Raw genomic sequence first — 57,671 nt, 5'->3', positions numbered from 1 at the left:
TGATTTGAGTAACCAGGAGTTTGCAAAATTCTGCGACACCTTTAAATTATCTCCTACGGAACTGAATAATATTTATGCCGGAGAAGCATTTGATGATAGTTTATTAGCACCACTTTCACGTATATTAGGGATAGCAAAAGAGCAATTACTGAAAGTGCGAGATGGTTGTGAATAAAAAAGTAACACATGAACAGAAAATCAAAGTTTTCAAATGATATAAAGTTGTGAAAACAGACATCATCTTTTATCGGCTGTTTCAAGAATTTCCTGATATCTTCTTTGAACTTATTGGTAATCCTCCAGAAGAAGCTAGACTTTATCAATTTTCATCAGTTGAAATCAAACAAACCGCCTTCAGAATCGATGGTGTTTTTCTGCCTACACAAGGAAGTGAGAACCCGATTTACTTTGTTGAAGTGCAATTTCAAGCTGATGGAGAAATTTATTCACAGCTAATTGCAGAAATATGTTTATACCCCCGTCAGAATCAGCCATTAAATGATTGGGGTGCTGTGGTTCTATACCCAAACAGGAATGTAGATACAGGAGATATCAAACATTACCGTGAGTTTTTCACAAGTGGGCGCGTCAGGCGCATTTATTTGGATGAATTAGGTGAGGCTGCATCGCTTCCAATTGGCATTGCAACTGCTAAATTAGTAATTGCAACCAACGATATAGCGATCGCACAAGCAAGAGAGTTGATAGACAGAACCAAGTCAGAGATAATCTCACTACCAAAACAGCAGCAATTATTACGATTTATAGAGACTATTTTGGCTTACAAGTTTCCCACAATGAGTAGGGAGGAGATGGAGCAAATGTTTGGCTTAAGCGAGTTAAAGCAAACCAGATTTTATCAGGAAGCCTTTCAGGAAGGTGAGGTTCAAGGGAAACTAAAAGCAGTACCAGCAATGTTAGCAGCAGGGTTGACTGTAGAACAAGTAGCACAGGCGTTAGATTTGAGTGTTGAAGAAGTTAGACAGGTAGCACAAAGCCATCCTTGAGATAGATGTGGTAAATTTTATCCGTGGCTCAAGCCAAATTTTGTTTGCGGCTTCCAAACTCGATCGCGACGAATTTATAGTTAATTTTTGTTAATATTAGAGGCGGTGTTAGTACTTCGTCCTCAACCACCCACTCCCTACCTGAGAGAAACTTAATGCTGCGACTAGAACATATAAGTAAAATTTATCCCACAGGCGAAGTTCTCAAAGATATCAACTGGGAAGTTAAACCAGGCGATCGCATTGGCTTAGTCGGTGTCAACGGTGCTGGAAAATCCACCCAACTCAAAATCATCTCTGGGGAAATGGAACCCACCGCCGGCGAAATCATTCGTCCTAATAGCTTACATATAGCCTACCTTAACCAAGAGTTTGAAGTAGACCCCACTCGCACCGTTAGAGAAGAATTTTGGACTGTTTTCAAAGAAGCCAACGAAGTACAGTTATCTCTGGCGCACATACCACAAGAGATGGAAACGGCTACCCCAGAGGAACTGGATCGACTGATCGACAAGCTGGATCGCTTGCAGCGTAAATTTGAAGCCTTAGATGGTTACAACTTAGACGCACGCATCGGGAAAATTCTACCAGAGATGGGGTTTGGGCTAGAAGATGGCGATCGCCTCGTCAGTGCCTTCAGTGGTGGTTGGCAAATGCGGATGAGTTTAGGTAAAATTCTCCTGCAAAAACCCGACTTGTTGCTACTGGATGAACCGACTAACCACCTAGATTTAGAAACCATTGAGTGGTTGGAAAATTACCTCAGAGGGCTGATTACGCCGATGGTAATAGTCTCCCATGACCGGGAGTTCCTTGACCGCCTCTGTACCCAAATTGTGGAAACAGAACGTGGCGTTTCCAGTACCTACCTTGGTAATTACTCGGCATATTTAGAACAAAAAGCCGAAAGTCAATCAGCACAACTGAGTGCTTACGAACGCCAGCAAAAAGAATTAGAGAAACAGCAAACCTTTGTTGATAGATTTCGCGCCAGTGCTACCCGCAGTACCCAGGCAAAAAGCCGGGAAAAGCAACTCGACAAAATCGAGCGCATTGAAGCACCCGTTGGTGGTATGAGAACTCTCCACTTCCGTTTTCCCCCTGCACCCCGCAGTGGACGCGAAGTAGTGGAAATTAAAGATTTAACTCATCTTTATGGTGAAAAAATCCTATTTTTATCAGCAAATCTGCTAATTGAAAGAGGCGATCGCATTGCTTTTCTTGGCCCCAACGGTGCTGGAAAATCTACCCTTCTGCGCGTAATTATGGGTATGGAACCACCCACAGAAGGTAGCGTTCAATTAGGGGATCATAACGTTATTCCTGGTTACTTTGAGCAAAATCAAGCTGAAGCTTTGGACTTGAAGAAAACTGTCATGGAAACTATCCATGATGAAGTTCCAGATTGGGATAATCAAGAAGTCCGCACACTTTTGGGACGCTTCTTATTCACTGGTGATACTGTATTTAAGGCAGTTGGGGCATTAAGTGGAGGAGAAAAAGCTCGTCTGGCGTTGGCAAAAATGCTCTTACGTCCCGCAAACTTACTAATTTTAGATGAGCCGACAAACCACCTAGATATTCCAGCGAAAGAAATGCTGGAAGAAGCGCTCAAAAATTATGACGGTACGGCAATTGTAGTTTCCCATGATCGCTACTTTATTTCTCAAGTAGCAAACAAAATCGTCGAAATTCGTGATGGTGAATTCCGCGTTTATTTAGGAGATTATCATTACTATCTACAGAAAATTGCCGAGGAAAAAGAACAAGCAAAGTTAGCTGCAATAGAAGCCGAAAAAGCGGCGAAAAAAGCTGCTAAAGCTTCCGCCAAAAGGAAATGAGAAACTAGAAAAGGACTTAGTAGTAGCGCAAAAATACTACTACTAAGTAATCACTCTTTATTAGCGTTCTAAAACATCACAGAAAAATTACTAAAATTTAAAAAATCTTTTAAAAAGCTGCAAGTCCTTCATAAAAGAAGTTAATAAGTAAAAATTCACTTGCGGCGTGGATTAGCAGTGGTATCATTCGGGTATTACAAAAAGTAAAGGGCAATTTTACTATGACCAAAGCACCTGTTGCTCCTGTGGTGCTAGTCATTTTAGACGGATGGGGCTACTGCGAGGAAAAGCGAGGAAACGCTATTGTTGCTGCTAAAACTCCCATTGTGGACAGTTTATGGGCGGCTTACCCACATACCCTCATCCGCACATCAGGAAAAGCCGTAGGGTTGCCAGAAGGTCAAATGGGCAACTCCGAAGTAGGTCATTTGAACATTGGTGCTGGGCGAGTTGTACCGCAAGAACTGGTACGCATCTCTGATGCGGTCGAAGACGGTTCTATTGCCTCAAACCCAGCACTCGTCAAAATTTGCCAGGAAGTTCGTTCTCGGAATAGTAAGCTGCATCTAGTCGGTCTTTGTTCGGAGGGAGGGGTACATTCACATATCACCCATCTATTCGGACTACTTGACTTAGCCAAAGACCAGCGAATTCCAGAAGTTTGTATTCACGCTATCACCGATGGTCGTGACACCGCCCCAACTGACGGTGTAAGAGCAATCACATTGCTGCAAGATTATATAGACCGCGCGGGAATTGGACGCATAGTCACCCTCAGCGGTCGCTACTACGCGATGGATCGTGATCACCGCTGGGATCGGGTCAAGCGCGCCTACGACGTGATGACTCAAGATGGTGCAGGTGGCGATCGCACGGCTGTAGAACTCTTGCAAGCATCTTACGCCGAAGGGGTAAAAGATGAATTTGTCAACCCCATCCGAATTGCTCCAGGTGCAATAGAACCAGGGGATGGGGTGATATTTTTCAACTTCCGCCCCGATCGCTCCAGACAACTGACTCAAGCTTTGGTCAGTCCCACATTTAACGGTTTTGAAAGACAGCAAATCACACCACTGTCCTTTGTCACCTTTACGCAGTATGATTCAGACTTACCCGTGGCTGTAGCCTTTGAGCCGCAGAATCTCAGTAACATTCTGGGAGAAGTCATAGCCAATCATAGTTTGAATCAGTTCCGCACTGCCGAAACCGAAAAATACGCCCACGTCACCTATTTCTTTAATGGGGGTCTGGAGGAACCTTTTGTTGGAGAAGATCGGGAACTGGTAAGCAGCCCGATGGTAGCGACTTACGATCATGCCCCGGCGATGTCAGCAGCAGCAGTTACAGATGTAGCGATCGCAGCGATTCAAAAAGGTACGTATTCTCTAGTTGTGATTAACTATGCCAACCCAGACATGGTAGGGCACACTGGTCAAATCGACGCTACCATAACAGCAGTTGAAACAGTCGATCGCTGTTTGGGTCGCTTGTTAGAGAGCGTTATCAAAGCCGGCGGTACAACAATTATTACTGCTGATCACGGCAACGCTGAGTATATGCTAGATCATGGGGGTAATCCCTGGACGGCTCATACCACTAATCCTGTCCCCTTCATCTTGGTGGAAGGAGAGAAAGTCAAAATCCCTGGATATGGTACAAATGTCGAACTGCGAAGCGATGGCAAGCTATCCGACATTGCCCCCACAATTCTAGAGATTTTACAGCTGCCTCAGCCACCAGAAATGACCGGGCGATCGCTGCTGAAAACAGCAGAATATGAGCTACAACGTACTCGTACTCCCGTGCAAGTAGGGCTGTAAAATAGTGCTGAGTGCTGAGTGCTGAGTGCTGAGTTAGGAGTTTTTAGTGAACTCCTAACTTTTGAATTCTGAATTTTGAATTCTGAATTCTGTTTTTTGAAACTTTTTATAAATGAGATTCCTACCATGACAATTAGTAATATCGTGCAAGGCATTTGGGCATTTTCTGCCACTGGTTTGATTATCTTAGTTTTGCTGCATAGCCCTAAAGGTGATGGCGTTGGCGCTATTGGCGGACAAGCACAGTTATTTAGCAGCACAAAGAGTGCAGAAAACACCTTAAACCGAATTACTTGGGCATTGACAGTAATTTTTCTCGGTTTAACAGTAGTTTTAAGTGCTGGTTGGCTGCCTAAATAAGGATAGGTAAATGGGGAAAATAACCCAACATCCGATACTTAACACCCTAATAAATTTAATTTCAAGACGGTTAATTGTAGCTCTTGCCTTGTTTCTTGGCACAGGGCTATTAGTCGTTTTTACTAATATCGAGTTGAGTGATGGGTTTACAATAATACCAAAATATGGGTATTCGGATTTAAGAATCTCTCTACCCTCATCTTCCCCAAAACCCCATCCCTTACCGCCCACACTTGCACAGTGGCAAGATAACACTAACGGTGGTGACTACTTTTCCCAAGTCACAACAACCCAAGTTGGTTATTTAGTCTGGTCGCAATTTCCCGTTCGAGTTTACGTAGAACTACCAAAAGCCATCAGCGAAAAACAAGCTCAAGTATGGGTTAACAGTGTCTTGCAGGGTGTACAGGAGTGGAGTACTTATTTACCTTTAACAATAGTCGAACAGCCAGAAGTTGCTGACATTATGATCGCGCGAAAAGCGCCACCTCTACAAATTTCCCCTGGTAGTAATATACCTCGTGCGCGATCGGCACAAACTACTTACGAGTTATACACCACCAACAAGGTTTTATCCCACCGCTTCACCATCTTGTTAAGTCCCAGTCAAACAGGTGAGTATATCCAAGCCGCAGCCCGTCACGAATTCGGTCATGCGTTGGGAATTTGGGGTCATAGTCCGCTACAAACTGATGCCCTATATTTTTCCCAAGTTCGTAACCCGCCGTCTATTTCTCTCAGAGATGTAAATACTCTAAAGCGGGTTTATGAACAACCAACTACTTTGGGATGGTCTTTAATTGATAATTCAGCGACTTAATTTTATGGTGTTGCTGAGTTAAAATATGAATATGTTTTATATAAAAAATCAAAATTTAAGATTAAGGCAACCAATTTTTATCCAAAATTTGCTCTAAAGTATAAGCACATAATTCAGGTAAATTGGTTAAATTCGTTTTAGCTTTAACATAATCTAAGGCATTGCTATAAATTATGTTGAAATTCTCCTCTAAATGATTGCGTAAATTAGCACTTAAATCTTCATTTAGTTGGTTCCGAAAACTAATAATTTCCGCAGCCCAATGATTAGCATTTCTTGGCTTTTCTAAATCCCAATATTGATAAAGTAATAAATGTCTAATAATCTGTTCTAATAAACTTCTTACTCGCCTTTTTTCATTTTTAGCCAAATCTTCCAATTCTTCTATTAAGTTTTCATAGTCAATGTCTCCTAATTGTCGATTTTTGAGACCTTTAATAGTCTCCTCTAACCATTGCAGGTAATTGGATTCATATAATGTTTTTATGTCGATGATTGCAGTCATTTGTTCATTTTGTAGCTTTAATTTTTGCCGATAATTGCCCAGAAAAAAACATACACAGCACCCATAAGCTAAGTCAGAAGATATCCAACGACTCCCAGAAGAATAATCAACCGAAAGTTCTACCCTACCCTCAGTAATCCAAGTCTCTCGCTGTTCACCCTGAATCGACTGTACAATTTTTTAACTTTAGATAGCCTTGTAAAACTGGTAAGAGAATTCTTAGTTAGGTATTTGTATTTTACCCGATCGCACTTATTGCCATCTTAAGATTTACAGTGCGATCGCACTTCTTCCCTTTCCTTACGCTCTACGACTTAGCGGTAGAGGTCGCTGTGCTAAAACTTCTTTATAAAGTTCTTCCAGTAGAGTAATATTTTTACTCAGGGTATAGCGGTCTAATACACGCTGTCTAGCTTTTTGCCCCAGTAACGTTGTTAACTCAGGATGGTCTTGTAACACTGGCAAGAGTGTTTTTAATTGCGATCGCGCTGTTTTAGTATTAATAACAACACCTGCGCCCTTTTCCAAGACTTCTCCATCTGCACCCACATCTGTTGCTAAACAAGCTAACCCACATGACATTCCTTCTAACAGAGATAGGGATAAACCCTCAACCAACGAAGGCAAAACAAACACATCTGCGCCCCGCAAAATTTCGATGCGTCGGTCTTCATCAGCGACAAATCCCAACCAGATAATACCGTATTCTGAACCATAAAACGGCTCCAAGGAAGACTTCAAAGGGCCGTCGCCAACAATTAGCAACTTAGTACCAGGCTCCATTGCCGACTGTTTCCAAGCACGGAGGAGAGCTTCGACATTTTTCTCTGGCGCTATGCGACCCTGATAGACAAACAACCGATCGGCTTTAAATTCTGCTTTGATTTTAGAAAGTCCTGGAGAATATTTAGCGGTATCAACCCCATTAGGAATTACGGCAATATTTTCTTCCCTTACGCCCATCCCTGCCAATAATTCTCGCTGAATTTGGGAAAATACAATCACGCGATCGTAGTTAACTAAAAAAGGTGCGTAGAGCTGATAAGCCAAAAGTTGTGTTCCCGATATCAGCTTTGCTCCCTTGCCAGCAAACGGTGTGTGAAAAGTGGCAACTAAGGGCAACCTCAGTTCCTCACAGATTTCCGGTAGAAAAAAGTCTAGAGGAGATAACGTCAAGGAAGCATGGACTACATCTGGTTTGATTTCCCGCAGTGAATCGGTTAAAACTTTGGTGGCTTTAAAAGTGGGAATTGTGTAAACCTGGGACTTGTAAATGAAAGGTAGGGAAACCTCTCGAAGATTTGGCCAGTTGTCAGGTTCAGACTCTTCCTGGGCGAAGTGAAGAAAGCTAACTTGATGTCCCCTATCTAGCAAGGCATTTGTAATTTCTCGACTGTAGGTGACATTGCCGCAAAAGGGTGTTTTTTTTCCAATCCAGGCTATACGCATTCTTTATTTAGCTGTAATAAAAGCAGGTTTGAGCTATTACTTTTGTGTCCTTTGTGATTTATCTTTTATCTAGCTATACTTGCTGGTTCTTTTATTTATTAAAAATTTCCACAACTTTCTACCAGTTTAAAAAGCTTATTTTAAGCTGATTAAACCAGTGGATTTATGGCTTTATTTATTCTACTTATAAGTTGTTAATTTCTAATATTTAAACAACTTACTCTGAACTAATGTCAGATTCATATCCGGCAAGTATGTGATAAATTTTCACTGACCACAGTTTACCATGAACGCAAAAGCTTTAAGTAAATATTAATTACTTCAAGGTAATGAATAATAACTCCTCTTAGCTGATAACTACTTGTGTGAGTTATACCAGGTTAATATACCTCCTGAAAAGACGATCGCAGCTAATCCCAAAAAAACTACCTGTAGTCCTAGAAAAGTTTCTGCGACACCAGCTAATGCTAAAGGTAAGGAGAGGGCAATATTAATTACATTGTTCTGCAAGCCAAAAACTTTACCACGCATTTCTGGAGGTGTTTCTGTTTGGATTGCGGTTTGCATGGGAATTCCCACTAGTGCCCCAAAGATACCTAAGAGCGCTACCAGTAACAAGACGAGCCACAGTTGAGTTGTAAACACTGACAGACCAATCAGGGATGCTGCCATACCCATACAACCGCACAGACTTAGCTGGGTGTAAGAGAAGCGTTGACCAAATTGACCGAGAATTGTTGCTCCCGCCGCGATGCCAACACCGCCAGCTGCTAGTAAAAAGCCGAACTGGGAGGCTTTCATGTTGGGAATAATTTCTGCCATCCGAACGGCTAGAACAGTTAATGCTGCAAAGACAGAAAACAAGATAATCAGTTGAAGCAAAGCGTTGCGGACGCGATGATTTGCTTTGAGATAGGCAAAACCGTCTCGTAAGTCAGAGAATACGTGAGGGAATTCTGTATCGGGGTGGTGGTGTTTTTCGTTAGTTGCCAGGAGGAACAAAATTAGTCCAGCGATCGCATAACTACCACCTACTAAAAGTTCTTTGCCCAAACTACCACTACCACCAATTTGCAGCCAAAGTCCATCTGCGATCGCTAACAACGGTTCTCCAACGGCAAACCCAACAATCACCGATGCCATCATCGTTGTTGTGTAAAGCGAATTAGCCGAGAGTAAATGCTGTTCTTCTACGATTAAGGGAATTGCCGCTTGTTCTGCCGGGGCAAAAAACTGCGTCAGTGTGGAAACTAAAAAAGTCACACCCAGAACGATCAAAAAACCCACTGGCAGCACTCCTATGGGTTTCCAGTCATGAGTCAACCACACCAGGAAGGGAATTGACAAAACTAGGATGCCGCGCCAAATATTCGTTGCCACCAGCACAGCCTTTTTCGACCAGCGATCAACAAACACGCCAGCAACGGAACCAAACAATACGGCTGGAATCGTAAAAGCCATCATCAAGACTGATACCCAACCACTAATACTCTGATTGCTTCCTTGAAACTGAGTATTAATCAAGGCAATCATCAGCACCAAATAAACTTTATCTGCCAATTGGGAAAAAACTTGACCACCCCAAAGAGCTAAGAAATTAGGATTTTTTAATACAGGTAAAAATCCCTGCTGTTTTACATTCCCTGCAATAGCTTCTCCACCTGAACCCGATCCATCTAATTGTGGTGGTTCTTTTTCTGCGATCGCGGCTACTGGCAAATTATGCCCATTGGGAGCGCCGTTCTTATCTACCTCAACAGTGGTTAATTTTTCCTCAGATTGTGTTTCTGATTGACTTGGAACATCAGTTTTTGGGATCTCCGCTGTCCAACTTTGATCGTTTTTAGAAACGTCTTTTGGGGACATTTCTTGGCCATTTATTTGACTAGATGTACACTTAGAAACAGCACTCAAGTGATTCCTGACTGTCGGATCTAATACCCTATTCTGTTTTTTGACGAGGCTTGGTGACAAAGGCAGGATTTTTTTATCCAAATCAGACGGTTGCATCATGGTTGGCAGCAAAATAAGAGTCGATTAAGGTAGCAGAGCGAATAGGGCGACCTAATTGATACTGAGCATACTGGCGCAAAGTCTGCTCAACAGATAACCAGTGATGATCTTTAGCACCATCAATTTGCCTTATCTCTGGTTGTGATAGATGTTGAAGCAAAGCCAGTTCTATAGCACCCAAACAGCAAGAAATACCTGTGATTTCTTGCCGATGCACAACAACTGTTTGGGTATTGGGCATTGGGGATGGTGGGGCCCCCTCTGGGGATAAGGGGTAAGGGGCATTGGGCATAGGGAATTGGTTATTAATCTCCCTCTGCCCCTCTTTTCGTAAACGTTCCCTAGCTTCTAAGGAAACCGTCCCACCTGCGGGGATACTAAATCCTACCTGCCAGTTAGGGTCTGTGAAGTCTGGCTTGAGGGGGTACTGAGATAGGCAACAGATTTGCACTTGTGGCGTTAGTCCTGCTAAGGCTAAAAGATGAAATACACCATGAGCCAGATGAGCTAAAACACCAGATGGATTTGCACTAGACACCATCTCCAAGCGATGAAGATGTTCATTGAACAAATCATAAAGTTCTTCTTGGGGTTGTTCGCTCAAAGCTTCACACAGAACTATTTCTGCTAAATATTGACTGGCGGCCAGTTTTCCCAAATCTTTAGCTAAACCAGGATAAGTTTTTAAAGTCTGTGCTTGAGTAATTTTATCAAGCGATCGCCCTTTGGCAATCAATAGTTCATTCACAACGAACATTCCACTCCTACCACCCAGGCTGGAGTTGTGCTTACGTGCCCCTGGAGCCACAGCTCGAATTAGACCGAATTCCCGTGTCAAAATCGTCACTATTTTATCAGATTCTCCTAGCGCCTGGGTTTTAAGATTAATACCAGTTGCTTTGTAGGTTCTACTCATTAGTCATTAGTAGTCATTAGTCACTGGTCACTAGCTTAGGACAAATGACATAGACGCTTCTGCGGCTTCCCGCAGGGTAGGACAAATAACTATTCACCCTTTCCCAGGTTATCGCGCTGGCGGATCAAATCCATGCCGCGAGATGTACCTAATCTAGTAGCACCAGCTACGATTAAGTCTAGGGCTTGATTGATTGTATGGATACCACCTGAAGCCTTAATTCCCACCCTTTCTTTCGCCAATTCCTGCAAAAGTCTTACATCTGCCACTGTTGCACCACCATTCCAACCAGTACTGGTTTTTAAGAATGCCGCTCCCGCCTCCATAGCTATTTCAGCAGCTATTTTTTTCTCCGCATCCGTCAAAAGGTTGGTTTCCAAAATTACCTTGACGGTTTGCCCAGTCTCTTCGCAAATTTCGGCAATCTCTCGATGGACTTCTTCAGTTTTGCCAGCTTTCAACCAGCCCAAGTTTATAACCACATCCAACTCAGTGGCCCCACTATCTGCCGCTTCTTGAGCTTCATACAGTTTCACGGCTGAAGTCGTTGCACCAGAAGGAAAGCCTATCACCGTGCAAACTTTGGGGTTTTTACCGTGGAGGAGTTCGACTGCTTGCTTGACATTAGCGGGGAACAGACAAACCGCCGCAAAGTTGAATCTATATGCTTCTTCACACCATTGCTCAACCTGCTCTGGAGTAGCTGTTGGCGTTAATAGGGAGTGATCGATAAATGGCGCAATATCAATATCTGGATAGTCTGCTGCCATCGTGTCTTCTGCCAGTGATTGATTATTAAACTATATAAAAAATTAAAACATTTCTTATATATATATTAAACCACATTTATTACGAGTTTATCCTGAAAACAAGCTGCTGAATTGTCTTGAATATCAGCTTTACAGATATTCCAGAATTATTGTAAGTATTTAAATTGACGTTAAGTGGTAGTAACGTTATGAATGTCAACAGTATTTTTCACACTAGTTTTTAAGAAGTTAATAATACTTTGAGCTAATGCCTTTGATGCTAAATATGGAACACCATTACCAATAGTTTTAAACATATTTGTGAGTGACATGTTCTCTGTAAGTACAAAATTTGCAGGCAAAGATTGGATAGCTAAAGCTTCTGCTACAGAAATCCGCCGGATTTTGTAAGGATGTAAATGTACTTCATTATTTCCATAGCAAGCTGTCGGAGAGTAACGCCATCTATGCAGACGCTTGAAAGACTTCCTGGAATTATCTCCTTCTTGAACAGCAGCAAATTTTGTTGTACCTGCCCTTGGTTGAAAATAGTGTTCAGCATTGGGATGATTCAGAACGTTATTTTTTCTAAACCAGTATTCAACTGTCAGTTCTTCAGGTATGCCATCAGGACAAGGTGTTAGAGAATTTTCTTTGAATGGTTCACACTTACGCCAAGGGTAAGCGAAAACATTTTCTTGAGGATATAAAATAGAATTATTCCAAGGGAAAGTTTCTTCAGAAAGTAGTTTTTTATCAAATGCGATTTTCATTTCCTGAAGAAAACTATTTTTGAAGCCAATTAGGATAATTCTGTCTCTATTCTGGGGTACGCCGTATTCAATAGCATTAATTAACCGCTCTGTTAATATGTAGCCTGCTGCTTGCAATTGTTGCTTGAGCGATTCAAAAAATAAACGGTGTTTTGCCGTTTTCCATAAACCCTTAACATTCTCAAATAAAAAGAAATCAGGAAGATTGCGGCAAATTAATTCAATGTAAGAAGCGGAAAGTTTGCCATTATCTCCTAAACGTCCTCTGTTTTTTCCACCAATAGAAAAATCAGGACAGGGAGGCCCGCCGATAAAACCAATTATATGATGAGATTTGCGGCAGTCTTTGACTAATTCTTGAAGACATTGTGCTGCTTTGCCAGTAATAAGATTTTTTACATCTGCTGCTTCACCATAATGATACCCATATTCAGGCGATCGCATTTTCAGAACTTCCCGTGAATGGCGATAGGCGGCGATGAATGGGGCGAAGATTTCATTGACATAAACAATATTAAAACCGCTGGTTTCAAAACCTAAATCTAGGAAACCCGATCCAGCAAAAAAAGAGAAAATACAAGGGCGATCGCTCATAAAATTACTAGTATTACAAAACAGTATTAATTAATATCAAATTTTAAGAAAATTGGTTATATTTTTTCTTACAGGAAAATTAATACTAACTATCCCCCTTTGGTCTTAAGGGTTGGCAAACGCTAATATACTTAGGGTTTCTACGTAAGTACAAATCAAAAACGAACAATTTAAAGACTGCTTAAATAGTAAAAAAAAATTCACACTTTCCCTAAGTATCTCATATCGAAGTTTACTCAATCTTTAAGGAAAATCCCTGACAGAAAAAGAGTCTGAAGTCACAATTAAATATAGGAGTTACCAAGCTCCAAATAATGTTTTGGACAAATATTTGTCATTAAATAAAAACCGGGGTACTTCGGACTAATTTTTTATGCGGATTTTAATTTACTCCTACAACTACTATCCAGAACCAATTGGTATTGCCCCACTGATGACTGAATTAGCAGAGGGACTAGTGAAGCGTGGGCATGAAGTGCGCGTAGTAACTGCTATGCCTAACTACCCCGAACGTCAAATTTACCAAGAGTATCGGGGCAAGTGGTATGTCAACGAATACAAAAATGGCGTTCAAATTCAACGCAGTTACGTTTGGATTCGTCCACAACCCAACCTATTAGATCGGGTGTTACTAGATGCTAGTTTCGTTGTCACTAGTTTTGTACCCGCCCTCATCGGTTGGCGTCCAGATGTGATCCTCTCAACATCACCATCCTTACCAGGCTGTGTACCAGTTGCTCTTTTAGGATGGTTACGTGCTTGTCCTGTGATCTTAAATCTACAAGATATATTACCAGAAGCAGCCGTCCACGTTGGTCTACTTAAAAATAAATTACTCATCCAGTTGTTTACATTATTAGAAAAATTTGCCTACCGCACTGCCAGTAAAATTAGCGTCATTGCCGATGGGTTTGTGGAGAATTTACGATCTAAGGGTGTAGAAGCTGACAAAATTGTACAAATCCCCAACTGGGTTGATGTAAATTTTATTCGCCCTTTGCCTAAAGAAAATAACCCTTTCCGCACAGCCCATAATCTGAATGGCAAATTTTTAGTACTTTATTCTGGTAACATCGCCTTAACTCAAGGTTTAGAAAGCGTCGTCAAAGCTGCTGCTGTATTGCGTCATATCCCAGATATTGTCTTTGTCATCGTTGGCGAGGCCAAAGGTTTACAGCGATTGCAACAGGAATGTCTAGACTGCGGCGCAGATAATGTTTTGTTACTGCCATTTCAACCCCGCAAAGATTTGCCACAAATGTTAGCAGCAGCCGATGTTGGCTTGGTGGTGCAAAAGAAAAATGTTGTATCCTTCAATATGCCATCAAAAATTCAAGTGTTACTTGCCAGTGGAGGGGCCTTAGTTGCTTCTGTCCCTGATAATGGCACGGCAGCAAGAGCCATCAGGCAAAGTGGCGGCGGAGTTATTGTACCTCCAGAAGATCCCCAAGCTTTAGCGATCGCAATTTTAGATTTGTACCAAAATCCCGAAAAAGTCAAAACTCTGGGTTACAAAAGTCGCCAATATGCCGTTGAGCAATATTCTTTTGAGCAAGCTTTAAATCAGTATGAGTCCTTATGTTACTCATTGATAGCAAATCGTCAAGCAATTCAGTCTACAGGCATAGTTACAAAACAAGAAGTTTAAGCTTTGCAGCAAAGTTACATTGCATCTGTAGAAATTATAATTATGCCCTCAAATCTAGGTAGCGGGAGATTTTGAGGGTAGCTAATTTTATTAGGAAACATATAGCAATAGATAAGCAGGTTTTCAGGTGCATTGTTAAACTAAAAATCCCACGGCTTCACTTCATTCAATCCGTGAGTAAACCAATTTGTTATCCATACATGGAGATTGCTTGGTATTTTTTAATACTAAATCGCTTGTATATTACTCGCACTTTTGGTAGATTCAGTCATGAGTTTGCTGTGTTGGCTCGTAGTTTTTAGCAGGCAGCCTAAGTCTAAAGCCTAAATTTAGCCTTACCTGCGAATTACTAGCCTTAGATCACATATTATGCTGCTTGATGAATCTGCGATTATTTTCGCTGTCAATTATTGCTGGAAAGCTATTGGTTGATTTATCGCTGCACAATAACCATCAGCAATCAGCAGTTGCGTATGTCGAAATCCAAACAGCCAATTATCAAACTAGCCCCATAGACACCTGTTTTTTTGTTAGTATTCAAAAAAACCTATTGACACATTTGTTTGTCAGATCAATTGTTTGTTGTTTGTAAGTAAATGTCAACAATTGTTTCAAAAGGAAGAAAGCACCTGAGGTTTAATGACTGATTATTTCCAAGGAAATTTCCCATTGCAATCTGTCCCACTGACGAAGAGTGCGGTAATAAGCCACGGCCAAACCGAAGAGGCGAGCGAAAAATTAGCTGCAACCGCGATCGTTGCAGCATCAGACCGCAAAGCGGGTGAGATATTATTGCTCAAAGTAGCAGAGGTGTCTTACCTGGCTGATTATTTTGTGATGATGACTGGTTATTCTAGGGTACAGGTCAGGGCGATCGCTCAAGCAATTGAAGGAAAAGTCGAAACTGAGTTGCAACGCCGTCCTTTAAGGACAGAAGGAAAAGTCGAGGGGAGTTGGGTACTACAAGATTACGGTGATGTGATCGTTCACATCATGATGCCTAAGGAACGGGAATTTTATAATTTAGAAGCGTTCTGGATTCATGCAGAACGTATTTCCCTTCCAGAATCTGATGAGGGTGAGGGCAAGCCAACATGATTAGGTCTTCGGTTTCTAATTGCCCAGTTCCTACAGACCAACAACCGCTCAATGAATACGAAGAGTTAAAAACTTCCTGGCTGTTTCGTGATACTACTTTAGATTGGCGCGAGTATATCACGAAACTCGTTTGGATTTGGGGTTTATCTTGGCTTTTTGCAGGGCCCATAGCTGCGGCAAGTTTTCCCCCTCACAAGTATATTGCACATTTTATTCTCTGTGGTGCAGCGGGAGCGAGTGTCGGGTTAGTACTAATACTGGTAAGGTTGTACTTAGGTTGGTTCTACGTGTGCGATCGCCTTTGCAGTCCCACAGTATTTTATGAAGAATCAGGCTGGTACGACGGCCAAACTTGGACTAAACCACAGGAAGTCCTCAACCGCGATCGCTTAATTGTTGCATACGAAATCAAACCCATTCTGCGACGGTTACAATTTACCTTTGCTGGCTTGGCGGGAATGTACGTTATTGGTACTATAGGTTGGCATTTGTTTTAAGAGTTATTGGTCATTGGTCATTAGTCATTAGCTAAGGACTAATGACCAATGACCAATGACTAATTAATTAAAAAAGGTGATAAATATAAACCCATGACAATGGGAAAACGAACTCAAGCCGCAGCACTGGAAGTCCGGTTGCTGCGAGAAGGTATTATTGAATCCAGGCATATAGTCCAAGCTGTTGTCTGCGACGAACGAGGACGGGTTCTCACCGTTGCTGGAAATTCTGAAACTGCTGCATTTATCCGTTCAGCACTCAAACCATTTCAGGCACTCGCTGTCACCACCACAGGTACACTAGAACGCTATCAACTCAGCGATCGCGATTTAGCAATTATTACAAGTTCCCATAAAGGAAGAATAGATCAAGTCCGACAGGTATTTAACATCCTTTGGCGGGCGGATCTTGACCCGACTATACTCCAGTGTCCAATTCCTGAAGGCAAACGGAGTCCTTTAGAATACAATTGCTCTGGAAAACATGCGGGAATGTTAGCTGTTTGTCAGCAGCGCCATTGGCCCTTGAATAACTACTTGGATCGCAAGCACCCAATACAGCAATTGATTTTGGGCAAAGTAGCAGAGTTGCTACGAATGCCAGCAGCAGAATTTATTAGCGCTCATGATGACTGTGGCGCACCAACTTATCTGATGCAGCTAGGTCACATGGCATCTTTATATGCACTGCTAGCCTCTAGTACCAATTTGGATATGGAGCGGATTGTCCGTGCGATGACTCATCACCCCGCAATGGTCGCAGGAGATGGAGAATTTGATACGGAACTGATGCGCTTAACTCCAGGAGAACTAGTCAGTAAAACTGGTGCCGAAGGAGTGCAGTGCATTGGTAGACTCGGTGAAGGCTTGGGATTGGCAATCAAAGTCATGGATGGGGCGAAACGCGCAAAATACGCCGTGGCGATTCACTTACTCCAGCAAATGGGTTGGATTAGTCCCAGCGCCGCCGAAAGCCTCTCAGAAAACTTTGTCACCTTAGGAAAATACAAGCGTTTAGAAGTAATTGGAGAATTATCATTTTTGTAGTTGCCAAACTCTTGACTATAGGTTACTATAAGTAAGTCGAGAGCAACGCGGGATAGAGCAGCCTGGTAGCTCGTCGGGCTCATAACCCGAAGGTCAGTGGTTCAAATCCACTTCCCGCCACCAAATAAAAAATAAGACAAAACCCTACGATCAGTAAAGATTGCAGGGTTTTGTTTTATTTTCGATCTATTCTGGAAGAAATAGCCATCTAAAAGGCGCGGAGAATCATGGTTGTGAAGTTGCAGCGACCAATTTTAGTGGGAGGATTGGGACTGTCCTTTTCTTTGTGGATGTTGGACAGTTGGCACGATTCTATAGTACAGGTGGGTGAGTTTGGTTTGTTGAGTGCCTTAGCTGTAGGCGGTGGTTTGTGGTTATTCCAGCAAAATCGCCCGAAAGACAGTTTAGAGCAGCTAAATGGTATGGTTGTGGATCGGGCGACTGTGGAAAGTGCGATCGCTAAAACTGAAACTGTAATAAACCAGCTGGCACAAGAATCAGAAAATCATCCGGCGTTACAAACACTGCGAGAACAAGTTAACCAACTATTCTTGGAATTAGACAGACAAGAAATTAAAGTTGCTGTGACTGGCGGTAAGTCAGTGGGTAAAAGCACTTTAATTCAAGTGCTAAAGCAAAATGTCGAGACACGAAATTTCGTGTCTTTACAAGAGACAGCACCTTTATTTAGAGAAGTGGGTGAAAATTCTGATGCAGCTATTTTGACAGAAGTAGCAAAATCTGATTTTGTTCTGTTCCTGACAAACGGTGATTTGACAGACTCAGAATTTCAAACCTTACAGCAGCTAAAAGCAGTAAATCAGCCTACAATCCTGGTTTTCAACAAACAAGACCAGTATTTAGCCGATGAAAGCGCCAGCATCTTGCTGTCATTGAAACAGCGAATGCAGGGGAATGTAGTTGCAACTGCGGCCTCTCCTATTGCCATCAAAGTCCGAAAGCATGAGGCTGATGGTGCTGTGCAAGAGTGGATGGAACAACCAGCAGTAGATATCCAGCAGTTGACACAGCAGTTGGATGAAGTTTTGGTACAGCAAGGACAACGCCTGGTTTGGCTAACTACTATGAGGAAAGCCGGGTTATTGAAAGCTGAGGCGAAAAACTGGCTGAATGGAACCAGACGCGATCGCGCTACCCCAATTATTGAACAATATCAATGGATAGCTGCTGCTGCTGCCTTTGCTAACCCAGTCCCAGCCCTTGATATTTTGGCGACTGCGGCAATTAATGCTCAAATGGTAATGGATTTGGGTAACATCTATCAGCAGAAGTTTTCCCTAGAACAAGCGCAAACTGTAGCTGGAACAATGGGAAGTTTGATGCTGAAATTGGGCTTAGTTGAACTTTCGACAAAGGTGATTAGTACTGTTCTGAAAAGTAATGCCGTTACCTTTGTTGCTGGTGGCGTAGTTCAGGGAGTCAGTGCAGCTTATCTGACTAGAGTCGCAGGGTTAAGTGTAGTTGAATATTTCCAACAGCAGGAAATAGCGGTAGATTCTGGGACTGGTTTGAATTTGGAGAATTTGCGGCAAACCTTGCAAAAGGTGTTTCAGCAAAATCAGCAGATTGGTTTTTTGCAGGGATTTGTTAAGCAAGGCGTGAAGCGTTTATTGCCAGAAGTGCAACAAGTTGAAGTAGTGGGTGTTCAGAAGGCTGTAGGATAATTTCACTTACTTGGTGCTGTAGAAACATAAAATTTACCCAAGCCCATTATGGGCTTGGGTGTATTTAAGAATTATTGTGAGAGTTGAGAGTTACCAAAAAATTGTGAATAAGGATAATTAGCTAAACAGCACCACTGTTTCTATTAAACAGAATAGCTATAGTTTTGAAAATTAGCTTTAAATCGTACACCAAACTCCAATTTTTTTGATACTGCAAATCCAGACGAATTACATCTTCAAAACTACGGACTGTAGAACGGCCGTTTACTTGCCATTCGCCAGTCATACCGGGTTTCACATCTAAACGTTGCCACTCCGGTACTTCATAGCGTTCCACTTCATCGGGTGTCGGTGGTCGAGTGCCTACTAAACTCATTTCTCCTTTGAGGACGTTCCAAAATTGCGGTAATTCATCAAGACTAGTTCGCCGTAAAAAGCGCCCTACCTTGGTAATTCTGGGGTCATTCTCATTCTTGAAAAAAGCACCTTGCACTTGGTTTTTAACTTGGGATTTCTTCGCTTCCGCATCCACACACATAGAGCGGAATTTCCAAATCTCAAACCGCTTCCCCATCCAACCACAACGGGTGTGACTAAATAAAATGGGACCAGGATCGTTAATTTGAATAGCGATCGCAATGGGAATAAACAAAACTCCTGTAATTAATAAACCGACTGTTGACCCGATGATATCTAAGAACCGTTTCATCCAAGATGCCACAGAAGGGTGAGTAGCGGGTAAAGGCTCTACTTTACGGGGAGTTGTCTTCCGATTATCTACTAAGTCTTCTGGTTCTATTAGCGACCCATCAGCCACAGATTCAAGGGGAAAAACTTGATCCAATCCCGTGAGTTTTAAGACTGCCATTACCTGAGGTGTTACATTCCGCAGTGTTAATGTAATCTCTTTCGCTTGAGCGGATTTAAAATTACTGACCAGGGCACCTAAACCACTACTATCCATAAAAGTAGTTTGGTGAAAGTCAATGATGATGTGCTTGGGATGTGGATTGGTCTGGATTAAGCCTTGGCAGGTTTGCTTAAAGCCTAAAGCCTCCAGCACACTTAACCGCGTCGGCACCTGCACTATAGCGGTGTCGTTTAGGGAATTAACTGGAAAATCGACCTCTGTCGGTTGGCTAGTCATGAAGCTCTGCACTTTCGTTGCCATGTATAATGTAATCTGCCAAACATTATTTTGTCCTACAAAATTACCTAACCTAAATATCAGAATTAGTAGTAATTAGGACTAATTGCTATTTACCGGGGCTGAGATTGGAGATCGCTAGCGACGATTCACAATAGAACAAGAAGCCAAAAAACATCCTTGCTGTTGTGTCGACGCAGCGCGATCGCGTTGCTCTCATTTTATGATTGCTAAAAATACGGTTACACCTACCGCACGTCTGATTGAGGTCTTTTCTGCCATTCAAGGGGAAGGACTGAATGTAGGGACACGTCAGATATTTATTCGTTTTGCTTTGTGTGATTTGCGCTGTCAGTTTTGTGATAGTGCCCACACTTGGAATGCACCTGCTACTTGTCGGATAGAGCGATCGCCTGGATTGCGCGACTTTGAAATATACTCTAACCCTGTCCCATTACCCATATTACTCGAATGGGTGGAACAGCAAAATCTACCTTGTCTACACGATAGCATTAGCTTAACTGGAGGCGAACCACTTCTTCATGCCCCATTTTTAACGCAGTTTCTACCCCAAGTGCGAGCCATAACTGGCCTACCTATATACTTGGAAACTGGCGGACATCGCCCAGAACAACTAGCAATGATTCTCCCCTACTTAGACTCCGTAGGCATGGATTTCAAATTGCCCAGTGTTAGCGGCGAAAGTCATTGGCAAGAACATAGTAAATCTCTCCAGTTATGTTATGACTCATATTTAAATGTTTTTGTCAAGATAATTGTGTCTCAAAACACAGATCCCGCCGAGTTGGAACGTTCAGCTTCCTTGGTGGCAGAGGTTAGTCCAGATATCTCAGTATTTTTACAACCTGTTACGCCTTTGGCAGTGTCAGAACAATTTTCACCAATACCCGTGCTTGCGCCTTCCAGCGATCAAGTTTTGACCTGGCAAGCTTTGATGAAGGGGTTTATCAAACATGTCCGTGTGATCCCCCAGACGCATAAAATGCTGAACCAGTTGTAAAATTTGATTTTGATAAAGATGTAGTCAAGAAAAAAGTAAGATTTGGTGAGGAGCGAGGAATGAGGAGTTTGAAGTTTGGATTTCACTCCTAACTCCTAACTCCTAACTCCTAACTAATTACAGTGAGTCCTCATCTGGAGTTTTAGATTTAGCTTTTGCCTTATTGGCACTGCGTTTGAGGGCAGAGAGTCTTGCTTCGTATTTTGACCGTTGGCGCTTACTAGGAGTATTGTCAATCAGGGTTTTTAAGGCGCTACCAAGACTCTTGTAGGCATTGGGGAGGCTATAACCAAAACGAGTTGCCAATGCGATCGCTTTCTCATCAGCATTGAGCAATTCTCTTAGTTGCTTTTCCCCACTATTCTTTTGGTACAGTCGCCAGCCTGACACACCACAAAGCGACAAAGCTAATACCAGCAGCAATCCATCTTGTACCCACAATTCGCCTACAGCACCACCTAAACCGATGGCTAGTGCTGCCATTTCCCAACCATCTTTGGGAATTGTGTCATTTTGAACGCGAGCAACTTCATGCCAGAACAGCAGATTACGCTGATCCATTGCGAGGGCATCCCATTTCACCAAGTCAATTTGAATTTCTACCTGGTCTTTACCAATTTCTTCGCAGCGAACCAGGGGTGGATTGACTTCAGTTGTGCCTTCAACCGTAACCCAGCTTTGCAATTCTGGCGGTAATAAGCCTTTCAACCGCCGTAGTTCACTCATTTCCGCTTTGGCAGAGGAGGTTGCGTAGGATGTCATAATATCCAGCCCCAGAAAATTTCATGTATATAGTGAGGGTATCACTTTGGAGTATAGCTATTTAAGTGATGATCCGTCTCACTCAATAGGAAAACTTCCTCGCTTTTTTCGCGCTTCCATTGCTTTTTCTAGTAAATCTAACAATCCTGGGGCTTCTTCTTGGATACTGAGTAACAGTCTTTCCCCAAGTTCTATATTCCCTGGATCGAGACCTGTTGCCATCACTTCTTTTAGGCGAGGTATCGCTATGCCATCTACAATCTGAATTAACCCACTCAGACAACGGTGAAATTGCTTTTCTGTAAGAATCGAGTCTTCTAGAGGAAACTCAATAATGGCACGGATTTCACCATCAGATGGGTCATATTCCCATTGCAACATTTTGGTTTCCCAAGAAATGGCAAGCATCGTCTGTAGGATAACTCCCTTGTGAGGATGGTCTTGGATTCCTGCCAGAACTTGAGGGGCAAATACCCGAAAAAATTTTCCTTCTTCATCCAACTGGACAACTATTAGGAAATCTTCTAGGTTGTCAGCCTCCACACCTGTTATAATTCGGTCTTCTTCATCATCAAAACGGTAGTCCCAACCAAGGTTGTCTAAATAGTTGGCAATCTGTTCGAGGTTAGCTCCCATAAAAGCCTCATAAGGAACGTGGAGCAGTTGTTACCAGACCTAGTTTAACCTGCTAGGGGTAGTTGTTTGGGTTGGTGTGGATACTTCTGATTGCATAGAAGTGTGCAAGGGGATTGGGTACTGGGGATTGGGGATTGGGCATTAGCAAAAATATCCCAGTCCACAATTCCTGAGTGTTGGGCATTGCAAAGATAAGAAAAATAGATGATCGTTCGGCGTTGTGAATGACATTTTTTGAAGGATTTTTGTTCATTAGCTCATTCTTAAAGAAGCGATAATCACTATTTTTCAAATCTTAGTCAGTGATGGATATAGCACTAATTGACTTAAGTTTTAATATTTTCTTCTAGGTTTAATGAGTGTGTTGTTAGATCGAGTATGATGACAGCATTTTTAATCAAACTTGAAAGCTGAAGCCAAGTTGAGATAATTTCCCCATAGCATCCGAGGCTTTTGAATATATAAATAAAAACTTCAATTACCGCTTTTAAAAGTGAATAAACATAGCACATAGGCTGGTACAGTTTTATATTACAAGCAACAAATTGTTTTCACTAAATGATTGTAGTGAGCAATACAATTCTTTGATCTAGTAATTTATGAAGTTCATGCGTAAATCAGCTTTAATTTTAGCGATCGCACCTTTAGTTTTTGCGATCGCGGCTTGTGGTGGAGATTCAGGACAAACAGCAAGTACACCCGGCACTCCAGGCAGTACTCCAGCTGCACCAGAAAATCAAAATCGCTGGAATAACATTAAAAGACGTGGCCAGATAATTTGCGGTGTCAGTGGTGAAGTGCCAGGGTTTAGCTTTGTGGGAACCGATGGTAAATACAGTGGCATCGATGTAGATGTTTGTCGAGCGATCGCCGCAGCTTTGTTTGATAAGCCAGATGCAGTAGAATTTCGCAATCTCAATTCCAAAGAGCGGTTTACAGCTTTGCAAACTGGAGAAGTAGACATTCTCAGCCGCAATACTACCTGGACACTTAGTCGCGGAACCACAGTAGGTCTAGAATTTGCACCTGTGGTCTTTTACGACGGACAAGCCATCATGGTTCGCAAAAGTAGTAACATTAAGTCCCTGGCAGACCTCAAGAATAAAGCCATCTGCGTTCAAACTGGAACTACTACCGAACAGAACTTAGCAGACCAAATGCGGAAAAGGGGCATCACTTACAAACCCGTTGTATTTGAAGACGTTAACGTTACCTTTGCTACTTATACTGAAGGTCGTTGCGACGGGATTACAGCTGATCGTTCAGCATTAGTTTCGCGGGGTACAATTTTACCCAAACCAGAAGATAACGTGATTCTCAACGAAGTGATCTCTTCAGAACCCCTTGCGCCAGCAGTTGCTAAAGGGGATGCTAAGTGGAGTGATGCTGTTAAGTGGGTGGTTTATTCTTTAGTAAAAGCCGAAGAATTGGGCATTACTTCCCAGAATATAGGTCAGTTCGCTACTAGTACCGATCCAGATATTAAGCGCTTTTTAGGAACCGAAGGTAATCTTGGCGAAGGACTCGGCTTAACTAACGATTTCGCAGCCAGAATAATTAAACACGTTGGTAACTACGCCGAAATTTACGATCGCAACCTCGGCCCCAAGACAAAACTGAATCTAGCTCGTGGTCAAAATCAACTCTGGAACAAAAACGGACTGCTTTATTCTCCGCCGTTCCGGTAGAAGGGCAGGGGACAGGGGAGGCAGGGGGAGAAATGACTAATGACTAATTTAAAACCGTCTATATGGCGTGATGTCCGTTTTTGGAGGATTGCTTTGCAATTAGTTGCTGTATTTTTAGCAGTAGTTGTAGTAGTAATACTGTGGGGTAATCTCAAGCGCAATTTGCGGCAATTAGGTATTCCGTTTGGATTTGATTTTCTGAAGCAACAGGCATCTTTTGATATTGGCGAGAAGCTGATTAGCTACAAACCTACTGATACCTACAGTCGTGCTTTGTGGGTGGGGTTAATTAACTCCTTGCGGGTGGCGATCGCAGGAATTTTTCTGACAACCATTGTTGGGATAAGTGCTGGGATTGCCCGACTTTCAGACAACTGGCTGGTGCGGAATATCACGATGGTTTATGTAGAGGTTTTCCGCAATACGCCTTTACTGCTGCAATTGCTGTTTTGGTACTTTGCTGTTTTTATCAGTTTTCCCAAAACAGAAAATAAGATATCCCTTTGGGGTTTTATTGGTGTTAGTCAAAATGGCTTAGAATTTCCTTGGTTTACCCTATCACCAGAGTTTTCAACGTTGCTGTTGGGATTAACTTTCTACACAGGTGCGTTTATTGCAGAAATTGTGCGAGGTGGGATTCAATCAGTACCGAAGGGACAATGGGAAGCAGCGCGATCGCTAGGATTAAAACCAGGGTTAGTAATGCGGTTGGTAATTTTTCCCCAAGCTTTGCGGGTAATCATTCCACCGTTAACGAGTCAATATCTGAATTTGACCAAAAATACCAGTTTAGCGATCGCGATCGGCTACCCCGATATTTATTTTGTCGCCTCCACCACTTTTAACCAAACTGGGAAAGCCGTAGAAGTGATATTACTGATTATTCTCACCTATCTCACCCTGAGTTTGACCATCTCTGTAGTGATGAATTTATTCAATCGCAGCGTGCAAATTAAAGAAAGATAAGGGTGATGAAGGTGATGAGGGGGATAAGGAACCAGTTGAACTCGGAAGTTGAGCCTCTGAACTCGGAAGTTGAGCCTCTGAACTCGGAAGTTGCGCCTTTGAACTCGGAAGTTGCACCTTTAAGGTTGAAATATGAGTTTTGACCAATGACCAATGACTAATGACTAATGACAAATGAATAATGACAAATTAACTTGGCTCCGTAAAAACCTGTTTAGTACTTGGTATAACAGCTTGTTAACTGTTGTCTGTTTAGTATTTCTGTTTTGGGTAGTGCGAGGAATTATAACTTGGGCAACTACTCAAGCACAATGGGCGATAATTCAGGTTAATTTACGTTTATTTCTAGTTGGTAGATTTCCGCAAACGCTATATTGGCGAACTTGGATTGTGCTAGCGATCGCTTCGACTTTAGGCGCTATAACTGGCGGTGTATTCTTTAGTAAACAACAGTTAACAAAGCGGGGAATTGCTTTGTTTGCTTTCATCATCGGCGTTTTGTTAGTTGTTTTACCACTGGATTTTACATCCCGCCTTTGGTTATTGTTAATTGCAGTTTTAGTATTTGCAGGTTTTGGCATTGGAGGAAAGTTTACTAAGGTACTAACTCCTTGGCTTTCCCTATTATGGTTATTATCTTTCCCGATAATTTTATGGCTAATTGGTGGTGGATTCGGATTGCAGCCTGTACCTACAAATTTGTGGAACGGTTTGCTACTTACCTTACTAATGGCAGCAGTGAGTATTGTACTTTCCTTTCCTATTGGGGTTTTACTAGCTTTAGGGCGCACAAGCAATTTGCCTGTAGTCCATTGGTTTTCTATCCTGTATATCGAAATTATTAGGGGAGTACCACTGATTGGAATTTTGTTCTTAGCTCAGGTAATGCTTCCCTTGTTTTTATCAGCAGATGTGCGTCTAGATCGGGTATTAAGAGCAATTGCTGGACTAGTACTATTTAGTGCCGCATATATGGCAGAAAACGTCCGTGGAGGACTCCAATCAATTCCTCGCGGGCAAATTGAAGCTGCGAAAGCACTAGGTTTTAATACACCTTTAGTAGTGATATTAATTGTCCTACCTCAAGCCTTACGTAGTGTTATTCCTGCGATCGTTGGTCAATTTATTGGCTTATTTAAAGACACTTCACTCTTATCTTTGGTAGGATTAGTGGAACTTACAGGTATTGCCCGTTCAATATTGGCACAACCACAATTTCTCGGCCGCTATGCAGAAGTTTATCTATTTATTGGATTTATTTACTGGGTATTTTGTTACTCCATGTCGTTAGCTTCTCGGCAATTAGAAAAACAGTTGAATCAGTAGTTTAGAGATTTTAAAAAATAAATACTCACAGAAAAATAAGAGCCAGAATTTAGAATGGTTCTAGTATTCTGACTCCTTTTAATCTTTAAATTTTACCTTATTTAGTCAGTAATCAGCAATTATTTGATATTCATTTCATCAGCTTGTAGCGAGACATCGCTAATTTACTAAAAAATTCGGAGGTGTAAATCTGTGACAACAAAACAAGCGTCAATAATTATTGCTGAAGATGTTCACAAGTGGTATGGAAAGTTCCATGCTCTCCAGGGTGTGAGCTTGACAGTCAATCGTGGAGAAGTAGTAGTGCTAATGGGACCATCTGGTTCCGGTAAATCTACCTTTATCCGCACATTTAATGCTTTAGAAGAATACCAACAGGGAAGAATTGAAATCGACGGCATTACTCTCAGTCATGACTTGCGAAATATTGAAACTATTCGCAAAGAGGTGGGAATGGTATTTCAGCAATTTAATTTATTTCCTCATCTGACAGTACTGCAAAATATCTCTTTAGCACCAATTTGGGTACGGCGATCGCCAAAGGCAAAGACCGAAAAATTGGCAATGCAACTCTTAGAAAGAGTGGGAATTTTAGAACAGGCGGAAAAATATCCAGGACAGTTATCTGGTGGACAACAGCAACGAGTTGCGATCGCACGTGCTTTAGCTATGCAACCCAAAATTATGCTGTTTGACGAACCCACCTCAGCCTTAGATCCAGAAATGGTACGAGAAGTTTTGGATGTAATGCGAGGTCTTGCCCGTGATGGAATGACAATGGTAGTTGTCACCCACGAAGTTGGATTCGCCCGTGAAGTGGCTGACCGAGTTATTCTTATGGATAGCGGTTTCCTCGTCGAGTCAGCCACCCCTGACGCATTTTTCAACAACCCCAAAGAAGAAAGAACACGCAAATTTTTGTCACAAATTCTCTAAAACCTCTGCGCTACTTTGCGTTCAACTTTGCGCCCCTCTGCGTTTCACTTCTAACCCTTTTGTCCCACAACTTCACACCAAGCAGCAGCAAAAAATCCATCTGGGTGCTGACTCCATTCCCGCAGACCATTACTCATTGCTGTAAGCGATCGCTCATCAGTCCAACCTTTCTCTACAGCTCGATCTTCTTTTGCAGAAGCCTCAATTCGCAGCGCCAAATATTCTGTAGCTTCACTCAGCGGCTCATAACATTGATAAGAAGCGGAAGCTTTGATATTAGTAAACCCACTTTGGCGCAACAGGGCGCGTAACTCTCTACCTACGTCAGGATTACCAGAATTCTGCTGCTGAAGCCACTTGTAATAAGAAAATGCTTTTTCCAGTTCTGGTGTAGACGGTGCAATCAAAAACCCGCCCCAGTCAGGACTACGAAGCCCAACAATTCCCCCCGGTTTCAAAACTCGCCATAGTTCTCGCAACGCCTGCACAGGTTCTTGAAGATGCTCAAACAGCGCATGAGAAAAGATTGCGTCAAAGGAGTTATCTGGAAAGGGTAGAGCATATATATTTCCCTCTAGAAAATTAGTATTACTGACACCTTGGTTAAAAGCACTTTCAGCAGCTATGCGGATTTGAGATATTTCTCGATCGATACCTGTAAGCGTACCAGGGGCAATAACTCTTGCTAAACCTAAAGCGATCGCACCAGGGCCACAACCACAATCTAGCAATTTCATCCCTGGACGTAAATAAGGCGTAAAAAACGCCGCATGAGTATCTACGCTACGATTTGCCATAAATTTCGTCGCATTGCTCGAATAGCCTGGAGTATACTTTTCTGGCATCGCTTTGACTCCCTACGATATCTGTATAAGTATGATATGTATGTAACTTTGAGATGTCCAATATATATTTATAGATAATTGAAACTTATAAAGTATCAAAAAAATGGAATTGCGACACCTGCGCTACTTTATTGCTGTTGCTGAAGAACTGCACTTCAGTAGAGCCGCCGAGCGATTGCACATTGCTCAACCACCTTTAAGCCAGCAAATTCAGCAACTAGAGGCGCAGTTGGGGGTAGAACTGTTTCAGCGCAAAACCAAGCGACAGGTGCAACTAACGGAAGCAGGGCAAGTTTTTTTGCAAGAAGTTTATCAACTTTTGGCTCAACTGGAAAAAGCAATTGAGCTAACCCAAAAAATAGGAAGAGGTGAAAAGGGACAATTGCGAATCGGGTTTACCAGTTTGGTAACTTATGATTTGCTTCCAATAATTTTGCGGCGGTTTCGAGAACAGTTTCCAGAAGTAGAGTTGGTATTGCAGGAATTAACCACAACTCAGCAAGAACAAGCGCTACAGGAAAGCCGCATCCATGTAGGTTTTGCCCATCCACCTTTAGAAGACAACACACTCAATCAAGAGTGCATTCAGCAGGAAGCTCTAATTGTGGCTATGTTAGAAACTCATCCTTTAGCTGAACAAGAAAAGATTTCAGTGCGATCGCTAGTAAACGAAAACTTTATCATGTTTCCTCGCCATTTGGGCCCCGGACTTTACGACCAGATCGTGAGTCTTTGTCAGCAAGGAAATTTCAGTCCAAAAGTAACTCAAGAAGCGATTCAGATGCAGACGATTATCGGATTGGTGTCAGCAGGAATGGGAATTGCGATCGCACCGTCTTCATTGCAAAATCTTCAGAGGGCCGGCATAGTTTATCGCACTCTGGAGGAGAAAACACCATTAGTAGAAACGGCTATAGTGTGGCGGCAAGAAAATGTCACACCTGTACTAAGGGAATTTTTACGTACAGTCATCAAAGCCAGCAGCGGGATTTGAACTCGCGACCTTCCGATTACAAGTCGGATGCACTACCACTGTGCTATGCTGGCAAGTTTGGCGATTACTTTTAATTAGCAACCACAATTTCTTATTGTACCATAATCAATTTATTTGTCTAGCTCCTTCTTCAGGCTGGACGCAAAAATATCTGGTACAGTTCCAAAACTGTTTTTTCTTTACACAGCTGAATAAAGGAACAGAAATATATAATTATTTTTTACAGATCATAAGCATGGCAGCACTGCTCGGACGAGATTTATTAAGTCTGGTGGACATTAGTCCAATGGAACTTCAAGAACTTCTAGAATTGGCAACTCAACTTAAATCCCAACAGCTGAAGTTGCAGTGTAATAAAGTTTTGGGGTTGTTGTTCTCCAAAGCTTCGACTCGCACACGGGTAAGTTTTACCGTGGCGATGTATCAACTGGGTGGACAGGTAATCGATCTCAACCCCAATGTCACTCAAGTTAGTCGCGGAGAACCCTTGCAGGATACGGCGCGGGTGTTAGATCGATATTTGGATATTTTGGCAATTCGCACATTTGCCCAGCAAGATTTGGAAACTTTTGCTGAATATGCCAAGATTCCGGTGATTAATGCGCTGACTGATGCAGAACATCCCTGTCAGGTATTAGCGGATTTATTGACGATTCAAGAAAGCTTTGGGACTCTAGCGGGGTTAACTTTAACCTACGTGGGTGATGGGAATAATGTGGCTAATTCGCTGATGTTGGGCTGTGCTTTAGTGGGGATGAATGTCAGAATTGCTACTCCTAAAGGATATGAGCCAGATTCTAGGATTGTAGAACAAGCAAGAGCGATCGCTAATAGCAAAACTGAAGTCCTCTTAACTCACGATCCAGAATTAGCTGCTAAGGGATCTGCTGTACTTTATACTGATGTTTGGGCAAGTATGGGACAAGAGGCAGAAGCCGATAACCGAATGCCCATTTTCCAGCCTTACCAAATTTCCGAGCAGCTATTGAGCCTTGCTGAACCAGAGGCAATTGTTTTACACTGCTTACCAGCTCATCGCGGTGAAGAAATTACCGAAGAAGTTATTGAAGGTTCTCAATCACGAGTTTGGGAACAGGCTGAAAATCGCTTGCACGCTCAAAAAGCTTTACTTGCAAGTCTTTTAGGAGCAGAATAGGGAATAGGCACAGGGTATAGGGTATAGTTTTCTTGCTTGTAACCTTTACTCTCTAACCTGTAATCTGTAATATTCTTATTTGTCAAAAGGCAAAAGAGAAGAAAATAATTTTGCTTTTGCCTTTCATATTTTTACTTTTCTCTTGTTATCGGGAGTTTTTTGTAGTACTAATGTTCTAGAGACATTTATAATTACTTCCCGCAAATTTATGGAACGTCTAACAGAAGCTCAACAAGAACTTTACGAATGGTTAGCAGAATACATCCGATCGCACCAGCATTCGCCTTCTATTCGGCAAATGATGCAAGCGATGAACTTGAAGTCACCAGCACCAATTCAAAGCCGTTTAGAGCATTTACGCACTAAGGGATATATAGAATGGACTGAAGGACAAGCGCGAACAATTCGGATTTTGCGTCCTGTGAAGCAAGGTGTACCAATTTTGGGTACAATCGCTGCTGGTGGTTTAATAGAACCGTTTACTGATGCTGTAGATCATTTAGACTTTTCTAATTTCGATTTACCTCCCCAAACTTACGCTTTGCGCGTAGCTGGCGATAGCATGATTGAAGATTTAATTACTGATGGCGATGTGGTATTTCTGCGTCCAGTAGCAGAACCAAATCATTTAAAAAATGGTACTATCGTCGCCGCCAGAGTCGATGGATTTGGTACAACTTTAAAACGTTTTTATCGCCAAGGCGATCGCGTCACCCTTAAACCAGCAAATCCTAAATACAATCCCATTGAAGTCAGTGCTATGCAAGTACAGGTACAAGGTTCTCTCATTGGTGTTTGGCGCGGTTACAACTGAGTAATCGGGAATAGGGAGTGAGGAGTGGAGAATGAGGATTGGGAAAGATAAGTACCAATAACCAATGACAAATGAATATGTACCTGACGAAAAATTCAGTGCAGCAACTGCCCACTTTCCGGTTGAAATTACCATTTACAAGGGAAAGTAAGGGCAGTTATCACACGCAACCATTACCAGGATGCCCAAGAATGCCTGTGTCTCTGCAATTGCGGCAATATCAGCGCCAAGCGATCGCTAGCTGGTTTACCAACAATGGCAGAGGGACGCTGAAAATGGCTACTGGTAGTGGTAAAACAATTACTGCATTAGCGATCGCTTGTGAATTATATCAGCAGATTAATTTACAAGTTCTGGTGGTGGTGTGTCCTTATCGCCATCTCGTTACCCAATGGGCGCGAGAATGTGAAAAATTTAATTTGCAACCCATTTTAGCTTTTGAGAATTTACGCACTTGGCAAAGTCAACTTTCTACCCAAATTTATAATCTGCGTTCTGGTTCTCAACGGTTTGTGACGGTGATTACTACAAACTCTACTTTAATTGGAGATGGGTTTCAGTCTCAACTCAAATATTTTCCCGCCAAAACTTTCATTATTGGCGATGAGGCGCATAATTTAGGCGCACCCAAGTTAGAAGAAAGTTTACCGCGCAGTGTGGGGTTGAGACTGGCTTTATCTGCCACACCGGAGAGATATTTTGATGATTTTGGTACGCAATCTTTATTTGATTATTTTGGCCCAGTTCTCCAGCCAGAGTTTACTTTGAGGGATGCGATCGCTCAAGGTGCTTTGGTGCATTATCTATATTATCCGGTGTTGGTAGAGTTAACTGAAGCCGAAAGTATTGCCTATTTAAAGTTAACTAAAAGAATTGGGCGATCGCTACTATATAGAGAACGAGAAAATGGACAAGCGGGATTTGAAGACAATGAAGATTTAAAGCCGTTATTGATGCAAAGGGCAAGGTTAATTGGGGCGGCGGAAAATAAATTAAATGCTTTGCGGGATTTAATGGCAACTCGCCGCGAAACTACTCACACTCTTTTTTATTGTAGTGATGGTTCCCAAGATGCGGGACAACGTTCATCGCTACGCCAACTTAAAGCTGTTGCTAAAATTTTGGGGGTGGATTTAGGTTACAAGGTAAGCACCTATACAGCCCAAACATCTTTACAAGAAAGGGAAATTCTACGTCATCAATTTGAACGCGGGGAGTTACAAGGTTTAGTCGCAATTCGTTGTTTAGATGAAGGTGTCGATATTCCGGCAATTAAAACTGCGGTGATTTTATCAAGTTCTGGTAATCCTCGCCAGTTTATTCAGCGACGGGGGCGAGTTTTACGTCCTCATCCAGCTAAGGAACGCGCCACTATATTTGACATGATTGTTTTACCACCAGATTTAGATAGAGAGACTATAGAAGTTGAGCGCAATCTGTTAAAAAAGGAATTGCGTCGCTTTGTAGAGTTCGCTGATTTAGCCGATAACGCAGGGGAAGCAAGAATGAAGTTACTTGATTTACAAAAGCGCTATGGTTTATTAGATATTTGATGATGAACTATATATAGCAATCCTAAATGAGTTGTGAAAATGTGCGATGTCCAGATCACTGACTTCTTCGAGAAGTCAGTGATCTAATTTTTCACGAATGATTTAGGATTGCTATAGTTATATGTTTTTGTAAAAACTTTTCGAGTTTTGAAAAAAGAAGCATTAAATATGAAATAATATAATTATGAGTTTGATCATAATGGGATGTAAGGAGCTTTAAAAATTTCACTTGCATCCCATTATGATCTAAATTATTACTAGTAATAATAGCAGAAGACAATTCAATAATAAAGTCTTTTTTCGAAGAAAATTATAAATTTTAAAAAATAGTTTTTGCAAAATTAAAGATAATGCTAACAGTGGCTTTACGGAGGTAAATACAGTAGTAGAGAAAGTTAAAATATAGAAAAACTATATTTCCAATACCCAAGATGTCACAAGAGGCGAATATCGATGATGTGCAAGAGCCAATAAACAGCGCTCCGCCGGAGGTACGGCGAATTATTGAGCGGGTATGGAAGCTGGAAAAAGGCAGGCTAGATAAGAAGATTAACAGCCATATAAATGATAATATTTTAGACATTATTAAGGAGGAGGTGCGATGAAGCTGACTTCAATCAAGCTCTGCAACTTTCGCTCCTTTTATGGTACGACACCAGAGATGCTCCTCGCTGCTGGAGATATTCAGAACACAACGATTATTCATGGTAATAATGGCTCTGGAAAAACCAGTTTACTAAATGCCTTTACTTGGGTATTATATGAGAAATTTAGTGCAGCATTTGCATCGATAGAACAGTTAGTAAATAAGCGTGCGATCACAGAGGCTCAAAAAGGTCAAGTTGTAGAATGTTGGGTAGAGATTGGCTGGGAACATGAAGGTAAACGCTATCGACTTAGACGCGCCTGTCGGGGTTATAAAAACGATGGTGATTTTGACGCTAGCAAAACTCAATTAAGTATGTGGGTTGGTGGGGATGATGGTAAATGGAATATACAATATCAGCAACTCGACGATATCATTAATCAAATTTTACCTGCTACTTTACATCAATATTTTTTCTTTGACGGCGAACGAATTGAACAAATAACCCGTTCTGACAAAAAAGCTGAAATTGCCGAAGCTACAAAAATTTTCTTGGGTGTCGAGGTAATCAATCGTTCCATCAGACATTTGGGAGATGCTAAAAAAACTCTAGAAAATGAGTTAAAAGCTATTGGTGATTCTGAAATTAAACAACTATTACGACAGCAAGAAAAGATAGAACGAGAGCGAGAACGCATTACCAAACGGCAAACTGAAATTAAAGAAGAGTTAGAATATCAACAAACTTTTAAAAAAGAGACAAGTACCCGTTTGCGAGAACTGAGTGCTGCTAAGGAATTGCAAGAAAGATGGCAAGATTTAGAATCACAGAAGACGGCGAATCAAGAAGAATATAAAAAAACGAAGGAAGCGCTAAAAAAAGTTATTTCTGCGCGTGGTTACACAGTTTTACTGTCAGAAACTACATCTCAGTTCCGAGGAATTATCAATGATTTGAAGCAGCGCGGCGAATTAACATCAGGAATTTCGCGGGAATTTGTGAATGATTTACTTAATTCTCAACGCTGTATTTGTGGCGCAGAATTACACGAGGGTAATCATTCTCATAGTCATGTAACTACTTGGTTAAATAAAGCCGGTTCCTCGGCGGTAGAAGAAACTGCAATTCGCATGAGCGCACAAGTAGATGAAATTGATAAGCAAGCAATAGGATTTTGGGAAGAAGTTGATAGGGAACAAACTAGGATTAATCAGTTAAGGCAAAGTATATCGCAAATTGAAGGCGATTTAGACAATATTCAAGAACGGTTGCGAAAAGATGCTAATGAAGAAATTAGCAGTTTACAAAAACGCTTAGATGAAATTGAAAGCAAAATTGATGAATTAAATCGAGAACAGGGTGCAAATCAGCAGCAAATTGCTCAACTTACAACTGAGATTGAAGGTTTCAATAAACAAATCGCCAAACAAAAGCTAAATGAAGACAAGCAAACTTTAGCACAACGACGAATTAACGCCACTCAAGATGCAATAGAACGCTTAACGGAAGTTAGAAATCGTCAAGAACAACAATTTCGTCTCCAATTAGAAAAGAGAGTGCAAGAAATATTTACCGAGATTTCTGTTACTCCATACATTCCTAAAATTAGCGATAAATATGAACTGACATTAGTAGAAAATACTACAGGTGTGGAAGCGCCAGTTGCAGCTTCTACCGGGGAGAATCAAATTCTCAGTTTATCTTTTATTGCTAGCATCATTGACAAAGTGCGGGAATGGAGTGAAAAGCGGAAAATGATGATGATTCCTGATAGTAGTACTTTTCCAATTGTCATGGATTCGCCCTTCGGTAGTTTGGATGAAAGTTCGCGGCGACACATTGCGAAGACAATTCCCCAATTAGCGAATCAGTTGATAGTTTTAGTTACTAAGACTCAGTGGCGGGGTGAAGTGGAAGCAGAAATGACAAACAGAATTGGGAAAGAATATGTGCTTACGTATTATTCTTCTAAGCCAGATTGTGAACAAGATTATATTGAGTTGGGTGGGGAAAGATATCCTTTAGTAAAACAAAGTCCGAATGAGTTTGAGTATACGGAAATTATGGAAGTTGAACGGGATAGGTAATTACTCACGCAGAGGCGCAGAGGTTTTTAGTTACAGTTGAGAAAAGGGAGGAATGACGCATTCAGACTTTGCAAGAATATATCCTCATTGATGCTGAAAAAATTGGTTTAGATTGCTTCCGGTTAAATGATAGAGGACTCTGTGAGTTACATCCTTATGAAGCAGGGGATGAGGTTCATTTAACTAGCGTTGATTTCCATTTTCCGATTTCTCTAGTTTATGAGGATGTTCAGTTTACATGGAAAACGAACCACAGAGGCGCAGAGGACGCAAAGAGAAGAGGGTTAAATTGAAATTATTCTTAACTAATTAGAAGATGTTTAGCGATCGCCCACATACTATCATAAAATTATACCTTGGCAATTGCGTAAACCTAGCGATCGCCCACATACTATCATCAAATTATACCTTGGTAATTGCGTAAACGTAACGATCGCCCACATACTATCATCAAATCATACCTTGGCAATTGCGTAAACGTAGCGATCGCCCACATACTATCATTAAATCATACCTTGACAGTTGCGTAAACGTAGCGATTGCCCACATACTATCATAAAATTATACCTTGGCAATTGCGTAAACGTAGTGATCGCCCACATACTATCATCAAATCATACCTTGGCAATTGCGTAAACGTAGCGATCGCTTTTCGCTGTCGGTTAAGATGGCAACAATGTAAATATTAATATTATGGCTGCAAATAGAATCAGGGTTGCTAAAGATAAGGCTGAGTTAGTGAAATCTTTAGTAGCATCAAAAGACACAACTGGGCCTTTTCAGACTTATGTAGAAGTAATGGTGTTTGCAGCAGCTTTAGGCGTTAAATATAAAAAGTGCGTTCCTTTAGACGTAATTTCTAAAGATTTATCCCCACTACGACAAGATTATTTTACTAGCAGCTTCACTCTGTTGATTAATTTGTTAGCTATCACCGAAACAGAAAACATTAAGATTCTAGATGATGATAATGTTGCTGATGAGCAACGTATTCACATTTTTGAAGAGTATGCGAATGGTGGTTTAGAAATTATACAAAATGAACTGCATGGCGCAGTAGACTATTCAGAGCGACTTTTCTTATTTCTTAGTTATGAGAGAACTAATACAGAGCAAAAAGATGAGGAATTTGATCTAACCAAATTCCTATCTTAGTCTTGAAGTAATGCTTAAAATCAAAAACGTTACATCCACCCCAGTGTAATTTTTACTGTTTTGACTGCATTTGTTACTGCACTAACAGTAGCAGATATTTTATAAGGCTTGTCTGAATTTTTAGGTTGGGCATCTATTCTAACTACATTATCCTTCCAAAGTTGGTTTTCTCTTGACCAATCTAGCTGTGCTAGTTGTGAAATTTTTTCTTCATTAAAATAATTGTTTTCTGGATCGTATATATAGTGCAATAAACGCCCTAAAACTTCCAGCCCCACACTTACACCTAGAATACAATCTTCTTTAAATGCAGCTACTTCATCTATTGTTAGTTCTTCAACAGTTGTATCAGCAATATACTCAGTGTTACTGCATTCTGAGAAAAATCGATTAAGACAAATAACTAAAGCATCAGATGCTTGATAAACATCATAATCTCGAAGCTGATTGCTTGGATCGTTAGTAAAAGCGCAACTTACAAACCTAGCTATAAAATTAGTTGTGTAAATCAGCCTATCTTTATTTGCAGGACTTGCTTTAATCTTTTCTGTCTTATCCAGAAACATTGGTACTCGTTTTATTAATTCTTTAGTAATGCCAACTCGACCAGAGAACTCACCAAATGATAATAACAATGATTTATCTAGTTGTTTGGTTTGAGCCATGTCTCTGAAATCTGCCTGACACTGTTGAAAATCACCCTCTAAAACTAGAGTAATTGCAAAATCATCATCACTGATTAAGTAGCTTTCAGTACTTTCTATTAATTCGTGAATTGCAAGTTTACGATGTTGTCCATCAGTTATATCTAACTTGACTCCACGACGAATAACAACTAAACAGATGCCCCTACCCAGTTCAAGAATTGTTATGTCTTTTGGAGCTATATTAGCGGTCAGAGTTCCTACAATCCAAGGTTTTTCTTTTCGGGAACGGTCAACAATATATTTTTTGATTTCATCAGCATGACCTTTAATCACTGGGCGATTTTTACCAGAATCCGGATCATTCCCACTGGATGGTTTAGCTTGGAGAAGACCAGAAAAGTCACTTGCAGGCACATTAATTTGCAGCATAGTGCGCTTTCCCTGCCTAAAAATAAGTCCTGGATAGCAGCGATCGCGATGATATTGTGAGAAAAATGGCTCAATAAAGGAGCTAAACTGAGCTTTGATCTGAGGAGAAATGTTATTATCAGCATCCTCAATTGGTTGAACCATATCAATATCTAATATAAATTAGTAGTAGATGTTAGCAAACATGATATGCAACCCTTATGGACTATAGCATCGGTAAAAACCACACTGAAAAATTCATACTTAACTTGGCTAGTTCAGGATATGTGGAAGTCCTACCGCTTTCGGTTCAACAAACTCTCCATCAAAGCTTATAGTTTTATCTTCTACAGTCCTAGCATCCGCTAAAGCCTTACGAAGTTCAGCACGTTCCATCTGTTCTTGAATTCCACCCAGGATGTAAACCAATAACTTCGCGGCTAAATCTCGTCCAGCAACCTGCACCCGCTTTTTATTTGGGTCATACAAAACCCCATACCAAAGAGATTGGGGATATTCCATACCACTAAAGCCGCCTTGTTGGTCAAACTTCCGCAGTTTCTTAAAAATATCTGCTAGGGAAAAACCTTTTTTAAATACCAAAATTCCCAAAGCTTGCGCCAATGCAACCTGAGCAACCGGACGGAAAAGCATATTTCCTTCACCTCCATCCTTCTCAAAGCTGAAGCGCCGTAAAGCTGGTGTATCTTCGTGTTCTAAAATTTTATAACTGGAAAGACTAGCCAAATTATCAAATAGCTTGCTAAATTCCTGAATTCCCTGCTCAAGTTCTTCATCCTCTGGACGCATGGGAATTAGACCTTTCTCAAAGGGTTTCCAGTGGGGGAACTTTTGAGCCAAATATCGCTCAGACATATCTTGCAGAGCTTGCAAAGTCGTCAAAACTGTAGAATTGGAAGCCACTGTTGCACTATTCCAATTAACGCGGGGATTGCGTTCTTGTCGTTGTTCTAATAGTGGATGTGTAACTGCAATTTTTCTAGCAACGATCGCAAAACCATCATCCTCATTCAACTGTGTTAGTTGCCCTTTAGTCAACGGTGCAGCCATCAGGTTGACATGAACAAAAATCGATCTTACCCTCCGTCTCGCCTGGGTGCGAGTTTCCCCAGCCGCAACCGCACAGATGAACTCAATACCAATTTTTTCCTTGGGTAAATTTTGCAAGTAAGCAAGGTCTACTTGGTACTTTTCTATCAAATCATTGACTGTAATAAAACTGTCATCAGCACCTTTATCTTTTTTATAGCGCTGAAGTTTACGAGTTTTGATTAACTCCATCAACCCCTGAACTCCCATTAATCGATGTTGTCCATCTAGTGCATAAATGGTTACATCATCCTCAGAAATATTTAGCAGACCTACCTTACTGTCTTTATCTAGGGGTATAAAATCAGTCGTAGACTTTGTAGCGCGTCCTTCGCTATCCCACTCAGCAGCTTTGGGATTATCCACCCACGGTTGATTTATCACCACCAGCACCGGCGGAAACTTATGGTTGTCTCTAGCCGCTAAATACTGGACTAGCGGTGCTTGACGTGACCAATCAAGGGGACGTTGCTGAATTTCATCAATACTATCTGCGTCAATCTCGACATTATCAGTTTCAGGATTGTACTTTTTCTGAAACAGAGGTAAACCAGAGGCGAAGTGAACCCGACCTGCGAACCATTCCAATGTAACAGAGCTAACATAAGCCTCAGTACCACCCATCTCGGTTTTTTGAACGAGAATCTGATCTTTTCTCCCTAAAAACTTCTCTAGGAGTAAAGCTAGTACCTGTTTTTCCTTGTCTTCCCGTTCCAGGTATTCTCTAGCGATATCAGAGGTGGGGTCAGATGCACTATCTTTCATGTTAAATTTTAAAAACAGAATAGGATTATGTCGTTTAATTATCCAAAAATTTGGATATTAGCAGTAAGGTTTTTAAAAACTTTTCTTCAACCCAGGTCGCTGGGTTTTGTATGTGTAGACGCGAATTCTATTCGCCCTATTTACCCCGATATTACGCCAGGTTTCCTGAGAGAAGGAGAAATGACTACAGCACAACAAGCAGAAAATAAAGGTCAGCAAACACGTACTGTAGCAGAGTTAGTGGACTACATCCAAGTTCTCACCATTGAAATTCAAGAATTGTATTGTTTAGATGAGATACCTTGGGTTTTAGGCGTGTCTTGGGGAAAAGACTCTAGCACAGTATTGCAGCTTGTGTGGAATGCGATCGCTGCTCTTCCTCCAGAAAAAAGAACTAAAACAGTCTATGTAATTACAACCGATACTCAGGTAGAAAATCCTGTAGTGTCTGCTTGGGTTCGCAAATCCTTGCAGAATCTCAAAGTAGCTGCAAAAAAACACGGGATGCCAATCGATCCACATTTACTACAACCAGTAATTCAAGACACATTTTGGGTAAATCTTATTGGTAAAGGATATCCAGCACCTCGTAACCAGTTTCGCTGGTGTACACCACGTTTAAAAATTAATCCTGCTAATCAATTCATCCGTGAAATAGTTAGAGCTAACGGTGAAACAATTCTTGTATTGGGTACTCGCAAAGCAGAAAGCTCAAAACGTGCTGCCACAATGAAAAAGCATCAAGTTGATAGAGTACGCGATCGCCTGAGTCCTAATGCCAGCCTACCCAACTCCTTAATTTATACCCCTATTGAAGATTGGAGTAATAACGATGTCTGGATATACCTGAATCAGTGGGATAATCCTTGGGGACAAAGTAATAAAGAATTATTTGCTATGTATCGAGGTGCAACAGCCGATAATGAATGTCCGCTAGTTGTTGATACTTCTACTCCTAGCTGTGGTGATTCACGATTTGGTTGCTGGGTTTGCACACTAGTGAATAAGGATAAATCAATGGAGGCTATGATCCAAAATGATGAAGAAAAAGAATGGATGCAGCCTCTATTAGATATTCGTAATGAACTAGATATTCAAGATGACCGAGATAAGAGAGACTTTAGAAGAATTTGGGGAGATGTTCAGCTTTTTGAGCGAAATAAAGATGGAAAACATTCTGTTGAACCAATACCTGGCCCCTATATCAAATATTGGCGGGAACATTGGCTTAGACGATTATTAGAAGCGCAAACAAAAACCCGTCTTACAGCGCCAGAAAATATGCGCGATATCACCCTAATTACTCTAGAAGAAATGAGCGAAATTCGCCGCATTTGGCTAGAAGAAAAACACGAATTTGATGATAGCTTACCCCGGATTTATCAAGAAGTGACTGGCGAAGAATTTCAAGATCCCCGTCCTGGTGCAGACTATAGCCTACTAGGTCGTGATGAATGGATAGTATTAGAAGAAATCTGTGAAGGTGACGCGATGCACTTGGAACTCATGGCGAAATTGTTAGACACAGAACGCCAGTATCGCAAAAAGACTCGTCGCGTGGGAATATACGAAACCCTAGAAAAATGTTTTAATACGAGTTCCCGTTCTCCAGAAGATGCGATTAAAAACGCTCGTTTGAAACGCGAATTAAGCGAAGCAGTTAGTCAAGGTGATGTTGCAAAAGTCAAGCAGATGACTTTGGGTGATGTTGCAGCTATTAATGAGATAGATGAAGGTGAAAGTGATGAAGAGGTAACTTGGGCAAGCATGAAATTTAAAAAGGAAAACTCAGAATAATAGAAGACCGGAGTCAACCAAACTACTTAAAGAAGGCTTGACAAAGTTGGGTTATCTTAAAACAGGCGAGGTTCTATGATTCAAGCCATACACAAATTAGTAACTTTTAAAGATTTTGCAGCTTGGCGGCCTGAGGGTGGAAGATACGAATTACATGATGGCGTGATTGTTGAAATGGCTCAACCAGTGGGAGATCATGAGGATGTTATTGGTTTTTTGGCGCTAAATATATCTATCGAAATTGGGCGACACAAACTTCCCTACTTCATTCCAAAAACTGTATTAGTCAAACCATCTGAAGGTGAATCAGCTTATTCACCAGACATATTAATAATCAATCGACCAAATTTAGTGAATGAGCCTTTATGGAAAAAGGAATCAACTGTATCTCAAGCTGCATCTATTCCATTGGTTATTGAAGTTGTTAGTACTAATTGGCGGGATGATTACTACAAAAAATTAGCTGACTATGAAGCTATAGGTATTCCCGAATATTGGATTATAGATTATGCGGCTTATGGCGCTAGGAAGTTTATTGGCAATCCTAAACTGCCTACTATATCCATTTATCAATTAATTGATGGTGAGTACCAAGTTACTCAATTTAGAGGCGATACCCATATTGTCTCTCCTACTTTCCCAGAATTGAATTTAACCGCCGAACAGATTTTTCAAGCTGGAGGTGTGCAAATTTAGACACGCTTACCAACACCGAGACAGATGCGATCGCATTTCTTAACAGTTAGTGATGGGATTATTTATATTTCATAGAAAATATTTTTTCTCAATGCGTAGTTATAAGTAGTCAGACAAAATCATCTAATTAATTTTATCTGATTCCTTTCATCACAAACTTTCTGCTTCTGCGATCGCTGTCGAATTCATGTTAATCTTAAAAATCAATGATATTTCTTGAACTCGTTCTACAAAACTTTGGCCCTTACACTGGCAAACAGGTAATCAATCTTAATCCAAAAACTGATGAGGAAAACTCACACCCAATTATCCTCTTAGGTGGGATGAATGGCGGCGGAAAAACCACCCTTATGGATGCCATTCGTCTCGCTCTTTATGGCGCTCGTGCCCAATGTTCTACCCGTGGTAATTTAAGTTATAGCGATTTTCTTAACCAATGTGTTAATAGCAAAACAGATCCAGTTACAGACACCCGGATTGAATTACTTTTTGAACATATCGAAAACGACAAACCAATAAAATACCGGGTTGTGCGTAGTTGGACAAAAAATCCTAAAGACGGTAAAGATACATTAGGTATTTTAGGCGACAGTGATACATGGCCTGATGCTTTAGTTAATATCTGGGATGAATATATTGAAAATCTTCTACCATTAGGAATTTCTAACTTATTTCTCTTCGATGGTGAACAAGTTAAAGAACTCGCAGAACAGGAAACACCGCCGCCACTTGTAGTAGATGCAATTCGCGGACTTTTAGGTTTAGAGTTAGCAGACCGTTTAGCAGTTGATTTAGATATTTTAGTTAACCGTAAACTTAAGGAAGTTGGTAATAGTAAGGATTTAGCAAACCTAGAAGAAATTGAAACTAGGTTAACTCAACAGCAAGAAGATTATCAAACCACAGAAGAGAAAGTAGAAATTCTTAAAAATCAGGTAGAAGAATTAGAACAAAAACAGCAAGAAGCCTTTGATAAATTTATTTCTGAAGGTGGGAAGATTGCAGCAGAACGCAATCAACTAGAACTACAGCAAAATACAAAAACTGCGGAAATTGAACAAGTACGTCAGTCAATGTGTGAATTAGCATCTGATGTTTTACCTCTAGCATTAATTCCTAATTTACTTAATCAGGCGCAAGCACAGGGAGAAAAAGAATTTCGTCATCAACAAGTACAAAATTATAAAGATTTGTTACTTGAACGAGATCAGCGTTTACTCACTTGGCTAAATCAAGAAGAAATTTCTCCGATACAAGTTGAAAAAATACAATCATTTTTAAGCAAAGATGTGGATAGTTTATATGCAAAGAATCTCCAGACAGAAGCACCTTGGTTATTAGCTGATGATGAAACATTAAGTCAACTAGATAATTTTATCTACCACTTACAAAATTCTAAACTTTCTGCAAAAGATAAATTAGCTATTCTCAAAAATAAAGAAGAAGAAATTCATACTTTAGAAAGGCAAGTGCAAACAGCAGCAGCACCAGAAGATTATAAAAAGCTGCGTCAAGCATTAGAATCGGCACAAAATCAAGTTGTTGAAGCTAAAGCAAATTACGAAACAATCCGCCGTCGTATAGTTGAATTAGAAACTATTATTGCCAAATTAAAAAAAGAATTAAGTGAATATACTGTAGAAAATATTAAACATAAAAATAGCGAACATATTATTACTTCAGCAGCAAAAGTTCAAGAAACACTCAAGACTTTTCGGGAAAAACTAACTCTGCGAAAACTCAATAAGTTAGAGGAGGAAGTTAAAAATTGCTTCCTTTATCTGCTGCATAAATCAGATTTAGTGCATCGCATCACTATTGATACTAAGACTTTTAGCCTTTTGCTTTATGATTTAAATGGTAAACCTGTTCCTAAACATCGTTTATCAGCAGGCGAAAAACAACTACTAGCGATCGCATTCCTTTGGGGTTTAGCCAAAGTCTCTGGACACCGCCTACCAGTAGCCATCGATACGCCGCTAGGTAGACTCGACTCCTCACACCGCAACAATTTAGTTGAACGTTACTTTCCATCTGCTAGCCATCAAGTAATTTTGTTATCTACTGATACTGAGATTGGGAAAAAAGAAGTCGAAACACTGCGAGAAAATGAAGTGATCGCGCGTGAATATCTCCTCAAATACGACTCTTCCACCCGCCAAACAACTATCCAACCAGGATATTTTTGGTAGTAAATATTATTAAAAAATTGAGCGATGCCTGCGGCGGTAAACTAGGCAATTTTTTGAAGCCTTTGGGTTTATGAGCAAAAACTACTTCAATTTTTAGAAAGATTATGGAATCCCCGATAGAAAGAATTAAACTCTCTCAAACAGCCAAAGACCAACTTACCAAACTCAGACGCAGTACCAAAATCGACCAATGGAATATCCTATGCCGTTGGGCATTTTGCCGTTCCCTCGCAGAAGCAACCACACCCTCCCCCGTCCCAATTCCCCAAGATAGCAACGTCGAAATGACTTGGCGCGTGTTTGGCGGCGAAATGTCCGATATTCTCCTCCTCGCCCTCAAGCAACGCTGTCATAATGACGGTTATCCCACCGATAAAGAAACCCTAGCCAGCCAATTCCGCTTACATTTGCATCGCGGTATTGGTTACTTAGCAGGCGATCCAAATATCAAGAAAATTGAAGATTTAATTGAACTGGCGGTTAAAAATTGAAAGGATATTAGTTGACTGTTAACTGTTCACTGTTAACTGACAAATAATATTATGCCTGAAGCGCTAGAAATTGAACGTCATAGAGCCGCGATCGCTCGCATTGATATATCTCGCCCTGTACGATTGGCTATAGAAGGGTCAATCCTCAATCAAGACACCACTTTTTTTGACTACGGCTGCGGCTACGGTGGTGATGTGCAGCGAGTAAAAAACTTAGGCTACACCAGTGCAGGTTGGGACCCTTACTACTATCCTGATGTACCACGCACCCCCGCCGATGTGGTTAACCTAGGTTATGTCCTCAACGTCATTGAAGACTCAGAAGAACGCCGTCAAAGCCTTCGCCAAGCTTGGGAACTCACCGGGAAAGTTTTAATTGTCGCGGCTCAAATCCTGATTAACGCTCCCAGCAAAACCCAACTTGCTTACAATGATGGCATTGTGACGCGCCGCAATACTTTTCAGAAATATTACGAACAAGAAGAACTCAAAACCTATATTGATGAAGTCTTAAATGTAGATGCAGTACCCATAGCATTAGGCGTATACTTTGTTTTTCGAGATGAAGCCGAAAAAGAAAGCTACAAAGCTATCCGCTTCTTTTCTACCACCTCTACACCGCGAGTCCGCATCCCTGTTAAGCGGTTTGAAGACTATCAAGAACAGTTGCAACCACTCATGGCTTTTTTTACCAAGCGCGGTAGACTACCTGTAAAAGGCGAATTGGAAAATGAACAGGAATTACTGAACGAATTTGGTAACTTCCGCCGCGCCTTCGGTGTAGTTTTGCAAGCTACTGATGAGGCTGAATGGGATGCGATCGCTTATCATCGTTCTCTAGATATCCAAGTTTATCTCGCCCTCACCCACTTTGATAAACGTCCGGCATGGCAAAAGCTAGCCCCAGAAATGCGTCACGATATCAAAGCCTTTTTTAGTAGCTATGAGGAAGCTTGTCAAGTTGCTGACCAAAAGCTTTTCAGCTTAGGCAAACCTGGGGTGATTAAAACTGCGTGTGAAAAAAGCAAAATTGGTAAACATACGCGCGGTGCGCTTTACGTCCATGTTTCGGCATTAGCAGCACTCGATCCCGTACTGCGAATTTGTGAAGGTTGCGCTAGCCGTACCATTGGGCGTGTCGATGAAGCTACATTAATCAAATATCACACTGATAAGCCGCAAATATCCTATTTGTCTTACCCCGAATTCGACACTGACCCCCATCCGGCGTTAAAAGCCAGCATCGGTATTGATTTAAAAACCCTCTTCGTCACTCACCGAGACTACGAAACTAGGGCAAATCCACCGATTTTGCACCGGAAAGAAACATTTGTTACTAGCAACTACCCAAGCTATGAAGAATTTGCTAAACTCACCCAACAAGAACAGGAATTAGGATTGCTCAATAGCAAAAGCGACATCGGTACGCGTGAAGGTTGGGAAAAATGCCTTGCTGCACACAGAGTAGAAATCAGGGGGCATCAGGTTTATTCAATTAAGGAAAATTAAGGAACAACCACCCTGTTAGAGTATTGCTGATATGTATCTTAAATAAAAAACATCTTAGCAGGTTTGTGTGCTTATACGAAATTAGACAGCAGTTATGGCAAGATAACTGCAATTCAATTAAATAACAAGGAATTTTCAAGATTGTGGAAGTAAATAAATCGCTGCTACGAATTTTTGGCAGCCCGAAGATGGGAGCTTTGTTATTTCTTGGCTTCTCATCAGGGTTGCCGTTGTATTTAACCAGTCAGACATTACAAGCCTGGTTGACCAAAGAAGGAATCGGCTTGGCAGCGATCGCCGCTTTTAGTTTAGTAAAGCTGCCCTATTCTTTAAAATTTCTCTGGTCGCCTTTACTAGATAGATTTGTACCGCCTTTTTTGGGGCGGCGTCGAGGTTGGCTGGTAATTACACAAGTAGCATTACTGTTAAGTATAGCTGTAATGGCTCTACAACACCCATCCCAAGGGCTACAACCCTTAATAATTGCTGCTGTGGCTGTTGCTTTTTTTAGCGCCAGCCAAGACATTTTAGTTGATGCTTACCGCACTGATGTAGTGGAAGTAGAAGAAAGAGGTGCTGGAGCGTCTATTTACTTATTGGGTTATCGCGTTGCCATTCTCGTAACCGGTTATGTCACCCTATTTTTGGCAGACAGAATGCCTTGGCAAGCTGTTTACTTATTGATGTCGCTGTTGATGCTCGTGGGCTTGGTAAGTTCTATTTTTGCACCAGAACCAGTCCTACGCGATCGCCCGCCTCAGACTTTATCCGCCGCCGTCAAATTACCCTTTATTGAATTTTTCCAGCGTCAGGGATGGTTACAAGGACTTTTAATTTTGGTATTCATTGTGATATACAAGTTGGGGGATTCTTTACTTAAGAATGTATCCACCCCATTTTTGTTAGATAAAGGTTTACATTTCACTCAAACTGACATCGCATTTCCTGGTGCGCTAGGAATTTTCGCCACTATTATTGGTACATTGGCAGCAGGAGCAGTCATGACCAAAATTGGTGTTAATCGGGCGCTCTGGATATTCGCCATCATGCAGGCTGTCGGCAACTTGGCTTTCTTTGCGTTAGCAGTAGTAGGTAAAAACTTCTATCTAATGTTAGCTGCCGTTAATATAGAACAATTCTGTGCTGGTTTAGAAACTGCTGCTTTTGTAGCATTTTTGATGAGTCTTTGTAACCAAAGCTTTTCCGCTACACAGTACGCCTTACTTTCGAGTTTGCAGGCTTTTAGTAGAGATATCCTCACGGCTCCAGCAGGTACATGGGCACAAACCACAGGCTGGTCTACATTCTTTCTACTGACAGCAATAGCTGCTTTGCCGGGATTACTATTATTGCCATTCTTTGCCCCTTGGAATCCAAAGCCAGTGGTAGTATTATCCAGACCAGGACTTGACGAAGAAGAGGATATATGGGGAATCAAGTAGTTATTGCTGTCGGCACATTTATTCTCTTACTCACTGGTTTATTACTGGGGTATGTTCTCTCGCAGTTAGTTTTAGGATATCTAGCATTTAACCTCCTAACTTTTTTCGGAACACTCAGCCTAATTTTAATTTTTGGTACACTTTATTACGTTTTATTTTGGCAGTTGCGAAGAGAGCAGTCCCGGCCATCAACTATAAATGAAGGCATACCAAACCAGGTAGAGGAGGGTTTATCTGATAGCTATCTCAAAAACAGGCTAATCGCTAAATTATCCGGTGATACTGCCGCTGCCGAAAGGTTAATTGAACAGGCAAAGGAAACTTATCCTGGAAGACCGGAAAATTGGTATTGCGAAAGAGTACTTGACGAATTGGAGAGCGATCGCCAGAGGGAGTAGGGGAGCAGGGGGAGAGAACTATTGCCCCATTCCCTATTCCCTATTCCCGATACACATAAAATCGCTAAAATAAATCAAGAATACTTCACAAATTTTTAGCTAGTTCTCATAAAAGTTACTAGATTTTTGCAATCTAAAATATGGCTATTTTTCGTCAATATATCGCCCCACTGCTTGCAGTATTAGTCTTTTTCTTTGCCCTAGTGGCAGTCAGCGCCCGGATCTTTTTGCCCTCCGATATGGCAGCACCCGCACCAATTGAAGAGGTGGGGGTAACTTCTCAACCCACTCCAACTGATTTACCACCAGCAACACCTAACTTAGCCAGCTAAGTCAATAAACGTATTTAAGTGTCTGAGCAACTACTACCTGGGTATATTATTCGCCGTGGCTCCCTTTTGGAGCGATCGCTGCTGCTTAAATTCATGCAGCGAACTTACCAGGATCTCTCTCCCAATGAGGATTTTTCCCACCTAGAGCAAACAGTTAAACAATATTTTTCTAGCGATACGCCCTTGTGGTGGGTAGAAGAGGAGGGGGAGCAGGGAGCAGGGAGCAGGGAGCAGGGGAAAATTCCTTTCCATACCTCATTCCCAATGAGCAATCCCCATCCACCCATAGCCTGCCTTTGGGTGGGCAATGCTATAGATCAAGTACATGGGAACCGTCATGCTCACATTTTTATCCTCTACGTTGTACCAGAACATCGGCGACGGGGTATTGGTACAGCCTTGATGCGATATGTGGAAAATTGGGCTGTTCAAAGGGGCGATCGCCAGATTGGACTGCAAGTGTTTCAATCAAACAAACCCGCATTGAATCTTTACAATCAGTTAGGTTATCAAACCCAATCCATCTGGATGGTAAAATTCCTGAGTGCAGAAAATAAACTCAAGGATAGCGATAACATACTTTAGCGTCTAAGTTATGGAAGTTCTCGTTTGGATAAAATTCAACGAGGTGGAAGGAAAGTGTATAATTACGCAACTAATACTTATAAAGTTTTAACTTATTTGGCGCGGGGGATTATATATCATCAATCCTGAAAAGGGATTGAAATGAAATTATGTATGACGAAGACGATCTAAGCCTACTCGATATTGAGGAGGAGCTAGAAAGCCCCTTAGATAAAATAGAGCCGCTAACTGCCGAATCAGTTGTGGCAAAGCCCGATCCAGAAGTGATGCTAGCCCTGCTGGAAAATCCCCAGCCCCAGCAACGAATGTTAGCGGCACGTGCTTTTTGTGATATTGAAGATGCACGTGCTACGCCCCATCTGATTCGTCTATTAACTGATATCTGTCCCTTAGTAAGGGTGAGTGCAGCTTATGGCATCGGACGTAATCCTAGTTCAGAGGCAGTGAGTCCGTTAATTGCTCAACTAAACAGTGATTGGAATGGCTATGTGCGTAAAGGTGTTGTTTGGGCTTTAGGAAACTGTCGCGATCGCCGTTCTTTAGCACCCCTAGCAGACGCCTTAAGAACTGACATTTCCGCAGTGCGTTTGTGGGCTGCTAGCGCCTTAGCACAGATGGCAGAAGTGGGTTATGAAGCAGTTATCGGGGCAACACCACCTTTAATTGAAGCCTTAGTCCAAGATCCTGTAGCAGCTGTGCGGAGTAACTGTGCTTGGGCAATTGGTCAACTGTGCCGCGAACTGCCTTCTAATGTAGTTTATGCTACAGCGATCGATGCCCTAATTCAAGCCTTTGCCGAAGACCAAGATTTGGGAGTCCGAGAAGACGCTAAAGCCTCACTTTTAGGAGTGGGCGATCCCCGTGGCTTGCAGCTAATTGAAACCTTGGAACAAGAAGGGTGGTTTTGATTTGGGCATTGGGGACTGGAGATTGGGGATTGGGTATGGGGATTGATTATTTCTCCCTCATGCTCCTCATCTTCCTCCTCATTCCCACGCCCTTACTAATCTTCAGCTACAGATTTGACCAAATTTAAGTCATAAGGGCGCTCAGTATCATCCTCACCCAAATATTCACCATTTTGAATTTCCAGAATAATTAGCGGGATATGTCCAGGATTTTCTACCTTATGTAGGGTTGATGCGGGGACATAAGTTGATTCGTTTCGATTCAATAATATTTCTGCATCTCCACAAGTCACCTTAGCTACACCGGAAACTACAACCCAATGTTCATTGCGGTGATAATGAATTTGTGGTTTAATACCGTGCCTGGGCTTGATTTCCACACGACTAATTCTATAGTTTTCTCCCTCCTCGATTACCTCGACTTCACCCCAATATCGTGTACCTGAATGTGGAGACAATTCGTTGATATTTGACTGAGTATTATTTTCATTGGGAGTCATAATTAATTTCTCAACCAGATAAGTATTAGTATTTTTCAGTAATTTACCGTAAACAAGATAAACCAAGATACAAAGATGTAATCACAACATATTTCTTGATGACAACTGCTCTAACTTTACGACAGGTAAAATATCCTATCCGTGAATTTTTAATTGTTTAACCCCCCGTATACTGAATCCGATAAATCCGATTATTAGCTTCTTCTGTGAGTAGTAGACTACCATCTGGCAACACGAGTAAACCTACAGGTCGTCCCCAAGTGGTTGGTACAGAAGGATTTAGTAAAAATCCTGTGAGAAAGTCTTCGTAGTAGCCAAGCGATCGCCCTTTAGCATCGAAGGGAACAAATACAATTTTATAACCAGTGCCGCGATCGCGGTTCCAAGAACCACGAAAAGCAGCAATTGCACCGTTCTGGTATTTTTTAGGAAACGTTTTACCATCATAAAACTGCAAACCCAATGCTGCTGAGTGCGCCTGGAACAGCACATCTGGTGTTTGAGTACGGGCTACTAAATCGGGGCGTTTGCTTTTATCATCCGTCTTTTGGCGCGGATCGAGATTGTTTGGTGCCAGATAAGCATAGGGCCAGCCATAAAATCCCCCCTGTTTAACGCGTGTCAGATAGTCTGGCACTAAGTCATCACCAATTCCATCCCGTTCGTTAACAGTGGCATAAAGTTCCTTAGTTACAGGATGAAAGTCTAAACCAACAGGATTACGCAAGCCGGAAGCGAAAGTTTGCTGCTGGGAACCATCCAAATTCATCACCTGTATCGAAGCCCTTGGTAGTGGTTCTTCATCTACATTGGTTCCTGAACCAACTGAAATATATAATTTATTGCGATCGGGAGAGACAACGACATTGCGCGTCCAATGATTGTTATAACCTTGAGCAGGCAAATCGGCAATTTTTTCTCCCTTACCTGTAATCTTGTTTTGACCTTGAGTATAAGGAAAACGCACCACAGCATCCGTGTTTCCCAGAAAAAAAGAATTACCTGTAAAAGCCATCCCAAAAGGTCTATTGAGTCCGTTATCCCTACTAGCAAACGTTTCTCGAACGTCGGCTATACCATCGCCATTGCTGTCACGCAACAAACGAATGCGGTTTTGCCCGGTTTCAGTTACTAAGACATCACCACTGGGGGTTAAAGCTAGCCAGCGTGGGGCATCTAAACCTTCGGCAAAAACGTTCACTGTGAAACCTGGCGGTACGCGCAGCACCGGATTTTGCGGAATGGGCATAACCTCAGGCCGCTTGGAGGCACTTTCTGTTGCGAAAGGTGCCGGTAAATTTTTCAGATTGATTCGGATAGGTGTAGGCGAAAGTGGTTCAGTACTGACAACATTTTTTGGCTGTGTAGGATTTTGTGTCAGTTGGGTAGAAGGTACAGATGTTTGTGGCGTAGGATTATCTGAGAACGCGCGAGTCTGGTTACAGGCTGCTGCCAAAGTCAGTAAAAAAACTGGCAGCAAAAAACGCGCAGGGACTTTCATGGTGGTAGACACTATGCACAACTTTCCCACTCTAGACTTGAGGCTTAATAACTGTCGCCAGTCTAAAGTTTGATTTTGATTACTGGGGATTGGGGAACAAGCAGGGGTGCAGGGTTAACAATTCAAAATTCAAAACATTTCAGATGGGGATTTAAACCCTTTAATTTACGATAAGGGAGCAGGGGGAGCAGGGAACAAGGGAGGATGAGAACGAATCAATCCCAATCCCCAATCCCCAGTTCCCAATATTTAAACATATAAGCATTTGTTAGTTAACAAAAAGTTTTCAAATTCTGCTGCTGGTAAGGGACGACTGAATAAAAAACCTTGCATATAATTACAGTTGTGTTGGCGCAGAAAATCCAGTTCTGCTTCCGTCTCTACACCTTCAGCAACTACATCTAAATTGAGATTATGAGCCATTTGAATTAATGCTTTGGTAATGGCTGACTTCTGGAAATCGTTAGCAACATTATGGATAAAATAACGATCTATCTTCAATGTGTTAATGGGTAGGTTTTTCAGATAAATTAAAGAAGAGTAGCCCGTACCAAAATCATCGATCGCAATTTTTACGCCCAAGGATTGCAGTTTGCTCATAGTTGCGATCGCACTATTTACATCTTGCATGATCATACTTTCAGTCAGTTCTAACTCTAAGTAATGTGGTTCTAAATCATTAGCAGCTATAAAATTGACTATTTTATGAATAAAATCTGGTTGATTAAATTCAATTACTGAGAGATTTACAGCAACCATTAATGAATTAATTCCAGCATCACGCCAGCTTTTTATTTGTTTACATACATTTTTTAATACCCATTTACCAATAGGAACAATTAAACCTGTAGACTCTGCTAACGGGACAAATTCTGTTGGGTAAATCATCCCCAATTCTGGACTTTGCCAGCGCAATAAACTTTCAGCAGCGACTATTTTACCAGAAGCAATATCGAGTATTGGTTGATAATAAATTTCAAATTCTGGGAATTTATGTTGTTTGATAGCCCGATGTAAGCTAATTTCTAACAACTGCATTTTGGGAGACAAGTTGTTAATGACAGTCGGAGGAGACAAATACTTTTTTAAATTAGCGTGCTTTTCTAACCTATTGATGATGGCACTTAATAACTCAGACCGAGTGAACGGCTTAGTTATATAGTCATCAGCACCCATATCCATACCTTGACGGAAGTCAGATTTAGCAGATTTGGCAGTTAGAAAAATGAAGGGAATTGTTGCCATTGATGGCTCTTGGCGTAACGCTGCTAGCACACCATAACCATCTATTTCTGGCATCATCATATCACAGAGAATTAAATCGGGAACTTCACAGATAGCCAAATGTACCCCGATTCTACCATTCGCCGCAGCAATAGTTTCAAAATCCTCAGCTTCTAGTAAATCCAAAATGTTTTCACGGACTGCTTCCTCATCTTCTATTATTAAAATTTTGGGCATAATTACCTCGGTTTATATTTTATTTTTTAATGGAAAATGACGGTAATCTTTGTCAATAATTCCAGCATATTTGTGGCAAAACTTTTACCTTGAAGGATGTTAGTTTATACCCTAATTTTCCCACTTCTGACTTACCGATAATCAACACATCATTCAATATTTCGGTCACGATTATGTGATGCACGCGCGTATTCGTCTGTATGACCCTGTTATCATACTTACGGTATAAATCCAAATCCTTCACAGAAACTCTAATGAGGCGAGTAGGTTTGCCTATCGTATCTTTACGTACTATAACGCGTGCTTGTAACCACTGGTACTTGAGTAATTGTCTCTCAATAAAAATCTGATATTCTAGCTAAAAGAAACTAATACTAGTCTTAACTCTAGTTTTCTCTATTTTTTGTGCTAGTGCTTCACAGATAATTTCGGGGGTAATATTACTGATAATGCAACCTTGGTTATCTACAACTGCTAGTAGATCCAACTGCTGCTGGTATACCAGTAATAACATTGAGACTGTCTCCGAAAATTCTGACATGTTCAATGTCATAACCAAGTTATGTATAACTTCAAAAATATTGGCTGTTTTCAAGCTAGTTCCAGAAGCTACAAGCATTACCATATCATGCTTAGTGAAGCATTCTACTACCTGTGAAGATGAAGAAAACAAGACACTCTCACCCCGTACTAACATCAGTACGTAGGCGTAATACTTCGTAGATATCGCATCTAATAGTGATTTTTCTGGCACAACCATCAGCGACAAACAGTCAATTATTGACTCTAAGCTTTGTAGCCCTAGAAGCTGAGGTAAGGCTTGCATAGATTACAATAGCTATTATCAAACAATAGTTATCTAAAGCTGCTTATATAAATATTTTCCAATATTTTGACGCTAAACAAGTAGTAATATTTAGGAGATAAACACTACAAAAGGTGTGTTAAGAATTACAAACTAGCTTATATCCAGCTAGTTGGAAATTGGGCATTGAAAAGAGGCAGAGGGGCAGGGTGCGGGGGGGGCGGAGGGGATAAATTCTTCTCCCTGCTCCCTTCTCCCTGCACCCCTGCTTCTTCTACTAAGGATGCAACTGCACCCGCCGTTCACCGTAACGCAATAGCCTTTCTATAGTTACAAGCCGATTTTCCCAAGCTTTGACTTGATAGGAATTCGACTTAATTTCTTGGCTCATCAATACCCGAAATTGAGACTGGAAGCGACTGAGAGAGGCTTTCGCTACTAGCAGCTTACTAGCAGAAGGGGAAGCAGCTAGCTGATTTAAAGCAGTGCGTAAAACTTCTGCCTGGTTGTTAAAATCTGATATTGTCTGAGCAGGCTTTTGTAGTGGGTCATTTTGAAAAACAAATTTCCATTCACGTTGCAGCGCGGTGTAACGGATGGCGGCAGTTTGAAAAGGCTGGCGGTGAGGAATCGGTTCAGTTGTTGTAGATTGAATCCTACCTTGGGTGCTATTAAAAAGTTTTTGGAGATCGTTGTTAAAATTATCTGCCGCAAAGAGTGCATAACCACTAACTGGCAAGTCTCTTACCAACTGGAGTTGATCGAATGCCCCGATTGTTGGCAAAGAAAGTAAGCGAATTCCTGGCACCAACAAGGTAGCTCCTAGTTGTTTTGAGGCAATCCAGGGTTGGGCTAGTCGTTGAAAGCGGGAAGTATCTAGAGCATAAGTCATGGGAACGATTAAATCTACATCCCCTCGCCTTGCCCAAGTTTCCCAGTTTTGTTGAATTTTCTGAATCCGCTCTTGTTCTGGCAAAGGAAATACGGCAACCGACAAAATTAAATTCGGTTGCTTTTGTCGCAATTGTTCTGATACTTGGGCGACAAAGCTATCAACTTGCTCGGTGCGAAATTTCGTCCACTTTTGCCACAAGTCTGCTTGAGTAGGAGAAATATGCACTGGATCTACACCAGTAAGTTGCTGAAATTGCGATCTTGCAGCTTTGCCATAGCCGTAGGTTCGACCTGCTGATGGATCTTGGAAAGGATAGCGAATGTAGTCTAGCTGTAGACCATCAACTTTATATTTAGTGACAATTTCCTCAAATAGTTTGAGCAAGTACTGCCGTACTTCGGGGTTAGCTGGATCGAAGAATGGCTTAGTCTGCCCAACGGGAATCATGTTGCCAAGGTTATCGTAGTTTGCCCAATCGGGATGAGCCGCCAGTACTGGCCCTGGATAATTAGGATTGAGGTTGAGAATTTCATTATGACGTTGGTTGCCAGCAGCAAAAGTCCAAACCCAAGCGTGTAATTCCATGTCTCGCTCATGGGCTAATTTCACTGCTTCTTCTAGTGGGTTCCACCCACGAATTAATGGGTTTTGCTCTTTTGCCACTTGGCTCGGATAAATTGTATAGCCAGCATTAACGGTTTCAAAGAAGACGGTATTAATCCCGGCTTGGGCGAGGCGATCAAAAACCTGGGCTAGTCCCGCTTTGCTACCAGCACGAACAATCGTCCCCCGATCTAACCAAACTGCCCGAATTTCTGGTTGAGCCAATCTCCGATCAACAGGAAACTGCTGCCACAAAGTCGTTTTAGCAACTAGCCATTGCTGACGAGCCAAAGCGTAGTTTTTTTGGGCAATCAATTGGGGTAAATTTTTGGCAATTACTCTTACTTGTGCCAAAGCTTGGTCTTTACTTATGGCTAGCCCCCCCAATTTAGTTGAGGCCAATTGCGGCGGCTGCTCCTTGACAGACTGGGGGGTGTAATTGCGTAGATGTCTAGAAGTCTGCTTTTCCTCAGGTATCACTTCAGCAACATTAGCCGCATCGGCCAACACGGCTAAATGAGCGCTTTCCACGCGACCAATCAGATTTTCTAGCTCTTGCTGGAGGGCGATCGCTTGGTTGTTGTCAATCGGCTCATTAGAGTTGGGTGCAACATCTAGACGCACTGCTTGTTCCAACTGATCGATAGCCTCCTGAGAACTTGGAGGTTTGACTATAGGCACCGATCTAGGTATGGGAGCGGTGGAAGTTTTCAAAGGAGAGGATAAGGGAGATGGGGGAGATAGACTGCTCCTCTGCACCTCTGCACCTCTGCCCCTCTGCCCCTCTGCTCCCCTGCTTGCCTGCTGGGAGGGTACAGCCGCCACTGCCGTAGAGCAGTTTTGGGAACCTCCGGCTATTTTTTTCATGCGATTTGATGGCGCTGGTGCTGTCAGATAGTGATTGAGAGTAGCTTTTAACCAGGCATTATCTAAATCGGTGGCTGAGGCTGCATCTGTTCCCCAGCGCCAGCCCAAAAAGGTGGAACGCTCAGTTGTCACAACTGCGGCAGGATTATCTTTGGAATTCCAAACAGCAGGAGAATTAGTACCCATATCGTTAGGAATTACAACACCGCCGCGAACTTTGCCAAAGAGTCCAGTTTGATTTGCCCATTCTGGAATATTGGTTTTTGCGGGTTTAATCTGCTCTGTATCACTGAGACTGAATCCCCAATAACCTCCCAAGAGCGATCGCAATAACTGGCGTACTCCTGGCGATGACAAACTACCTATAGGGCCACTGGCAATCAAACGCCCTCCCTTACTCATCCATTCTTCTAGGGCGATCACTTGGGTTGGTGTCAATGTCTCAACGTTTGGCAAAAATAATACCCGGCGATCGCCCCAATCTGCCCCACTCTTGACATCATTTAGGGGGATTACACAATATTTCACCCCGATTGCCTGTAAGCGATCGCTTATTCCTTTCCATTGATTCGCATTTTCTTGGCTATAGACTACGCTCAATACAGGTTCTTCGGTCGCTGCCATTACTGGCAAAATATTAAAACTATTTAAAATTAAAAAATTAAAACTTAAAATGAAGAATCCGGCTTTTTTTATTTTTAAATTTCCCTTTCCGTGATACTTTTCCTGATTCTTCACTACTGACTCCTCAGTGGATTATTTATTAGGCATTACTTCTTATTTATCATCCAGCATAACAATAAATTACCTCCGAAGAACGACGGATCTTTGATAACTAAACCTGAGCAGAATTGAGAATACATGTTTTAATTAAATCTTCAACTCCTGCTACTGGAAAAATGTTTGTATTTAGTCTACTAGCTAATTCCTGAATACTCATATCATCTAAAAATACTAATTCACCATTTTTTAACATGACATTCGGCAGCAGAATACCATCACCTAAATCTTGCCTTTCTAAATTTAAAAGCAAATCATGACCAGTGAGTAACCCAGTTACACTGATAGTTTGCCCCCAATAATCACTACATAAAGCACGCATATTAACTTCTAAACCTTCAACAAAATTTAAGCGTTTCAAAATTGGTTGAAATGCTTTTTCTACAGCGTTGCCTACGACCCAAGTGAATTTTCTCTGAGGATAAACTTTTGGCGGCAATAATTCTGCTGCAACGGTGGCAAATTGTTTGATAAATAATTGAAT

At 41.5% G+C, this 57,671-nt stretch carries 51 protein-coding genes, 2 tRNA genes and 1 pseudogene (2 of these 54 cut by a window edge); 35 read left to right on the top strand and 19 right to left on the bottom strand.

The genetic code is table 11. The features are described 5' to 3' along the window. The 6 genes from HWQ39_RS18580 to HWQ39_RS18555 all read left to right on the top strand — a co-directional run. Positions 1–175, top strand: the end of a protein-coding gene (locus HWQ39_RS18580; RefSeq protein ID WP_292848185.1) for a hypothetical protein. 308 nt of this gene lie to the left of the window's left edge; only the last 175 of its 483 coding nucleotides appear in the window; its start codon lies beyond the left edge, outside the window; its stop codon occupies positions 173–175. Between the two features lie 49 nt (positions 176–224). Continuing rightward, on the top strand, positions 225–1,007 hold the full coding sequence (locus tag HWQ39_RS18575) for an Rpn family recombination-promoting nuclease/putative transposase (protein ID WP_292848117.1): 783 nt from the start codon (positions 225–227) through the stop codon (positions 1,005–1,007). 155 nt (positions 1,008–1,162) lie between these two features. After that, positions 1,163–2,848 (top strand): ABC-F family ATP-binding cassette domain-containing protein, encoded by a 1,686-nt coding sequence (locus tag HWQ39_RS18570; protein WP_292848113.1) that lies wholly within the window; start codon positions 1,163–1,165, stop codon positions 2,846–2,848. Positions 2,849–3,069: 221 nt separating this feature from the next. Further along, positions 3,070–4,668, top strand: coding sequence for a 2,3-bisphosphoglycerate-independent phosphoglycerate mutase (gpmI, locus tag HWQ39_RS18565; RefSeq protein ID WP_292848110.1), 1,599 nt, complete (start codon positions 3,070–3,072; stop codon positions 4,666–4,668). A 126-nt stretch (positions 4,669–4,794) separates the two neighbouring features. Beyond that, positions 4,795–5,028 carry a preprotein translocase subunit SecG gene (secG, locus tag HWQ39_RS18560; protein ID WP_179066611.1) on the top strand — a complete coding sequence of 78 codons (234 nt, stop codon included), beginning with the start codon at positions 4,795–4,797 and terminating at the stop codon, positions 5,026–5,028. A gap of 10 nt (positions 5,029–5,038) precedes the next feature. Continuing rightward, positions 5,039–5,848 (top strand): peptidase, encoded by an 810-nt coding sequence (locus HWQ39_RS18555; protein ID WP_292848104.1) that lies wholly within the window; start codon positions 5,039–5,041, stop codon positions 5,846–5,848. A gap of 61 nt (positions 5,849–5,909) precedes the next feature. Here the strand turns inward: HWQ39_RS18555 and HWQ39_RS18550 are convergent, their stop codons facing one another. From HWQ39_RS18550 to HWQ39_RS18525, 6 genes are all read right to left on the bottom strand, one after another. Continuing rightward, positions 5,910–6,353, bottom strand: a complete 444-nt coding sequence (locus HWQ39_RS18550) for a DUF29 domain-containing protein (protein WP_292848101.1) — start codon at positions 6,351–6,353, stop codon at positions 5,910–5,912. A gap of 300 nt (positions 6,354–6,653) precedes the next feature. Next, entirely contained in the window at positions 6,654–7,802 is a 1,149-nt protein-coding gene (locus HWQ39_RS18545; protein WP_292848098.1) for a glycosyltransferase family 4 protein, read from the bottom strand. Positions 7,803–8,159: 357 nt separating this feature from the next. After that, complete coding sequence (locus HWQ39_RS18540) at positions 8,160–9,812, bottom strand: MFS transporter (RefSeq protein WP_292848182.1); 1,653 nt, start codon at positions 9,810–9,812, stop codon at positions 8,160–8,162. Next, positions 9,799–10,731, bottom strand: coding sequence for a DNA repair protein RecO (gene recO / locus HWQ39_RS18535; protein WP_292848096.1), 933 nt, complete (start codon positions 10,729–10,731; stop codon positions 9,799–9,801). The genes HWQ39_RS18540 and recO overlap by 14 nt, the downstream gene beginning before the upstream one ends. Positions 10,732–10,820: 89 nt before the next feature. After that, entirely contained in the window at positions 10,821–11,501 is a 681-nt protein-coding gene (gene deoC, locus HWQ39_RS18530; protein ID WP_292848093.1) for a deoxyribose-phosphate aldolase, read from the bottom strand. A 170-nt stretch (positions 11,502–11,671) separates the two neighbouring features. After that, entirely contained in the window at positions 11,672–12,847 is a 1,176-nt protein-coding gene (locus HWQ39_RS18525; protein ID WP_292848090.1) for a DNA cytosine methyltransferase, read from the bottom strand. Positions 12,848–13,220: 373 nt separating this feature from the next. On the opposite strand from HWQ39_RS18525, the gene HWQ39_RS18520 reads away from it, so the two are divergent. From HWQ39_RS18520 to HWQ39_RS18495, 6 genes are all read left to right on the top strand, one after another. Then, on the top strand, positions 13,221–14,495 hold the full coding sequence (locus HWQ39_RS18520) for a glycosyltransferase family 4 protein (protein WP_292848087.1): 1,275 nt from the start codon (positions 13,221–13,223) through the stop codon (positions 14,493–14,495). 639 nt (positions 14,496–15,134) lie between these two features. Next, the gene (gene rsfS / locus HWQ39_RS18515; RefSeq protein WP_292848084.1) at positions 15,135–15,593 is read left to right on the top strand and encodes a ribosome silencing factor; all 459 of its coding nucleotides are present in this window, start codon (positions 15,135–15,137) and stop codon (positions 15,591–15,593) included. Then, a complete protein-coding gene (locus tag HWQ39_RS18510; RefSeq protein ID WP_292848081.1) occupies positions 15,590–16,090 on the top strand; it encodes a CGLD27 family protein in 501 nt (166 codons plus the stop codon). Before rsfS ends, HWQ39_RS18510 begins: the two co-directional genes overlap by 4 nt. A 93-nt stretch (positions 16,091–16,183) precedes the next feature. Continuing rightward, positions 16,184–17,137, top strand: a complete 954-nt coding sequence (locus HWQ39_RS18505) for an asparaginase (RefSeq protein ID WP_292848078.1) — start codon at positions 16,184–16,186, stop codon at positions 17,135–17,137. Between the two features lie 46 nt (positions 17,138–17,183). Next, positions 17,184–17,260: transfer RNA gene (locus HWQ39_RS18500), tRNA-Met, on the top strand. Between the two features lie 104 nt (positions 17,261–17,364). Further along, positions 17,365–18,822, top strand: coding sequence for a YcjF family protein (locus HWQ39_RS18495; protein WP_292848075.1), 1,458 nt, complete (start codon positions 17,365–17,367; stop codon positions 18,820–18,822). A 121-nt stretch (positions 18,823–18,943) separates the two neighbouring features. Here HWQ39_RS18495 and HWQ39_RS18490 read toward each other — a convergent pair whose 3' ends face one another. Next, positions 18,944–19,993: an anti-sigma factor antagonist gene (locus tag HWQ39_RS18490; protein WP_292848072.1), complete on the bottom strand. Its 1,050-nt coding sequence runs from the start codon at positions 19,991–19,993 to the stop codon at positions 18,944–18,946. Positions 19,994–20,192: 199 nt separating this feature from the next. On the opposite strand from HWQ39_RS18490, the gene HWQ39_RS18485 reads away from it, so the two are divergent. Continuing rightward, positions 20,193–20,990 carry a 7-carboxy-7-deazaguanine synthase QueE gene (locus tag HWQ39_RS18485; RefSeq protein WP_292848070.1) on the top strand — a complete coding sequence of 266 codons (798 nt, stop codon included), beginning with the start codon at positions 20,193–20,195 and terminating at the stop codon, positions 20,988–20,990. Positions 20,991–21,107: 117 nt separating this feature from the next. Here the strand turns inward: HWQ39_RS18485 and HWQ39_RS18480 are convergent, their stop codons facing one another. Further along, the gene (locus HWQ39_RS18480; protein WP_292848067.1) at positions 21,108–21,752 is read right to left on the bottom strand and encodes a DUF3318 domain-containing protein; all 645 of its coding nucleotides are present in this window, start codon (positions 21,750–21,752) and stop codon (positions 21,108–21,110) included. 78 nt (positions 21,753–21,830) lie between these two features. After that, positions 21,831–22,388, bottom strand: a complete 558-nt coding sequence (locus HWQ39_RS18475; RefSeq protein WP_292848064.1) for a hypothetical protein — start codon at positions 22,386–22,388, stop codon at positions 21,831–21,833. 608 nt (positions 22,389–22,996) lie between these two features. On the opposite strand from HWQ39_RS18475, the gene HWQ39_RS18470 reads away from it, so the two are divergent. The 4 genes from HWQ39_RS18470 to HWQ39_RS18455 all read left to right on the top strand — a co-directional run bounded on the left by HWQ39_RS18470 (position 22,997) and on the right by HWQ39_RS18455 (position 27,304). Beyond that, positions 22,997–24,076 carry an amino acid ABC transporter substrate-binding protein gene (locus HWQ39_RS18470; protein WP_292848061.1) on the top strand — a complete coding sequence of 360 codons (1,080 nt, stop codon included), beginning with the start codon at positions 22,997–22,999 and terminating at the stop codon, positions 24,074–24,076. Positions 24,077–24,115: 39 nt separating this feature from the next. Next, entirely contained in the window at positions 24,116–25,042 is a 927-nt protein-coding gene (locus HWQ39_RS18465; RefSeq protein ID WP_292848058.1) for an ABC transporter permease subunit, read from the top strand. Positions 25,043–25,216: 174 nt separating this feature from the next. Beyond that, positions 25,217–26,368: an amino acid ABC transporter permease gene (locus HWQ39_RS18460; protein WP_292848055.1), complete on the top strand. Its 1,152-nt coding sequence runs from the start codon at positions 25,217–25,219 to the stop codon at positions 26,366–26,368. Between the two features lie 192 nt (positions 26,369–26,560). Then, on the top strand, positions 26,561–27,304 hold the full coding sequence (locus HWQ39_RS18455; RefSeq protein ID WP_292848052.1) for an amino acid ABC transporter ATP-binding protein: 744 nt from the start codon (positions 26,561–26,563) through the stop codon (positions 27,302–27,304). Between the two features lie 50 nt (positions 27,305–27,354). On the opposite strand, the gene HWQ39_RS18450 is transcribed toward HWQ39_RS18455, so the two are convergent. After that, positions 27,355–28,101: a methyltransferase domain-containing protein gene (locus HWQ39_RS18450; RefSeq protein WP_292848049.1), complete on the bottom strand. Its 747-nt coding sequence runs from the start codon at positions 28,099–28,101 to the stop codon at positions 27,355–27,357. 151 nt (positions 28,102–28,252) lie between these two features. Here HWQ39_RS18450 and HWQ39_RS18445 point away from each other — a divergent pair, with 151 nt between their 5' ends. Beyond that, complete coding sequence (locus HWQ39_RS18445) at positions 28,253–29,143, top strand: LysR family transcriptional regulator (protein ID WP_292848046.1); 891 nt, start codon at positions 28,253–28,255, stop codon at positions 29,141–29,143. On the opposite strand, the gene HWQ39_RS18440 is transcribed toward HWQ39_RS18445, so the two are convergent. Next, positions 29,125–29,196, bottom strand: a tRNA-Thr gene (locus HWQ39_RS18440). The two genes, HWQ39_RS18445 and HWQ39_RS18440, sit on opposite strands and share 19 nt — an antisense overlap. A 182-nt stretch (positions 29,197–29,378) precedes the next feature. Between HWQ39_RS18440 and argF the strand changes: the two genes are divergently transcribed. The 7 genes and pseudogenes from argF (at position 29,379) to HWQ39_RS18405 (ending at position 36,495) form a co-directional block, all read left to right on the top strand. Further along, on the top strand, positions 29,379–30,299 hold the full coding sequence (gene argF, locus HWQ39_RS18435; RefSeq protein ID WP_292848044.1) for an ornithine carbamoyltransferase: 921 nt from the start codon (positions 29,379–29,381) through the stop codon (positions 30,297–30,299). Positions 30,300–30,507: 208 nt separating this feature from the next. Then, positions 30,508–31,113: a transcriptional repressor LexA gene (gene lexA / locus HWQ39_RS18430; RefSeq protein ID WP_163929533.1), complete on the top strand. Its 606-nt coding sequence runs from the start codon at positions 30,508–30,510 to the stop codon at positions 31,111–31,113. A gap of 77 nt (positions 31,114–31,190) precedes the next feature. After that, the gene (locus HWQ39_RS18425) at positions 31,191–32,666 is read left to right on the top strand and encodes a DNA phosphorothioation system restriction enzyme (RefSeq protein ID WP_292848042.1); all 1,476 of its coding nucleotides are present in this window, start codon (positions 31,191–31,193) and stop codon (positions 32,664–32,666) included. Positions 32,667–33,097: 431 nt separating this feature from the next. Next, complete coding sequence (locus HWQ39_RS18420; protein ID WP_167755996.1) at positions 33,098–33,271, top strand: hypothetical protein; 174 nt, start codon at positions 33,098–33,100, stop codon at positions 33,269–33,271. Beyond that, positions 33,268–35,340, top strand: a complete 2,073-nt coding sequence (locus HWQ39_RS18415) for an AAA family ATPase (protein ID WP_292848035.1) — start codon at positions 33,268–33,270, stop codon at positions 35,338–35,340. The genes HWQ39_RS18420 and HWQ39_RS18415 overlap by 4 nt, the downstream gene beginning before the upstream one ends. Positions 35,341–35,396: 56 nt before the next feature. Then, a pseudogene (locus HWQ39_RS18410) lies at positions 35,397–35,633 on the top strand (Uma2 family endonuclease); the annotation flags it as partial. 400 nt (positions 35,634–36,033) lie between these two features. Beyond that, positions 36,034–36,495: a DNA phosphorothioation-associated protein 4 gene (locus HWQ39_RS18405; protein WP_292848032.1), complete on the top strand. Its 462-nt coding sequence runs from the start codon at positions 36,034–36,036 to the stop codon at positions 36,493–36,495. A 29-nt stretch (positions 36,496–36,524) separates the two neighbouring features. Here HWQ39_RS18405 and HWQ39_RS18400 read toward each other — a convergent pair whose 3' ends face one another. Next, positions 36,525–37,715, bottom strand: a complete 1,191-nt coding sequence (locus tag HWQ39_RS18400; protein WP_292848029.1) for a DNA sulfur modification protein DndB — start codon at positions 37,713–37,715, stop codon at positions 36,525–36,527. Between the two features lie 108 nt (positions 37,716–37,823). Next, a complete protein-coding gene (locus tag HWQ39_RS18395) occupies positions 37,824–39,425 on the bottom strand; it encodes a DGQHR domain-containing protein (RefSeq protein ID WP_292848026.1) in 1,602 nt (533 codons plus the stop codon). Between the two features lie 180 nt (positions 39,426–39,605). On the opposite strand from HWQ39_RS18395, the gene dndC reads away from it, so the two are divergent. From dndC to HWQ39_RS18345, 10 genes are all read left to right on the top strand, one after another. Next, entirely contained in the window at positions 39,606–41,222 is a 1,617-nt protein-coding gene (gene dndC, locus HWQ39_RS18390) for a DNA phosphorothioation system sulfurtransferase DndC (protein ID WP_292848023.1), read from the top strand. Between the two features lie 75 nt (positions 41,223–41,297). Next, positions 41,298–41,918, top strand: a complete 621-nt coding sequence (locus tag HWQ39_RS18385; RefSeq protein WP_292848020.1) for a Uma2 family endonuclease — start codon at positions 41,298–41,300, stop codon at positions 41,916–41,918. Positions 41,919–42,124: 206 nt separating this feature from the next. Further along, positions 42,125–44,110, top strand: a complete 1,986-nt coding sequence (gene dndD / locus HWQ39_RS18380) for a DNA sulfur modification protein DndD (RefSeq protein ID WP_292848017.1) — start codon at positions 42,125–42,127, stop codon at positions 44,108–44,110. Positions 44,111–44,214: 104 nt separating this feature from the next. After that, a complete protein-coding gene (gene dndE, locus HWQ39_RS18375) occupies positions 44,215–44,601 on the top strand; it encodes a DNA sulfur modification protein DndE (protein ID WP_292848014.1) in 387 nt (128 codons plus the stop codon). 51 nt (positions 44,602–44,652) lie between these two features. Further along, entirely contained in the window at positions 44,653–46,110 is a 1,458-nt protein-coding gene (locus HWQ39_RS18370; RefSeq protein WP_292848011.1) for a DNA phosphorothioation-associated putative methyltransferase, read from the top strand. 143 nt (positions 46,111–46,253) lie between these two features. Further along, on the top strand, positions 46,254–47,552 hold the full coding sequence (locus HWQ39_RS18365; protein WP_292848008.1) for an AmpG family muropeptide MFS transporter: 1,299 nt from the start codon (positions 46,254–46,256) through the stop codon (positions 47,550–47,552). Continuing rightward, entirely contained in the window at positions 47,537–47,950 is a 414-nt protein-coding gene (locus tag HWQ39_RS18360; RefSeq protein WP_292848005.1) for an ABC transporter permease, read from the top strand. The genes HWQ39_RS18365 and HWQ39_RS18360 overlap by 16 nt, the downstream gene beginning before the upstream one ends. 140 nt (positions 47,951–48,090) lie before the next feature. Continuing rightward, the gene (locus tag HWQ39_RS18355) at positions 48,091–48,282 is read left to right on the top strand and encodes a hypothetical protein (RefSeq protein WP_292848002.1); all 192 of its coding nucleotides are present in this window, start codon (positions 48,091–48,093) and stop codon (positions 48,280–48,282) included. Between the two features lie 18 nt (positions 48,283–48,300). Beyond that, the gene (locus tag HWQ39_RS18350; protein ID WP_292847999.1) at positions 48,301–48,867 is read left to right on the top strand and encodes an N-acetyltransferase; all 567 of its coding nucleotides are present in this window, start codon (positions 48,301–48,303) and stop codon (positions 48,865–48,867) included. 149 nt (positions 48,868–49,016) lie between these two features. Further along, the gene (locus HWQ39_RS18345; RefSeq protein WP_292847996.1) at positions 49,017–49,775 is read left to right on the top strand and encodes a HEAT repeat domain-containing protein; all 759 of its coding nucleotides are present in this window, start codon (positions 49,017–49,019) and stop codon (positions 49,773–49,775) included. 95 nt (positions 49,776–49,870) lie between these two features. On the opposite strand, the gene HWQ39_RS18340 is transcribed toward HWQ39_RS18345, so the two are convergent. The 6 genes from HWQ39_RS18340 to HWQ39_RS18310 all read right to left on the bottom strand — a co-directional run. Beyond that, positions 49,871–50,275 (bottom strand): phosphomannose isomerase type II C-terminal cupin domain, encoded by a 405-nt coding sequence (locus HWQ39_RS18340; RefSeq protein WP_292847994.1) that lies wholly within the window; start codon positions 50,273–50,275, stop codon positions 49,871–49,873. A 157-nt stretch (positions 50,276–50,432) separates the two neighbouring features. Further along, positions 50,433–51,776, bottom strand: a complete 1,344-nt coding sequence (locus tag HWQ39_RS18335; RefSeq protein WP_366932284.1) for a sorbosone dehydrogenase family protein — start codon at positions 51,774–51,776, stop codon at positions 50,433–50,435. A 249-nt stretch (positions 51,777–52,025) separates the two neighbouring features. Then, entirely contained in the window at positions 52,026–53,237 is a 1,212-nt protein-coding gene (locus HWQ39_RS18325) for an EAL domain-containing response regulator (RefSeq protein ID WP_292847988.1), read from the bottom strand. Between the two features lie 358 nt (positions 53,238–53,595). Then, positions 53,596–54,063 (bottom strand): hypothetical protein, encoded by a 468-nt coding sequence (locus HWQ39_RS18320; RefSeq protein ID WP_292847986.1) that lies wholly within the window; start codon positions 54,061–54,063, stop codon positions 53,596–53,598. A gap of 256 nt (positions 54,064–54,319) precedes the next feature. Further along, entirely contained in the window at positions 54,320–57,145 is a 2,826-nt protein-coding gene (locus tag HWQ39_RS18315; protein WP_292847984.1) for a family 10 glycosylhydrolase, read from the bottom strand. Between the two features lie 97 nt (positions 57,146–57,242). Beyond that, positions 57,243–57,671, bottom strand: the final stretch of a protein-coding gene (locus HWQ39_RS18310) for a TIGR03279 family radical SAM protein (protein WP_292847982.1). The gene runs 909 nt beyond the window's last position; only the last 429 of its 1,338 coding nucleotides appear in the window; the start codon falls outside the window, past its right edge — the gene reads right to left on this strand; its stop codon occupies positions 57,243–57,245.

Origin of the sequence: Nostoc sp. NMS8 (genome assembly GCF_017115045.1) — a bacterium.
GTDB lineage: Bacteria > Cyanobacteriota > Cyanobacteriia > Cyanobacteriales > Nostocaceae > Nostoc.
This window is presented reverse-complemented; position numbering and strand designations above follow the sequence as displayed.

Coding starts and splice junctions, on each gene's coding strand:
- dndC (WP_292848023.1), top strand. CDS start 39,606: ATGACTACAGCACAACAAGCAGAAAATAAAGGTCAGCAAACACGTACT.
- HWQ39_RS18555 (WP_292848104.1), top strand. CDS start 5,039: ATGGGGAAAATAACCCAACATCCGATACTTAACACCCTAATAAATTTA.
- HWQ39_RS18320 (WP_292847986.1), bottom strand. CDS start 54,063: ATGCAAGCCTTACCTCAGCTTCTAGGGCTACAAAGCTTAGAGTCAATA.
- HWQ39_RS18345 (WP_292847996.1), top strand. CDS start 49,017: ATGTATGACGAAGACGATCTAAGCCTACTCGATATTGAGGAGGAGCTA.
- HWQ39_RS18445 (WP_292848046.1), top strand. CDS start 28,253: ATGGAATTGCGACACCTGCGCTACTTTATTGCTGTTGCTGAAGAACTG.
- HWQ39_RS18415 (WP_292848035.1), top strand. CDS start 33,268: ATGAAGCTGACTTCAATCAAGCTCTGCAACTTTCGCTCCTTTTATGGT.
- HWQ39_RS18325 (WP_292847988.1), bottom strand. CDS start 53,237: ATGCCCAAAATTTTAATAATAGAAGATGAGGAAGCAGTCCGTGAAAAC.
- dndD (WP_292848017.1), top strand. CDS start 42,125: ATGATATTTCTTGAACTCGTTCTACAAAACTTTGGCCCTTACACTGGC.
- HWQ39_RS18335 (WP_366932284.1), bottom strand. CDS start 51,776: ATGAAAGTCCCTGCGCGTTTTTTGCTGCCAGTTTTTTTACTGACTTTG.
- HWQ39_RS18450 (WP_292848049.1), bottom strand. CDS start 28,101: ATGGCAAATCGTAGCGTAGATACTCATGCGGCGTTTTTTACGCCTTAT.
- HWQ39_RS18495 (WP_292848075.1), top strand. CDS start 17,365: ATGGTTGTGAAGTTGCAGCGACCAATTTTAGTGGGAGGATTGGGACTG.
- HWQ39_RS18505 (WP_292848078.1), top strand. CDS start 16,184: ATGACAATGGGAAAACGAACTCAAGCCGCAGCACTGGAAGTCCGGTTG.
- HWQ39_RS18480 (WP_292848067.1), bottom strand. CDS start 21,752: ATGACATCCTACGCAACCTCCTCTGCCAAAGCGGAAATGAGTGAACTA.
- deoC (WP_292848093.1), bottom strand. CDS start 11,501: ATGGCAGCAGACTATCCAGATATTGATATTGCGCCATTTATCGATCAC.
- lexA (WP_163929533.1), top strand. CDS start 30,508: ATGGAACGTCTAACAGAAGCTCAACAAGAACTTTACGAATGGTTAGCA.
- HWQ39_RS18475 (WP_292848064.1), bottom strand. CDS start 22,388: ATGGGAGCTAACCTCGAACAGATTGCCAACTATTTAGACAACCTTGGT.
- HWQ39_RS18525 (WP_292848090.1), bottom strand. CDS start 12,847: ATGAGCGATCGCCCTTGTATTTTCTCTTTTTTTGCTGGATCGGGTTTC.
- recO (WP_292848096.1), bottom strand. CDS start 10,731: ATGAGTAGAACCTACAAAGCAACTGGTATTAATCTTAAAACCCAGGCG.
- HWQ39_RS18420 (WP_167755996.1), top strand. CDS start 33,098: ATGTCACAAGAGGCGAATATCGATGATGTGCAAGAGCCAATAAACAGC.
- HWQ39_RS18385 (WP_292848020.1), top strand. CDS start 41,298: ATGATTCAAGCCATACACAAATTAGTAACTTTTAAAGATTTTGCAGCT.
- secG (WP_179066611.1), top strand. CDS start 4,795: ATGACAATTAGTAATATCGTGCAAGGCATTTGGGCATTTTCTGCCACT.
- HWQ39_RS18520 (WP_292848087.1), top strand. CDS start 13,221: ATGCGGATTTTAATTTACTCCTACAACTACTATCCAGAACCAATTGGT.
- HWQ39_RS18395 (WP_292848026.1), bottom strand. CDS start 39,425: ATGAAAGATAGTGCATCTGACCCCACCTCTGATATCGCTAGAGAATAC.
- HWQ39_RS18490 (WP_292848072.1), bottom strand. CDS start 19,993: ATGGCAACGAAAGTGCAGAGCTTCATGACTAGCCAACCGACAGAGGTC.
- HWQ39_RS18540 (WP_292848182.1), bottom strand. CDS start 9,812: ATGCAACCGTCTGATTTGGATAAAAAAATCCTGCCTTTGTCACCAAGC.
- HWQ39_RS18465 (WP_292848058.1), top strand. CDS start 24,116: ATGACTAATTTAAAACCGTCTATATGGCGTGATGTCCGTTTTTGGAGG.
- gpmI (WP_292848110.1), top strand. CDS start 3,070: ATGACCAAAGCACCTGTTGCTCCTGTGGTGCTAGTCATTTTAGACGGA.
- HWQ39_RS18485 (WP_292848070.1), top strand. CDS start 20,193: ATGATTGCTAAAAATACGGTTACACCTACCGCACGTCTGATTGAGGTC.
- HWQ39_RS18425 (WP_292848042.1), top strand. CDS start 31,191: ATGTACCTGACGAAAAATTCAGTGCAGCAACTGCCCACTTTCCGGTTG.
- HWQ39_RS18370 (WP_292848011.1), top strand. CDS start 44,653: ATGCCTGAAGCGCTAGAAATTGAACGTCATAGAGCCGCGATCGCTCGC.
- HWQ39_RS18570 (WP_292848113.1), top strand. CDS start 1,163: ATGCTGCGACTAGAACATATAAGTAAAATTTATCCCACAGGCGAAGTT.
- HWQ39_RS18355 (WP_292848002.1), top strand. CDS start 48,091: ATGGCTATTTTTCGTCAATATATCGCCCCACTGCTTGCAGTATTAGTC.
- HWQ39_RS18400 (WP_292848029.1), bottom strand. CDS start 37,715: ATGGTTCAACCAATTGAGGATGCTGATAATAACATTTCTCCTCAGATC.
- rsfS (WP_292848084.1), top strand. CDS start 15,135: ATGACTGATTATTTCCAAGGAAATTTCCCATTGCAATCTGTCCCACTG.
- HWQ39_RS18470 (WP_292848061.1), top strand. CDS start 22,997: ATGCGTAAATCAGCTTTAATTTTAGCGATCGCACCTTTAGTTTTTGCG.
- argF (WP_292848044.1), top strand. CDS start 29,379: ATGGCAGCACTGCTCGGACGAGATTTATTAAGTCTGGTGGACATTAGT.
- HWQ39_RS18405 (WP_292848032.1), top strand. CDS start 36,034: ATGGCTGCAAATAGAATCAGGGTTGCTAAAGATAAGGCTGAGTTAGTG.
- HWQ39_RS18545 (WP_292848098.1), bottom strand. CDS start 7,802: ATGCGTATAGCCTGGATTGGAAAAAAAACACCCTTTTGCGGCAATGTC.
- HWQ39_RS18550 (WP_292848101.1), bottom strand. CDS start 6,353: ATGACTGCAATCATCGACATAAAAACATTATATGAATCCAATTACCTG.
- HWQ39_RS18340 (WP_292847994.1), bottom strand. CDS start 50,275: ATGACTCCCAATGAAAATAATACTCAGTCAAATATCAACGAATTGTCT.
- HWQ39_RS18460 (WP_292848055.1), top strand. CDS start 25,217: ATGAATAATGACAAATTAACTTGGCTCCGTAAAAACCTGTTTAGTACT.
- HWQ39_RS18360 (WP_292848005.1), top strand. CDS start 47,537: ATGGGGAATCAAGTAGTTATTGCTGTCGGCACATTTATTCTCTTACTC.
- HWQ39_RS18510 (WP_292848081.1), top strand. CDS start 15,590: ATGATTAGGTCTTCGGTTTCTAATTGCCCAGTTCCTACAGACCAACAA.
- dndE (WP_292848014.1), top strand. CDS start 44,215: ATGGAATCCCCGATAGAAAGAATTAAACTCTCTCAAACAGCCAAAGAC.